General features: G+C 55.8%; 58 protein-coding genes and 1 pseudogene (1 of these 59 only partly in view). 36 read left to right on the top strand and 23 right to left on the bottom strand.

All coding sequences use genetic code 11. The features are described 5' to 3' along the window. Positions 1-130, top strand: partial view of a PTS sugar transporter subunit IIA gene (locus DK510_RS05590; protein WP_109311277.1) — the 3' portion only. Its footprint begins 335 nt before the window's first position; the window shows 130 of its 465 coding nt (coding positions 336-465); its start codon lies off the left edge, out of view; it ends in the stop codon at positions 128-130. 63 nt (positions 131-193) lie between these two features. Here the strand turns inward: DK510_RS05590 and DK510_RS05585 are convergent, their stop codons facing one another. After that, positions 194-709 carry a CAP domain-containing protein gene (locus DK510_RS05585; RefSeq protein ID WP_109311327.1) on the bottom strand — a complete coding sequence of 172 codons (516 nt, stop codon included), beginning with the start codon at positions 707-709 and terminating at the stop codon, positions 194-196. Between the two features lie 169 nt (positions 710-878). Here DK510_RS05585 and DK510_RS05580 point away from each other — a divergent pair, with 169 nt between their 5' ends. Further along, positions 879-1,478: a L,D-transpeptidase gene (locus tag DK510_RS05580; RefSeq protein ID WP_109311276.1), complete on the top strand. Its 600-nt coding sequence runs from the start codon at positions 879-881 to the stop codon at positions 1,476-1,478. A gap of 140 nt (positions 1,479-1,618) precedes the next feature. Further along, a complete protein-coding gene (locus DK510_RS05575; protein WP_010442520.1) occupies positions 1,619-1,801 on the top strand; it encodes a hypothetical protein in 183 nt (60 codons plus the stop codon). A gap of 76 nt (positions 1,802-1,877) precedes the next feature. Here DK510_RS05575 and hemH read toward each other — a convergent pair whose 3' ends face one another. Both hemH and DK510_RS05565 read right to left on the bottom strand, forming a co-directional pair. After that, complete coding sequence (gene hemH / locus DK510_RS05570; RefSeq protein ID WP_109311275.1) at positions 1,878-2,927, bottom strand: ferrochelatase; 1,050 nt, start codon at positions 2,925-2,927, stop codon at positions 1,878-1,880. Between the two features lie 57 nt (positions 2,928-2,984). Further along, positions 2,985-3,815 (bottom strand): methyltransferase domain-containing protein, encoded by an 831-nt coding sequence (locus DK510_RS05565; protein WP_109311274.1) that lies wholly within the window; start codon positions 3,813-3,815, stop codon positions 2,985-2,987. Positions 3,816-3,831: 16 nt separating this feature from the next. Between DK510_RS05565 and DK510_RS05560 the strand changes: the two genes are divergently transcribed. The 5 genes from DK510_RS05560 to DK510_RS05540 all read left to right on the top strand — a co-directional run bounded on the left by DK510_RS05560 (position 3,832) and on the right by DK510_RS05540 (position 6,868). Beyond that, positions 3,832-4,560 carry a ComF family protein gene (locus DK510_RS05560; protein WP_109311273.1) on the top strand — a complete coding sequence of 243 codons (729 nt, stop codon included), beginning with the start codon at positions 3,832-3,834 and terminating at the stop codon, positions 4,558-4,560. Positions 4,561-4,597: 37 nt separating this feature from the next. Then, on the top strand, positions 4,598-4,855 hold the full coding sequence (gene grxC, locus DK510_RS05555; RefSeq protein WP_082636999.1) for a glutaredoxin 3: 258 nt from the start codon (positions 4,598-4,600) through the stop codon (positions 4,853-4,855). Next, positions 4,855-5,685 carry a carbon-nitrogen hydrolase family protein gene (locus DK510_RS05550; protein ID WP_109311272.1) on the top strand — a complete coding sequence of 277 codons (831 nt, stop codon included), beginning with the start codon at positions 4,855-4,857 and terminating at the stop codon, positions 5,683-5,685. The genes grxC and DK510_RS05550 overlap by 1 nt, the downstream gene beginning before the upstream one ends. Positions 5,686-5,699: 14 nt before the next feature. Next, positions 5,700-6,140 (top strand): MarR family winged helix-turn-helix transcriptional regulator, encoded by a 441-nt coding sequence (locus tag DK510_RS05545; protein ID WP_109311271.1) that lies wholly within the window; start codon positions 5,700-5,702, stop codon positions 6,138-6,140. Positions 6,141-6,202: 62 nt separating this feature from the next. Continuing rightward, positions 6,203-6,868, top strand: coding sequence for a hypothetical protein (locus DK510_RS05540; protein WP_160116463.1), 666 nt, complete (start codon positions 6,203-6,205; stop codon positions 6,866-6,868). Positions 6,869-6,905: 37 nt separating this feature from the next. Here DK510_RS05540 and ubiG read toward each other — a convergent pair whose 3' ends face one another. Further along, positions 6,906-7,652 (bottom strand): bifunctional 2-polyprenyl-6-hydroxyphenol methylase/3-demethylubiquinol 3-O-methyltransferase UbiG, encoded by a 747-nt coding sequence (gene ubiG, locus DK510_RS05535; protein ID WP_109311269.1) that lies wholly within the window; start codon positions 7,650-7,652, stop codon positions 6,906-6,908. A gap of 48 nt (positions 7,653-7,700) precedes the next feature. Here ubiG and pip point away from each other — a divergent pair, with 48 nt between their 5' ends. From pip to infB, 8 genes are all read left to right on the top strand, one after another. Further along, positions 7,701-8,678: a prolyl aminopeptidase gene (gene pip, locus DK510_RS05530; RefSeq protein ID WP_109311268.1), complete on the top strand. Its 978-nt coding sequence runs from the start codon at positions 7,701-7,703 to the stop codon at positions 8,676-8,678. Continuing rightward, positions 8,675-9,496: an ABC transporter substrate-binding protein gene (locus DK510_RS05525; protein ID WP_109311267.1), complete on the top strand. Its 822-nt coding sequence runs from the start codon at positions 8,675-8,677 to the stop codon at positions 9,494-9,496. Before pip ends, DK510_RS05525 begins: the two co-directional genes overlap by 4 nt. 93 nt (positions 9,497-9,589) lie before the next feature. Next, positions 9,590-10,507, top strand: a complete 918-nt coding sequence (locus DK510_RS05520) for a hypothetical protein (protein ID WP_109311266.1) — start codon at positions 9,590-9,592, stop codon at positions 10,505-10,507. Between the two features lie 9 nt (positions 10,508-10,516). Continuing rightward, a complete protein-coding gene (locus tag DK510_RS22740) occupies positions 10,517-10,687 on the top strand; it encodes a hypothetical protein (protein WP_160116462.1) in 171 nt (56 codons plus the stop codon). 164 nt (positions 10,688-10,851) lie between these two features. After that, positions 10,852-11,442: a ribosome maturation factor RimP gene (gene rimP / locus DK510_RS05515; RefSeq protein WP_058272983.1), complete on the top strand. Its 591-nt coding sequence runs from the start codon at positions 10,852-10,854 to the stop codon at positions 11,440-11,442. After that, positions 11,442-13,049: a transcription termination factor NusA gene (gene nusA, locus DK510_RS05510; RefSeq protein WP_109311265.1), complete on the top strand. Its 1,608-nt coding sequence runs from the start codon at positions 11,442-11,444 to the stop codon at positions 13,047-13,049. The genes rimP and nusA overlap by 1 nt, the downstream gene beginning before the upstream one ends. A 22-nt stretch (positions 13,050-13,071) precedes the next feature. Beyond that, positions 13,072-13,695 (top strand): RNA-binding protein, encoded by a 624-nt coding sequence (locus DK510_RS05505; RefSeq protein ID WP_058272981.1) that lies wholly within the window; start codon positions 13,072-13,074, stop codon positions 13,693-13,695. Between the two features lie 8 nt (positions 13,696-13,703). Then, positions 13,704-16,187 (top strand): translation initiation factor IF-2, encoded by a 2,484-nt coding sequence (infB, locus tag DK510_RS05500; RefSeq protein ID WP_058272980.1) that lies wholly within the window; start codon positions 13,704-13,706, stop codon positions 16,185-16,187. Positions 16,188-16,246: 59 nt separating this feature from the next. On the opposite strand, the gene DK510_RS05495 is transcribed toward infB, so the two are convergent. The 5 genes from DK510_RS05495 to DK510_RS05475 all read right to left on the bottom strand — a co-directional run bounded on the left by DK510_RS05495 (position 16,247) and on the right by DK510_RS05475 (position 20,921). Next, positions 16,247-17,074, bottom strand: coding sequence for an alpha/beta hydrolase (locus tag DK510_RS05495; protein ID WP_109311264.1), 828 nt, complete (start codon positions 17,072-17,074; stop codon positions 16,247-16,249). Between the two features lie 3 nt (positions 17,075-17,077). After that, a complete protein-coding gene (locus DK510_RS05490) occupies positions 17,078-17,956 on the bottom strand; it encodes a tryptophan 2,3-dioxygenase (protein WP_109311263.1) in 879 nt (292 codons plus the stop codon). A 63-nt stretch (positions 17,957-18,019) separates the two neighbouring features. Next, positions 18,020-19,048 carry an L-threonine 3-dehydrogenase gene (gene tdh / locus DK510_RS05485; protein ID WP_109311326.1) on the bottom strand — a complete coding sequence of 343 codons (1,029 nt, stop codon included), beginning with the start codon at positions 19,046-19,048 and terminating at the stop codon, positions 18,020-18,022. Between the two features lie 14 nt (positions 19,049-19,062). Further along, positions 19,063-20,247, bottom strand: coding sequence for a glycine C-acetyltransferase (locus tag DK510_RS05480; RefSeq protein ID WP_109311262.1), 1,185 nt, complete (start codon positions 20,245-20,247; stop codon positions 19,063-19,065). A 110-nt stretch (positions 20,248-20,357) separates the two neighbouring features. Beyond that, entirely contained in the window at positions 20,358-20,921 is a 564-nt protein-coding gene (locus DK510_RS05475) for a helix-turn-helix domain-containing protein (protein WP_109311261.1), read from the bottom strand. 118 nt (positions 20,922-21,039) lie between these two features. On the opposite strand from DK510_RS05475, the gene DK510_RS05470 reads away from it, so the two are divergent. Beyond that, positions 21,040-22,215, top strand: coding sequence for an acetyl-CoA C-acyltransferase family protein (locus DK510_RS05470; RefSeq protein WP_109311260.1), 1,176 nt, complete (start codon positions 21,040-21,042; stop codon positions 22,213-22,215). Between the two features lie 95 nt (positions 22,216-22,310). On the opposite strand, the gene ubiB is transcribed toward DK510_RS05470, so the two are convergent. Then, positions 22,311-23,840 carry a 2-polyprenylphenol 6-hydroxylase gene (gene ubiB, locus DK510_RS05465; protein WP_109311259.1) on the bottom strand — a complete coding sequence of 510 codons (1,530 nt, stop codon included), beginning with the start codon at positions 23,838-23,840 and terminating at the stop codon, positions 22,311-22,313. Then, on the bottom strand, positions 23,840-24,592 hold the full coding sequence (ubiE, locus tag DK510_RS05460; protein ID WP_109311258.1) for a bifunctional demethylmenaquinone methyltransferase/2-methoxy-6-polyprenyl-1,4-benzoquinol methylase UbiE: 753 nt from the start codon (positions 24,590-24,592) through the stop codon (positions 23,840-23,842). The genes ubiB and ubiE overlap by 1 nt, the downstream gene beginning before the upstream one ends. 86 nt (positions 24,593-24,678) lie before the next feature. On the opposite strand from ubiE, the gene mutM reads away from it, so the two are divergent. The 6 genes from mutM (at position 24,679) to recF (ending at position 31,302) form a co-directional block, all read left to right on the top strand. Next, a complete protein-coding gene (mutM, locus tag DK510_RS05455; RefSeq protein WP_109311257.1) occupies positions 24,679-25,530 on the top strand; it encodes a bifunctional DNA-formamidopyrimidine glycosylase/DNA-(apurinic or apyrimidinic site) lyase in 852 nt (283 codons plus the stop codon). 66 nt (positions 25,531-25,596) lie between these two features. Beyond that, positions 25,597-26,373: an enoyl-CoA hydratase gene (locus DK510_RS05450; protein ID WP_058276503.1), complete on the top strand. Its 777-nt coding sequence runs from the start codon at positions 25,597-25,599 to the stop codon at positions 26,371-26,373. Between the two features lie 232 nt (positions 26,374-26,605). Further along, positions 26,606-26,869, top strand: a complete 264-nt coding sequence (rpsT, locus tag DK510_RS05445; protein ID WP_058272970.1) for a 30S ribosomal protein S20 — start codon at positions 26,606-26,608, stop codon at positions 26,867-26,869. Between the two features lie 540 nt (positions 26,870-27,409). Beyond that, positions 27,410-28,795: a chromosomal replication initiator protein DnaA gene (dnaA, locus tag DK510_RS05440; RefSeq protein ID WP_058276502.1), complete on the top strand. Its 1,386-nt coding sequence runs from the start codon at positions 27,410-27,412 to the stop codon at positions 28,793-28,795. A gap of 228 nt (positions 28,796-29,023) precedes the next feature. Beyond that, the gene (dnaN, locus tag DK510_RS05435; protein ID WP_058272968.1) at positions 29,024-30,145 is read left to right on the top strand and encodes a DNA polymerase III subunit beta; all 1,122 of its coding nucleotides are present in this window, start codon (positions 29,024-29,026) and stop codon (positions 30,143-30,145) included. Positions 30,146-30,204: 59 nt separating this feature from the next. Further along, entirely contained in the window at positions 30,205-31,302 is a 1,098-nt protein-coding gene (recF, locus tag DK510_RS05430; protein ID WP_200833216.1) for a DNA replication/repair protein RecF, read from the top strand. Here recF and DK510_RS05425 read toward each other — a convergent pair. Continuing rightward, positions 31,299-31,865: a carboxymuconolactone decarboxylase family protein gene (locus DK510_RS05425; RefSeq protein ID WP_109311255.1), complete on the bottom strand. Its 567-nt coding sequence runs from the start codon at positions 31,863-31,865 to the stop codon at positions 31,299-31,301. The two genes, recF and DK510_RS05425, sit on opposite strands and share 4 nt — an antisense overlap. Before the next feature lie 99 nt (positions 31,866-31,964). Between DK510_RS05425 and DK510_RS05420 the strand changes: the two genes are divergently transcribed. Continuing rightward, the gene (locus DK510_RS05420) at positions 31,965-32,537 is read left to right on the top strand and encodes a TetR/AcrR family transcriptional regulator (RefSeq protein WP_109311325.1); all 573 of its coding nucleotides are present in this window, start codon (positions 31,965-31,967) and stop codon (positions 32,535-32,537) included. A gap of 125 nt (positions 32,538-32,662) precedes the next feature. Next, entirely contained in the window at positions 32,663-35,080 is a 2,418-nt protein-coding gene (gene gyrB, locus DK510_RS05415; protein WP_109311254.1) for a DNA topoisomerase (ATP-hydrolyzing) subunit B, read from the top strand. 377 nt (positions 35,081-35,457) lie between these two features. On the opposite strand, the gene DK510_RS05410 is transcribed toward gyrB, so the two are convergent. Next, positions 35,458-35,862, bottom strand: coding sequence for an Rrf2 family transcriptional regulator (locus tag DK510_RS05410; RefSeq protein WP_109311253.1), 405 nt, complete (start codon positions 35,860-35,862; stop codon positions 35,458-35,460). 104 nt (positions 35,863-35,966) lie between these two features. Here DK510_RS05410 and DK510_RS05405 point away from each other — a divergent pair, with 104 nt between their 5' ends. The 3 genes from DK510_RS05405 to DK510_RS05395 are packed head-to-tail and all read left to right on the top strand — an operon-like array spanning position 35,967 to position 38,082. Then, positions 35,967-37,181 carry a GTP-binding protein gene (locus DK510_RS05405; protein ID WP_109311252.1) on the top strand — a complete coding sequence of 405 codons (1,215 nt, stop codon included), beginning with the start codon at positions 35,967-35,969 and terminating at the stop codon, positions 37,179-37,181. After that, on the top strand, positions 37,178-37,813 hold the full coding sequence (locus DK510_RS05400) for a DUF1826 domain-containing protein (protein ID WP_109311251.1): 636 nt from the start codon (positions 37,178-37,180) through the stop codon (positions 37,811-37,813). Before DK510_RS05405 ends, DK510_RS05400 begins: the two co-directional genes overlap by 4 nt. After that, the gene (locus DK510_RS05395; RefSeq protein WP_109311250.1) at positions 37,810-38,082 is read left to right on the top strand and encodes a DUF6525 family protein; all 273 of its coding nucleotides are present in this window, start codon (positions 37,810-37,812) and stop codon (positions 38,080-38,082) included. Before DK510_RS05400 ends, DK510_RS05395 begins: the two co-directional genes overlap by 4 nt. 202 nt (positions 38,083-38,284) lie before the next feature. Here DK510_RS05395 and gntH read toward each other — a convergent pair whose 3' ends face one another. Further along, positions 38,285-39,577, bottom strand: a complete 1,293-nt coding sequence (gene gntH, locus DK510_RS05390; RefSeq protein ID WP_160116461.1) for a guanitoxin biosynthesis MBL fold metallo-hydrolase GntH — start codon at positions 39,575-39,577, stop codon at positions 38,285-38,287. 25 nt (positions 39,578-39,602) lie between these two features. Here gntH and DK510_RS05385 point away from each other — a divergent pair, with 25 nt between their 5' ends. Then, entirely contained in the window at positions 39,603-40,223 is a 621-nt protein-coding gene (locus DK510_RS05385) for a TetR/AcrR family transcriptional regulator (protein WP_160116460.1), read from the top strand. A gap of 180 nt (positions 40,224-40,403) precedes the next feature. Here DK510_RS05385 and DK510_RS05380 read toward each other — a convergent pair whose 3' ends face one another. Further along, entirely contained in the window at positions 40,404-41,072 is a 669-nt protein-coding gene (locus DK510_RS05380; RefSeq protein ID WP_109311247.1) for a methyltransferase, read from the bottom strand. A 284-nt stretch (positions 41,073-41,356) separates the two neighbouring features. Beyond that, complete coding sequence (locus tag DK510_RS05375; RefSeq protein WP_160116459.1) at positions 41,357-42,349, bottom strand: alpha/beta hydrolase; 993 nt, start codon at positions 42,347-42,349, stop codon at positions 41,357-41,359. 297 nt (positions 42,350-42,646) lie between these two features. Here DK510_RS05375 and DK510_RS05370 point away from each other — a divergent pair, with 297 nt between their 5' ends. Then, entirely contained in the window at positions 42,647-43,354 is a 708-nt protein-coding gene (locus tag DK510_RS05370) for an IS6 family transposase (RefSeq protein WP_109311245.1), read from the top strand. A gap of 201 nt (positions 43,355-43,555) precedes the next feature. Here the strand turns inward: DK510_RS05370 and DK510_RS05365 are convergent, their stop codons facing one another. Beyond that, the gene (locus DK510_RS05365) at positions 43,556-44,374 is read right to left on the bottom strand and encodes a 5'-methylthioadenosine/S-adenosylhomocysteine nucleosidase (protein ID WP_109311244.1); all 819 of its coding nucleotides are present in this window, start codon (positions 44,372-44,374) and stop codon (positions 43,556-43,558) included. Positions 44,375-44,692: 318 nt separating this feature from the next. Beyond that, positions 44,693-46,147: an amidohydrolase family protein gene (locus DK510_RS05360; protein ID WP_200833215.1), complete on the bottom strand. Its 1,455-nt coding sequence runs from the start codon at positions 46,145-46,147 to the stop codon at positions 44,693-44,695. A 276-nt stretch (positions 46,148-46,423) separates the two neighbouring features. Here DK510_RS05360 and DK510_RS05355 point away from each other — a divergent pair, with 276 nt between their 5' ends. Both DK510_RS05355 and DK510_RS05350 read left to right on the top strand, forming a co-directional pair. After that, positions 46,424-47,350, top strand: coding sequence for a DMT family transporter (locus DK510_RS05355; protein ID WP_109311243.1), 927 nt, complete (start codon positions 46,424-46,426; stop codon positions 47,348-47,350). A gap of 163 nt (positions 47,351-47,513) precedes the next feature. Continuing rightward, a complete protein-coding gene (locus tag DK510_RS05350; RefSeq protein ID WP_109311242.1) occupies positions 47,514-47,942 on the top strand; it encodes a cytochrome c in 429 nt (142 codons plus the stop codon). 154 nt (positions 47,943-48,096) lie between these two features. Here the strand turns inward: DK510_RS05350 and DK510_RS05345 are convergent, their stop codons facing one another. Further along, entirely contained in the window at positions 48,097-49,800 is a 1,704-nt protein-coding gene (locus DK510_RS05345) for an alkaline phosphatase family protein (RefSeq protein WP_109311241.1), read from the bottom strand. A 270-nt stretch (positions 49,801-50,070) separates the two neighbouring features. On the opposite strand from DK510_RS05345, the gene DK510_RS22945 reads away from it, so the two are divergent. Then, positions 50,071-50,274 carry a hypothetical protein gene (locus tag DK510_RS22945; RefSeq protein ID WP_200833214.1) on the top strand — a complete coding sequence of 68 codons (204 nt, stop codon included), beginning with the start codon at positions 50,071-50,073 and terminating at the stop codon, positions 50,272-50,274. 13 nt (positions 50,275-50,287) lie between these two features. Here DK510_RS22945 and sigZ read toward each other — a convergent pair whose 3' ends face one another. After that, the gene (gene sigZ / locus DK510_RS05335) at positions 50,288-50,845 is read right to left on the bottom strand and encodes an RNA polymerase sigma factor SigZ (RefSeq protein ID WP_109311240.1); all 558 of its coding nucleotides are present in this window, start codon (positions 50,843-50,845) and stop codon (positions 50,288-50,290) included. Between the two features lie 142 nt (positions 50,846-50,987). Here sigZ and DK510_RS05330 point away from each other — a divergent pair, with 142 nt between their 5' ends. The 3 genes from DK510_RS05330 (at position 50,988) to DK510_RS05320 (ending at position 53,613) form a co-directional block, all read left to right on the top strand. Further along, positions 50,988-51,698, top strand: a complete 711-nt coding sequence (locus tag DK510_RS05330; RefSeq protein WP_109311239.1) for a glutathione S-transferase family protein — start codon at positions 50,988-50,990, stop codon at positions 51,696-51,698. An 89-nt stretch (positions 51,699-51,787) separates the two neighbouring features. Then, entirely contained in the window at positions 51,788-52,831 is a 1,044-nt protein-coding gene (locus tag DK510_RS05325) for a PLP-dependent cysteine synthase family protein (RefSeq protein WP_109311238.1), read from the top strand. A 236-nt stretch (positions 52,832-53,067) separates the two neighbouring features. Beyond that, the gene (locus DK510_RS05320; protein ID WP_109311237.1) at positions 53,068-53,613 is read left to right on the top strand and encodes a histidine phosphatase family protein; all 546 of its coding nucleotides are present in this window, start codon (positions 53,068-53,070) and stop codon (positions 53,611-53,613) included. Between the two features lie 43 nt (positions 53,614-53,656). On the opposite strand, the pseudogene DK510_RS05315 reads toward DK510_RS05320, so the two are convergent. The 3 genes and pseudogenes from DK510_RS05315 to DK510_RS05305 form a co-directional block, all read right to left on the bottom strand. Continuing rightward, positions 53,657-53,785, bottom strand: a pseudogene (locus DK510_RS05315) (integrase core domain-containing protein); the annotation flags it as partial. A 68-nt stretch (positions 53,786-53,853) separates the two neighbouring features. After that, the gene (locus DK510_RS05310) at positions 53,854-54,957 is read right to left on the bottom strand and encodes a linear amide C-N hydrolase (RefSeq protein ID WP_109311236.1); all 1,104 of its coding nucleotides are present in this window, start codon (positions 54,955-54,957) and stop codon (positions 53,854-53,856) included. A 707-nt stretch (positions 54,958-55,664) separates the two neighbouring features. After that, positions 55,665-56,099 carry a hypothetical protein gene (locus tag DK510_RS05305; protein WP_109311235.1) on the bottom strand — a complete coding sequence of 145 codons (435 nt, stop codon included), beginning with the start codon at positions 56,097-56,099 and terminating at the stop codon, positions 55,665-55,667. Positions 56,100-56,247 lie beyond the last annotated feature (148 nt).

Genomic DNA, 56,247 nt, shown 5'->3' with positions numbered 1-56,247 from the left:
CCTCAAGGCGCTTGCGCTGGTGTCGCGTACACTGCGCGACACGTCTGTTTGCACAAAGCTGCGGGCCAACCCTGATCCGGTCAAGCTTTACGCGATTCTGACCGAAGCGCAGTCCATGCAGGCCGCCTAACTTTGCAGAAATAAAAAAAGCCCCCGAAAGCTGGGGGCTTTTTTTCTTCGAGGCGGCTTTTGCTTACCCGCCTGCTCCCATTTCCAGTGTCCACCAGATTTTCCCGCCACTTTCCTGATGCCAGGAAAAGCCCATTTGTGATGCTTTGGGGTCCATGATCACGGCTCGGGGGCCAGGTTCCTGCATCCAGGCGGCCAAGGTTTCGGTTTCGGTCTCATAGGTTTCCGAGATCGCCTCACCCAGGTAAGTCCCGTAATAACCGACGCGTTGCGCGCGATCTATGGGCGACGATCCGTCCGAACCAAAGTGCCAGGGGCGGTTTTGACGCGCCATGTCCTTGGAGTGAGTCGCGGCCGCAGCGTTCAGTTGCGAATTTAGCTGAACCGATTGTAGACCCTGCGCCTGGCGCAGTGCATTCACGGAATCCAGCATACGGAACTGGAGCTTTTCGGGGTTGCCGCGAATCTTGTAGACCGACGGCAGTGGACGGCCATCTGATCCGTAAGTTGGGGTGCTGCTTGGGGTACATGCAACCAGCGCAACAAAGCAAAGAAACAGTAATGTGATAATACGCGTCATGATCGACCTGATTATTGTGTCGATATACGGCATAGCGCGCCATGCAGCCTTGGGCAAACCTGCAATGGCTGATTCTTGCATGTTTCTGCCGGTTTGATTTGCGATTGACGCATTCTGGCAATAAAATACGTGAAAATTTCAGGTCATCTTTCGCAAAGGACCGTTCACTATGGTCAAGAAACCCATTCATTCATCTAGCCGCCGAGGATTTCTGGCCGGTGCTTCGGCCCTGCTGGCATCGCCGGCGATTGCCCAGTACATTCCAGGTGACCCACTGCGCCCGGCACCCGAGGCAGAGCCAGACGTGCGTCGCAATGTCTCGGGGTTCCGCGCCCTGGATTGGCAGCCTTATTTCTCGAATACGAGAAATGGGGCCATTCTGGTCGATACGGTGTCCCGAGCGCTGCATTATTGGTCAGATGATCAATCTGTTTACAAACTCTACCCCTCATCCGTTCCGCTGACCGAAGAATTGACCCGCCGGGGCCGCACCAGCGTAATCCGCAAAGTTGAGGGTCCCAGTTGGTCACCGACACCTTCTATGAAGAAACGAAATCCCGAATGGCCGGATCATATTCCGCCGGGCCCTGATAACCCATTGGGAACACATGCTTTATACCTGAGTTGGAAATACTACCGGATTCACGGAACGCATGACACGCGCAAAATTGGTCGCCGGTCGTCGAACGGATGCATCGGCCTGTTCAACGAAGATATCGCTGAGCTGTTCTCGATGGCGAAGGTCGGCACGCAAGTGTTGCTTATTTGACGACATTTTCGCGCACGAACCCGCTTGTGGCTCAAGTTGCAATTGCATTCCAGTCATATAGCTGATTAGAAAAAAACCACGAGGTAAGTCTTAGGTGTGCGGATCCGATTGATGGAGCCGTGCAAACTCTGGAGGTTAATATGAAAAAACTCGTTCTCGCCGCTGCATTGACTGCTGCTGCTTCGACCGCTTATGCCGGTAACCTGGAAGAGCCGGTTGTTGAAGCACCGGTTGTTGTAGAGGAAACTCAGGGTTCGTCGCAGGGTATCATCCTGCCGCTGATCCTGCTGGTCGTAGTTGCCGCAGCTGTTGCAGCAAGCTAATTTGACGAGCTAAATCTAGAGAAAAGGCGGTGGAGCGATCCACCGCCTTTTTTCATTTCTTGATGATGGGAAACGGTCAGTCGAGCCAGCCCTTCAGATTGTCTTCGATTACCTTGCCCAGTGCGCCAATGTGCGAATCATCGTCATTGAGGCAGGGGATATAGGTAAAGGTCTGACCGCCGGCCTCTTCAAAGCTTTCCTTGATCTCTTCGTTGATCTCTTCCAGCGTCTCGATGCAATCGGCAGAAAACGCCGGTGCGATTACCGCGATGTTCTTCTTCCCCTGCCGCGCCAGATCAGCCACGTGATCCACGGTATAGGGTTTCAGCCATTCCTCGGGACCGAATCGCGATTGGAAGGTTGAGACCAGCTGATCGTCCGACCAGCCCAGCCGTTCCTTCAGCAATCGGCTCGTTTTCGCGCATTGGCAATGATAGGGGTCGCCCTGCTGCAAATAGCGCTCTGGCATGCCGTGATAGGAACAGACCAGGACATCCGGTTTGGTCTCCAGCGCCGCATAGGCTTTTTCCACTGACCCGGCCAAAGCGTCGATATAAACAGGCTCGTCGAAATAGGCTGGAACGGTACGAGACGCAGGTTGCCAGGCTTCGTCCATCAACGCGCGGAAGAACTGGTCATTGGCCGTTGCCGTGGTCGCGCCCGCATATTGCGGGTAGAGCGGGAAGAACAGAATTCGATCACAGCCCGCGGCCACCATTTCACGTACTTTGGATTTGGTTGAGGGATTGCCGTAGCGCATGCAGAAATCGACCATCACCTGATCGCCGTACCGTTCTTGCATCGCATCGCGCAACTTGGTTGTCTGGTCCTTGGTGATCGTCATCAGCGGGCTTTCGCCCTTGTCATGGTTCCAGATCGACTTGTAGGCCTCACCCGAGCTGAACGGGCGCTTGGACAGGATGATGCCTTGCAGAATCGGCTGCCACTTCCACTTGGGATAGTCGATTACGCGCTGGTCCGACAAAAACTCATTCAGATACCGGCGCATCGGCCAATAGCTGTAGTCATCCGGCGTACCGAGATTGGCCAGCAGAATGCCGACGCGGCCCATTTTGACCTTTGGATGGTCTGCGGCGGCATGATCGGGGCGAGTGGCGTCAAACATCTGATGCTTCCTGAGATTTCTCTGTACTGGTCTGAGATAACCGGAAAAGCCCGGTCGTCAATTGGACAGTTTACCTTCTTTTGTGCTCAGCGCATCCGCAAGCCGGGCTTTGGCTGATCCGGGGCGCAATGGTTTCTGTTGGCTGTCATCGGGAGACCAGCCGGTCAGGCAGATCAATTCATAGGTGGCGGCCAACCGCCCCCCGGGCGTTGAGAAGTTGTCGGCATAGACCTGCTGTGCGCGCGTAAAAACCTGTCGCTTGGTGGGTTGTTTCATGCGCCCGGACAGGCTGTTGGTCTCACCCATGGCGCGCAGGTCATGCATCAGGTGCAGTATGTCGCGGTATTCCGCAGTCAGGCGCGCGGTGTCGGCGACCGGCAGCGCAAACCCCGCCCGTTGCAGCAACCCGCCAAGATCGCGCAGCTCGGCCATCGGGACGATACGGGGGCTGAGGCCTCCGGTCACTTCGATTTCGGCCTGTCCCAGTGCGGCGCGCAGCTCGTGCAGTGTTTCACCGCCCAGACACACAACCAACAGCAACCCGTCGGGGCGCAGAGCACGGCGACATTGGATCAGTTGCCCAACAGGATCATTGGCCCAATGCAGCGCCATGGCGTGGATGACCAAATCATGCGCGCCGGGGGTCAGGGCCAGTACCTCATCATCTGCAACGATCTGCGCCTCGGGCAACGTGTTCTGCCAGATATGTGCAAATGGCGTCAAGATCGCCGGGGCTGTAAAGGTTTTGTTAACCATGGAGAGCCGATCCTGCACTTCGTCCACAGCGGCACGATGCAGGAACAGGGCCTCATCCTTCGCGCGGGCGCGGTGCCGGGTAAGGACCTGGCGATCAAACAACGAGGGTTTATTGGACTCAGGCAGTTGCATAGGGCGCAAGTATCGCATGTGGCACCGGATTCAAACCGCTGTCGCGCTGATCTATCCGCCGCGCTGTCTGGGATGCGGGGACCTGACCGAATCGGATTTCGGGCTGTGTGGGCCCTGCTGGCGCGAGACGCCCTTTATCGGAGGAGTTGTTTGCGAAAGCTGCGGGGTGCCGTTACCGGGGGTTTCAGACGGTCACCGGATTGAGTGCGACGATTGCTTGGCTGCGCCGCGCCCCTGGCAAGATGGGCGTTCGGCCCTTTTGTACGGTGGCAAAGCGCGGTCGCTGGTGCTGGCCTTGAAACATGGTGACAGGCCCGAACTGGCGCGCCCTGCCGCACGCTGGCTGGCGCGGGCCGGGCAAGAGATGTTCCGCGAGGGGATGCTGCTTGCGCCGGTGCCTTTACACTGGTCCCGGTTGTTGAAACGCCGGTACAACCAGTCCGCCCTACTGGCACAGCACCTTGGGAAAGAGGCAGGGCTTGAGGTGTGCCCGGACCTTTTGCTTCGTCACCGAAAGACGTCGGTTCTGGACGGCAAAACAGCCACCGAGAGGGCGGAAGTCCTTGAACACGCGATCATCGCCCATCCAAAGCGACAAGACCAAATGCAAGGGCGCAATATCCTGCTGGTGGATGATGTGATGACCTCCGGCGCGACACTGGCGGCTTGCGCGCGTGTCTGCCTTGCATCCGGAGCAAATCATATTTCCGTGTTGACCCTAGCGCGCGTTGCCAAGGATGCCTAATTCGCCCAAGATTATGCGAAACGCGAAGGTACGGAATATGAAACCGGTAGAAATTTACACCTCGCCGCTGTGCGGTTTTTGTCACGCGGCCAAGCGGCTGCTGAAGCAGAAGGGCGTCGAGTTCCAGGAAGTGGACGTTCTGATGCACCCCAAGCGCAAGCCCGAGATGATCCAGCGCGCCGGTGGCAAACGAACCGTGCCACAGATCTTTATCGGTGCGCAGCACGTGGGCGGCTGTGACGAACTGTATGAGTTGGAGCGTCAGGGCAAGCTGGATCGCCTGCTCGCGGCCTGATGAAGACCGCGCTGCTGCAAATCACTTCGTCGGATGATCCGGCCGAAAATCTGGACAGGGCGCGCGCCATGATGGCCGAGGCTGCGGAACAAGGCGCGCGGTTAATCCTGACGCCCGAGGTGACGAATTGCGTGTCCACCAGCACCACGCGGCAGCGCGAAGTCTTGCAGCACGAAGAAGATGACCAATCGCTGGCCGGCCTGCGGGATAAGGCCGCTGCGCTGGGTGTCTGGCTGCTGATCGGGTCTTTGGCGATCAAAACCCATGATGCAGACGGTCGGTTTGCCAACCGGTCCTTCATGATCGACCCGCAGGGGCAGATCGTGGCGCGGTACGACAAGATACACATGTTCGACGTGCAGGTCACCGAAACCGAGACCTTCCGCGAATCCAAAAATTACCGCCCCGGCGACAAGGCGGTGATTGCCGACACCGATTTTGGCAAGGTTGGCATGACCGTTTGCTATGACGTCCGGTTTCCGGCGCTCTATGCGGCGTTGGCGCAGGCAGGTGCGCGTATCCTGACGGTTCCGGCCGCGTTTTCGCCGGTCACAGGCGCGGCCCATTGGGAATCGTTGCTGCGCGCCCGGGCGATTGAGACCAACTGTTGGGTTCTGGCCCCCGCACAAACTGGCGAACACCCTAAAACCCGCGGCAAGACGCGCTATACCTATGGCCACAGCATGGTCGTTGCCCCGTGGGGAGAGGTTGTCATCGACGCAGGGACCGATCCGGGCATTCACATTTTCGATTTGCATGATAGTTCTGTGTCTGAGGCGCGCCGTCGCGTGCCCTCTTTGACTCACGTCCGTCGCTTTGACGGACCCTGATCCAGAACCGGACCATGACTGACGAACACAATGCCCTTGCGGTCACGCTGTTCAGCGAAATCCTGACCGCAGACCAGCTGTTGCGTAATCGGCTTAGCCGGGTGCTGCCCAAGGGTATGGAGATTTCGCATTTCTCGGTGCTCAACCATCTGGTCTTTGTCGGGAACGAGCGTAGCCCGGCACAATTGGCCGATACATTCCACGTCACCCGTGGCGCGATGACCAACACGTTGGCCAAGCTGGAATGGGCCGGATACATCCACATCCGCCCTGACTGGGACGACGCCCGCCGCAAGATGGTGGCGATCAGCCCTGCCGGTCGCAGGGCACGGGATCAGGCGATTTCCTCCATCGCACCGCTGATCAACCGCGTGGTCGGAGAGTTGGGGCTGGAGCGGGTCCGCAGCACGCTGCCCGTGCTTCGGGATTTGCGGTTGCAGTTGGAGGGGGAGTAGGGTTTCTTCCACTTAATTGATTTAGTCGAGCGGGAAATCAACCGCGGCGGGAAGAAATTGGATTGAGAGCCTACGCACTTTTGTTTTCAGTCATGGCCGTTCTGTTGACGGGTTGTGCCAAAAAAGCGGACTGGCATCAAAAAATGGTGCTGTATTTTGACACGCCTGATGGCCCGATCACCGCGTCTAGCGTGATCCGTGTGGATTTCACCGGTGCTATGGCATGGGCTGGTGATCTGAATCATGATCATACTGACCTGATAGGAGAAGCAGTGGTCGCGGATCTCGGCGGTCGATATTTGTTTGCTTTGATAGAAGAAGATGCAGGCAGAATGATTGTGCGGGCGCTACCTCAAGACAAAAAGGAGCAGTCATTTAAAAGCTCCATTATCTGGATCAAAAAACAGACCGAGCCCTTAGAATTGCCAATGAGTCTTTGGCCGCGAATGGTAACTTTCAAGGATGTTAAGAACCCCACTACGGTTGAACTTGTTGATCCCGCCAATATCGCTGCAGCCTTTAACGATGGTTTTTCGCTTAGCAGAGTTACAATTCAGGTGACTGAAGAACCTTTGACTAAAGGGCGTGTTGTAGCGGCGTTGAATAGTGCTTTCTTTAGAGACGGAGCCGCAATGAGAAAAGCGGCCTTGTCTCGTGGTTCCAATGATAAATACTTCGAATTTCTTGCGGCAGAGTTGACGCGAAACAAGTTTATTCGGGAGGAATAAACAAAGTTCGCTGAGTAAACTTAAGAAAGCCCAGCACTTACCCCAGCTTAACGCTCGCCGTCACGTAATTCACGCTCAGATCCCGGTCCGAGATCGACCAACTCCAGAGGATTGGGTTGAACACGAAACCCTTGCGGTCCACCGGGTCCAGCCCGGCCTGGCGCAGCAGGTCGAACAGCTCATCCGGGGTGATAAACTTGTTCCATTCATGCGTGCCGCGCGGCAGCCAGCGCATCACGACCTCGGCCCCGAAAATGGCCATGGCATAGGATTTTGGATTGCGGTTGATCGTCGAACAGATCAGCAAGCCGCCCGGTTTCAGCAATTGCTGCGAGGCTGTCAGAAATCCCAACGGGTCGGCAACATGCTCGACCACTTCCATGTTCAGCACCACGTCGAACTGTTCGCCTGCAGCGGCCATGTCCTCGGCTGTGGTGTGGCGGTAGTCGATCTCCAGCCCTGATTGTTCGGCATGGATGCGCGCGACAGGCAGGTTACCTTCTGCGGCATCCGCACCCACGACCTCGGCCCCCAAACGCGCCATCGGTTCGCTCAGCAGCCCGCCGCCGCAGCCGATATCCAGCAAACGCAGGCCCTCGAACGGCTTTGGCGACTTCAAATCGCGATCGAATTCGCCTGCGATCTGCTGTGTGATATAATCCAGCCGACAGGGGTTGAGCATGTGCAGTGGTTTGAATTTTCCATGCGGGTCCCACCATTCTGCGGCCATCGCTTCGAATTTTGCGATCTCGGAAGGGTCAACCGTGTTCGGATGCGCTTGCATTCCTGTCTCCGTATGCTCTTTTACGCTTAAGGACTATATAGGGCCATAATGGACAAGTACCCGGACCAAAAGCGCGCAGTTCAATATCTGTACCCGCCGATCGATCCTTTCGATCAGCGTATGGTCGATGTGGGCGACGGACACCGTATCTATATGGAACAATGCGGCAATCCTAACGGCATTCCGGTGGTGATTCTGCACGGAGGCCCGGGCGGTGGCTGCAGCCCCGCGATGCGGCGCTATTTTGATCCGGACGTTTACCGGGTGATTCTGTTCGATCAGCGCGGATGCGGACGGTCACGCCCGCATGCCTCTGTCACTGACAACACCACTTGGCATCTGGTGGACGATATCGAACGTCTGCGAACCTTGCTGGATATCGACGACTGGATTGTCTTTGGCGGCAGCTGGGGGGCGACGCTTGCGCTGGTCTATGCGCAGTCCCACCCGGATCGGGTCAATCGCCTGGTGCTGCGCGGTGTGTTCCTTGCGACGCAGGTCGAGTTGGATTGGTTTTACGGCGGCGGCGCGGGCAAGTTCTGGCCCGAGCAATGGGCGAAGTTCACCGCTCTGCTATCCGACAATGAGCTGAGTGACACCATAGGCGCATTTAACAAGCGCCTGTTCTCGGGGGATCGCGCGACCGAGATCCTGTATGCGCGCGCCTGGTCCAGTTGGGAAAACGCGCTGGCTTCGATCCATTCGCATGGCGCAACCGGGGAAAGCCCGGGGGAATACGCGCGGGCCTTTGCACGGCTTGAGAATCACTATTTCATCAACCGCGCGTTCCTTGAACAGGACGGGCAGATTCTGGACCAGATGGACAGAATCGCACATATCCCCGGCCATATCGTGCAGGGTCGGTATGACATGATCTGTCCGCCTCAGGCCGCGTGGAACCTTGCCCAGCTGTGGCCCAATGCCGAGCTGAAGATGGTGCGCCAGGCCGGGCATGCGCTGTCCGAACCCGGAATTAGCGCGGAATTGGTTCGCATCATGGACCGCGTGGCGGAGGGCGCATTATGACCCGCATCGACCGTCGTGCTCTGTTTGCTTCCGGTGCTGCTGCCGCTCTGCTCGCGGCGACCGGTGCGTCTTTAGCCGATACGCCCAAAGTGGGTGGTACGCTGCGCCTTGCCGTGCCCCGCGATGACAGTTTGGAGCAGGTTGCCCGTGGGGCCGTGTTCGACACCCTGACCGAGATTGCACCCGACGGCACCCTACGCGGAGATCTTGCGACCGGTTGGCAAACTGATTCCCAAGCCCGCATCTGGAGCTTTGATCTGCGCGAGAACGCTCGTTTTCACGATGGCGCGGTCCTTGATGTAAGGGATGTGATGGCGGTTCTGGGCGATGTCGGGCAGGTCGACGCCTTGTCAGATAATCGCGTGCGTCTGGAGTTGGCTCAGGCCAACCCGGGTCTACCCTTCCTTTTGGCCGACAGCAGGTTCGTTATTACGCGCAACGGGCAAGGTGTCACGCCCTTGCAGGCGGCGAACGGCACCGGATGCTACCGAGTTGAACGGGCGGAGGATGATCGTCATTTCCTTGGGCGCCGTGTGGCGGGCCACTACAAGGATGGATTGGCTGGCTGGGCCGAAACCCTGGAAGTTATCGTGATTCCCGACGCTCGCGTGCGTACCGAGGCGCTGCGAGACGGCTTTGTGGATATCGCGGCACTGCCGCAGGGCGAAGGGTTCAGCCCGCACCGCGGATTGCGCTTTTTTCCAAGCGAATCCGATATGGCGCTGGCTGTAGCAGGGCATGTCGGCATGCCCCGTCAGATCGGAACGGATCGCCCCCTGGATGATGGCCGCGTTGCCGAGCGTTGGTGGTTGATTTAAACGCCGAAAATTCGCCTGACTTCTACTTTGTGCAAAATTTTGCTATTGTACGCGCTGTATTAGCTTAATTGTTTCGAAAATGGGAGAATTCCCATGAGGGTTGAAAGCTTAAAGAATATATCAATTTCCATTTTGTCCGTAGCATTGGCGGTTGTTGCGGTGTTTGCCCTGAAATCAGGTAAAGACGTTACCGTAAAAGTCAGCAAAAACGGGACGATAGAGCTGGATGCCCGCGAAGGGCAGTCGCTGACCCAGTTGCTGGACAAGGGTTTTGAGGCCGTAGAGGCGAACCCCGAAGATAGTGCAGAGACGACAGCGCGGAAACTGTCCGATATGCGGGCTCTGACCCGCACGCTGAAGTCGCATGGTTACTATGCGTTGAACGATTCGGATCTGGTTCACGAAATTAGAGGGCTGGAAAAGGAGGATCCCCTGTCGGCCGGGCTGCGCGACGTGCTGTATGATCTGGAAGGTCCGTTTTCGCTGCCCGGAACATTGCGTGGGGCGGATTCACGGATGTGGCAGGCGATCGCTGATCTGTACGAGGGTATAAAGTCCGAACCGCGTGGTGACAGCCAGCTATTTGCGACGCTTTACACGAACTTCATTCAGCAAGAGACCGTGTTCAGCCCCTTCAAGCACGAGGTAACGGCCGAGGGCGTGTTGTTGCATGACGCAAATGGGAACGAAAAACCGATGGTGTACACCTGCCCCGACAGTTTTTTGAAGCCGGGGATTACCGTCCTGATCAAACCGACCGGCGGGTCATCCAATATCATGCGTCAGTTCACGGTGCGGCAAGATCCTGTTTTTCATGCCTGCGCCGCGCGGACACCGTTCGAGTTTTTGTCGGGTTCAGAAATGAAGCTGGGGCTGAACCGGGTGGCCTTTGATCAACTCTTCCCGCCGCGGACGGCGAATGCCGAGCAGTTTCAGGGCAGGGGCACTCTTTCGGTGATTATCTACCCGCGCAACACGCAGCCTGCGCTTTTTGCATCTTCGGCGGAATAGGAGCTTTCCATGAATAAACTTGCTGTTCTCGCTGCCATTATTGCACTTGTGACCGTCGCCCCGTCAGGCGTGGCACATGCCCAGGGACGTCAATGCCTGTTTGACGGCGAGGTCTACGAAGACGGGGACCGCGTTGGTCCTTACCTATGTGAAAATGGCGAGTGGATTCTGTCAGACTGATATTGTGATTGCCCATCCTGGCGCTTGGGCTTGCAATCTTGCAGTCGCTTGGCTATATGGCCGTTAACAGCGGCGTGTCGGGCTTCGGTCCGGGGCTCCACCGGAAAAGATCGACGGGCCGCGCGCCCGTTTTTTTGTGCCCGACTGACAGGGTAGAGTACCAGATGACAAATGACCTGATAGCCAAAGCAGCCATCGACCGGCGACTGGCCGAGATCATCACCCCCGTGATCGAGGATCTGGGGTATGAACTTGTGCGTATTCGCCTGATGAGCGGCAAACAAACCACGCTGCAGATCATGGCTGACAAGCCTGATGGCGGTATCGAAGTGGATGATTGCGCCGAGATTTCGAACGCGGTCAGCGCCACGTTGGATGTTGAGGATCCGATCCTTGACGCCTATGCGCTGGAAGTGTCCAGCCCCGGCATCGACCGCCCCTTGACCCGTCTCAAGGACTTTGAGGCGTTCGAAGGGTATGAGGCCAAGATCGAAACCGCCGAACTGATCGACGGACGCCGCCGTTTTAAGGGTGAGCTGGCCGGGATCGAGGGAGATGAGGTCCTGATCAATCTCACCGAGGGGGACGAGACGATCACCATCGGTCTGCAATTCGACTGGCTGAGCGACGCCAAGCTGGTCCTGACTGACGACCTGATCAAGGAAATGCTGCGCCAGCGCAAAGACGCCGGTGCCCTGAACGAAAACGCTTTCGACGAGATTGAGACCGAAGGGTCCGAAGAGGAGACGAACTGATGGCAATCACCTCAGCCAACCAGCTGGAGCTGCTGCAGACCGCCGAGGCCGTGGCCCGCGAAAAGATGATCGACCCCAGTCTGGTTGTCGAAGCGATGGAGGAATCGCTCGCCCGTGCCGCGAAGAGCCGTTACGGCGCTGAGATGGACATCCGCGTTTCCATCGACCGCAAGACCGGCAAAGCGACATTCACCCGCGTACGCACCGTGGTCGAGGATGAAGAGCTGGAAAACTATCAGGCCGAGATGACCGTCGAGCAGGCCAAGCAGTATATGGAAACGCCTTCGGTTGGTGACGTCTTCGTTGAAGAAGTGCCGCCAGTTGAAATGGGCCGTATCGCGGCGCAATCCGCAAAGCAGGTGATCCTGCAGAAGGTTCGCGAAGCTGAGCGCGATCGTCAGTACGAAGATTTCAAGGATCGTGCAGGCACCATCATCAACGGTGCGGTCAAGCGCGAAGAGTTTGGCAATGTCATCGTCGATTTGGGCGGTGCTGAGGCCGTTCTACGCCGCAATGACAAGATCGGTCGCGAAAGCTATCGTCCGAATGACCGAGTGCGTGCCTATATCAAGGAAGTGCGGCGCGAAGTTCGTGGCCACCAGATCTTCCTGTCGCGCACCGCGCCGGAATTCATGGCCGAGCTGTTCAAGATGGAAGTGCCGGAAATCTATGACGGCATTATCGAGGTCAAGGCCGTGGCCCGTGACCCCGGTTCGCGCGCCAAGATCGCCGTGATTTCCTATGACGGTTCGATTGATCCCGTTGGTGCTTGCGTTGGTATGCGCGGCAGCCGCGTGCAGGCCGTTGTGAACGAGCTGCAGGGCGAAAAAATCGACATCATCCCGTGGAACGAAGATCAACCGACCTTCCTGGTGAACGCGCTGCAGCCTGCTGAGGTTTCCAAGGTGGTTCTGGACGAAGAAGCCGGCAAAATCGAGGTTGTGGTTCCAGAGGAGCAGCTTTCGCTGGCCATCGGTCGCCGCGGTCAGAACGTGCGTCTGGCCAGCCAGCTGACCAATCTGGATATCGATATCATGACCGAGGCCGAAGAATCGGCGCGTCGTCAGAAAGAATTCGAAGCCCGCACCCAGCTGTTCATGGACAGCCTGGATCTGGATGAATTCTTTGCCCAGTTGCTGGTGTCCGAAGGCTTCACCAACCTCGAAGAGGTAGCCTATGTGGAGATCGAAGAACTGCTGGTGATCGACGGCGTTGACGAAGGCACTGCGCAAGAGCTGCAAACACGGGCGCGCGAATATCTGGAAGCAAAGGCCAAGGCAGCTTTGGAAAGCGCCCGCGCGCTGGGTGCCGAAGACAGTCTTATTGAATTCGAAGGCCTGACACCCCAGATGGTTGAAGCGCTGACCAAGGACGATGTGAAGAACCTGGAAGACTTCGCCACCTGCGCTGACTGGGAACTGGCCGGTGGTTGGACCACGGTCGACGGCCAGCGAATTAAAGATGACGGTGTTCTGGAACCTTTCGGTGTAACGCTGGAAGAGGCGCAGGATCTAGTCATGACAGCTCGGATCATGCTGGGCTGGGTCGATCCTGCTGAGTTGGAGCAGGCCGAAGAAGAAGTTACCGAAGAGGAGGCCGAGGCCTGATCGCAGGCTTCGGGTGGCGCAAATGGGTCGCGGTGGCGTCCATAAGGATCGGTCCGAAGGACCTGAACGCAAGTGCATCGCCACGGGCGAGGTTCAACCTAAATATGGGTTGATCCGCTTTGTGACGGGGCCGGATGGTCAGGTCTTTCCGGATGTCGCGGCAAAACTGCCGGGACGTGGCGTCTATGTCGCGGCGGATCGCAGCGCGCTGGACAAGGCCGTGGGCAAAAAGCTGTTTGCACGTGGTTTCAAGGCGCAAGTCAGTGTGCCTAACGATCTCGCAGATGAAGTTGAGCGTCAGATTGCGCGCCGTGTGATCGAGTTGGTGAGCCTTGCGCGCAAATCCGGTGATGCGATCGCCGGTTACGAAAAGGTCAAGACGTGGCTGGACCGGGAAGAGGCCCAGGTACTGATACAAGCCTCTGATGGATCAGGGCGCGGCAAGTCGAAACTGAGCACGCCGCACTTCGGAACATACATCGGCTGGCTGACGGCGGACGAGCTGGGACAGGCATTTGGGCGCCAAACCGTGATTCATGCGGCGCTCGCCTCTGGCGGACTCGCCAAACGTGTTGTAGAGGAAGCGCAGCGCCTGCGTGGCTTGCGCGAAACGGATGACGGCGGCAGGGGCCGCGCGGAAGGGTAAGAAGCTTTATGAGCGATAATGACGGCAAAAAGACATTGGGTCTTCGTGGCGGGGCACGCCCCGGAAATGTGAAACAAAGTTTCAGCCACGGACGTACCAAAAATGTCGTGGTGGAGACCAAACGCAAGCGCGTGGTTGTTCCCAAGCCGGGTGCCGGCAAGCCGGGTGGCGGAGCAACGCCCTCGGGTGATCCGTCGCGCCGCCCTGCCGGGATTTCCGATGCGGAGATGGCCCGCCGGATGAAGGCGCTGCAGGCCGCCAAGGCCCGCGAGGTCGAAGAGGCCGCTGCCCGCGAGGCAGCTGAAAAAGCGCGTGAAGAAGAACGCGCCCGTCGTCGTGCGGAGCAAGAGGCTAAGGAACGCGAACAGCGTGAGGCCGAAGAACGTGCACGTGCCAAGGCCGAAGAAGAAGATCGCAAGCGCAAAGAGGCTGAAATAGCGGCCCAACGCGCTGCTGCTCCGGCTGCACCAGCAGAGCCCAAGGCGGCTGCTCCGCGCAGCCCGGCGAACAAGCCTGCGCCGGCTGCAACGCCGCGAAAAAACGATCGCGAGCGTGAACAGCGCGGCAATCGTGGCAAAGGCCGTGATGACAACCGCCGGTCCGGCAAGCTGACATTGGGTCAGGCCACGGGCGGCGAAGGTAATCGTCACCGCTCTATGGCGGCGATGAAGCGCAAGCAGGAGCGGGCGCGTCAGAAAGCCATGGGTGGTACGGTCGAGCGCGAAAAGGTGATCCGCGACGTACAGCTGCCCGAAGCGATCACGGTGTCAGAGCTGGCCAACCGTATGGCCGAGCGTGTGGCAGACGTTGTCAAATCGCTGATGAATATGGGCATGATGGTCACGCAGAACCAGACCATTGATGCCGATACCGCCGAGCTGATCATCGAAGAATTCGGTCACAAAGTGACCCGTGTCTCTGATTCGGATGTCGAGGACGTCATCAAAGAGGTCGAAGACGACGACAAAGATCTGAAATCGCGTCCGCCAGTCATCACCATCATGGGTCACGTTGACCACGGCAAAACCTCGCTTCTGGATGCGATCCGCGATGCGCGGGTTGTGGCAGGCGAAGCGGGTGGCATCACCCAGCACATCGGTGCCTATCAGGTGACAACCGATAGCGGCACCACTCTGTCCTTCCTGGATACGCCGGGCCACGCGGCCTTTACCTCGATGCGCTCGCGCGGTGCTCAGGTCACGGATATCGTGGTTCTGGTTGTTGCCGCCGATGACGCGGTGATGCCGCAGACTGTCGAAGCGATCAACCACGCGAAGGCGGCCGGAGTGCCGATGATCGTGGCGATCAACAAGGTCGACAAGCCAGGCGCGAACCCGGACAAGGTGCGCACCGACCTGTTGCAGCACGAAGTCATCGTCGAGAAAATGTCGGGTGAGGTTCAGGACGTCGAAGTCTCTGCCATCACCGGTCAGGGTCTGGATGAGCTGCTGGAAGCCATCGCGCTGCAGTCCGAGATTTTGGAGCTGAAAGCCAACCCGAATCGCGCCGCCCAAGGTGCCGTGATCGAGGCGCAGCTGGACGTGGGTCGCGGCCCGGTTGCCACTGTTCTGGTTCAGAACGGCACGCTGCGTCAGGGCGACATCTTCGTCGTGGGTGAGCAATACGGTAAAGTCCGTGCGCTGATTAATGACAAGGGTGAACGCGTCAAGGAAGCTGGCCCCTCGGTTCCTGTCGAGGTTCTGGGTCTGAACGGCACGCCCGAGGCTGGCGACGTTCTGAACGTGACTGAGACCGAAGCACAGGCCCGCGAGATCGCGGAATACCGCGAACAGGCCGCCAAGGACAAACGTGCGGCCGCTGGCGCCGCAACGACCCTTGAGCAGCTGATGCAGAAGGCCAAGGAAGACGAGAACGTCAACGAACTGCCAATTCTGATGAAAGCAGACGTTCAGGGCTCGGCTGAGGCCATCGTTCAGGCGATGGAGAAGATCGGCAACGACGAGGTGCGCGTGCGCGTGCTGCACTCGGGCGTAGGTGCGATTACCGAAACCGATGTCGGCCTGGCCGAAGCATCCGGTGCGCCGATCCTGGGCTTCAACGTGCGTGCCAATGCGTCGGCGCGGAACACCGCGAACCAGAAGGGCGTGGAAATCCGCTACTACTCGGTAATCTATGACCTTGTGGACGACGTGAAAGCCGCCGCATCCGGCCTGCTGAGCGCCGAGATTCGCGAAAAGTTCATCGGTTACGCCGAGATCCGCGAAGTCTTCAAGGTCACCGGTGTCGGCAAGGTTGCTGGCTGTCTGGTCACCGAAGGCGTGGCGCGTCGTTCCGCAGGCGTCCGCCTGCTGCGCGACAACGTGGTGATCCACGAAGGCACACTGAAGACGCTGAAACGCTTCAAGGACGAAGTGGCCGAGGTTCAGTCAGGTCAGGAATGCGGTATGGCGTTCGAGAACTACGACGATATCCGTGCAGGCGACGTGATCGAAATCTTCGAACGCGAAGAGGTCACCCGGACGCTGGATTGATCCGGTAGTACAGTAAAACAGAAAACAGCGGCTCTGACGGGCTGCTGTTTTTCTTTGTGCTACTGTCCGTTGGGCAAAAACGTCCCTCGATGCATGATGATATCGAAGTGCTGCACGCCCTTTAGCAAATCGAAACTGACCGAATGCCCGCCTTTGCGCAGGGCTTCCGCATAATCGCGACTTTGACGGATGAATTCCGGTGTGTCCCGTTCTGCCACTGTCACGTGATAGCGTGGACCGGGGGGTGGCAAGTGCAGGATCGGGGACAGATCGTGCACCTCGACCGGGGTCAGCTGCAGCGGGTCGTTCACCGAAGTCAGGCTGATCGGTTCCAGATCATAAACGCCGCTGATCAGGATTACATCGCGCACGCGTAATCCCGCGCGGGCTAACGCATCCGCCGAGGTCGCCATGACCATGGCCACCAGATGCGCGCCGGCACTGTGTCCCGATAGGGTGATCCGCGACGGATCAAAGCCCAAATCGAACGCGTTCTCTGCCAGCCAAAGCAGGGCATCCCGGCATTCGTTGACCATCTGATCCAGCCGCGCATCCGGGGCCAACGTGTAATTCAACGTGGCAAAAGATTGCTCTGCCTCAATCAGCGCAGGGGCCATCATCGCTGATTCGCGCTGGCTGAGCGCTTGCCAATATCCGCCGTGAACAAAGACGTGCAGAGACGCGCCTGCACCTTTCGCGGGAAAGAAATCCAGCACTTGCGTCGGCGAATCGCCATAGGCGACGTTTTCCTTCACGTCCATCCTCGCCCGGTGCTGCGCGCTGAGTGCGGTATAGCTGTCTAGATAAGGTGTCAGATCGCCGCCGATCATCGAACTGGGGGAGTACTCACGCTCCAGCTCATCCTTAGGGAACCCTCGATACAGCATCGCCTACTCCTGCCCCGCATACATCAATTCGGTGCGCACATCGTAGAGGTCGTGGAAGAAGCGTAAATCCAGGGCCTTGCGCAGAAAGGACACGCCGCTGGATCCACCCGTGCCGGGTTGGTTGCCGATGACACGTTCCACAGCCGTGACATGGTCAAAACGCCAGCGCTGGAACAGGGATTCGACGTCCATCAGTTTTTCGGCTAGCGTATAAAGGTCCCAATACCGGTCCGTGTCGCGGAACACCTGCCCCCATATCTTCACCACGCGGTTGTCGCCTGAATAAGGCTGCGCATAGTCCCGGTTTAGTAAATCATCGGGCACATCGAAACCTTGACGGGACAACATGTGCAGCACCTCGTCATACAGCGACGGTTTTGTCAGCGCGGCATTCAGTAAGCTCATGACCTCGGCGTCATGTTCGTGCACTTTCAGGGTCGAGGCATCTTTGTTGCCCAGAATAAATTCTATCTGACGATAGCCGTAGCTTTGGAAACCCGACGAACTGCCCAATGCCTCGCGGAAGGTCATGTAGTCGGCCGGCGTCATGGTCAGCAACGTCTCCCAAGCCGAGATCAGCTGGCGCTGAATCGCCTTGACCCGGTCGAGGTTCTTCATCGCAGGCCCGAATTCATCCTTTTGCAAGAACCGACGCACCTCGACCAATTGGTGGTGCATCAGTTTCAGCCATAGCTCGCTGACCTGATGGATGATGATGAACAGCATTTCATCCGGTTGCGCAGGGTCCTGAAACGTCTTTTGCAGGTTCAGCAAGGTCTTGAGCTGCAGGAAGTCGCCATAACTTTTGCGATGGGTTTCCGCGAAATCGGTGACCAGAGTGTCCTCGATCCCGCGTTCCAGATACCGGTCCTTGTCGCCCATGTGCTCCTCCAAACGCCCGAGTTCACCCCTGTTTAGGGTCTGATCCCGCGCAATTCCAGAGCGTTAAGTCCAGTCCAGAACAACTTTGCCGGACTGACCTGATTTCATCGCGTCAAAACCTGCGGCGAAATCGTCGACCTTCATCTGGTGCGTAATGACCCGGCTGACGTCCAGACCGTTCTGCAACATGGCGATCATCTTGTACCATGTTTCGAACATTTCACGCCCATAAACACCTTTGATGGTGATGGCCTTGAAGACGATACGGCTCCAATCCACTGGGGATTTTCCGGGGGGAATGCCCAGCAAGGCGATTTTGCCGCCCATCACCAGTGCCTCGACCATCTGGTCCAGTGCGGCTTGCGAACCGGACATCTCCAAGCCAACGTCAAACCCCTGCTGCATACCAAGCTCGGTTATGACATCTTGCAGGTCTTCCTTGCTGACATCCACGGACCGCAGGGTAGGCACGACGTGTTCAGCCAGCTTTAGACGATCCGGGTTGATATCGGTTATCACCACATGCCGTGCGCCTGCATGCCGTGCGACAGCGGCTGCCATGATACCGATAGGGCCTGCGCCCGTGATCAGAACGTCTTCGCCCAGCAGGTCGAAGCTGAGCGCAGTATGAACGGCGTTGCCCAAAGGATCGAGAATGGCTCCGATTTCGTCAGGTACGTCTTCAGGCAAGGGTACCACGTTGAAGGCAGGAAGTTTCAGGTATTGGGCAAAGGCCCCCTGTTCATTCACACCAATGCCCCGTGTACCAGGATCCAGGTGGAACTTGCCCGCGCGGCTTTGGCGACTGTCGGTTGTGATCAGATGACCTTCGCCAGAACAACGCTGGCCGATCTCCAGACCGGTGACATTACGCCCGATTTCGACGATCTCACCCGCGAATTCGTGGCCCGTGATCATCGGGATCGGCACTGTGGCCGCAGCCCAGTCATCCCAGTTCCAGATATGGATATCTGTCCCGCAAATGCCGGTCTTGTTGATGCGGATCAGAACCTCGTCTGCGTCGATTTCCGGCACAGGGGCCAGCACCATCCACAGGCCTTCCTCGGGTTTGGATTTCTCCAAAGCTTTCATTGTGTTGGGGCGCATCAGATCACTCCCAATTCTTTGCCGACCTTGCCAAAAGCGGTCAGCGCACGGTCCAATTCGTCCCTTGTTAGAGCCGCATTCATCTGTGTTCTGATCCGTGCCTGACCACGTGGGACCACTGGGAAAAAGAAGCCCGAGACATAGACGCCTTCGTCGAACAGGCCCGACGCCATATCTTGCGCCAGTTGCGCCTCGCCTAGCATAACAGGGATAATTGGATGCTCACCGGGCAGGAGATCAAAGCCCAGCTTTTCCAATCCTGCACGCCAGTATTTCGCGTTGCCAAAAAGTTGTGCGCGCAGCATGTCGCCCTCTTCGACCAGGCGGATTGCTTCCAATCCGGCGGCGACGATGGAAGGTGGCAGCGAGTTTGAGAAAAGGTAAGGCCGCGCCCGCTGCCGCAGCAGGTCGATCACTGGCTGCGGCCCGGCGATGTAACCGCCGATAGCCCCCCCAAGTGCCTTGCCCAAGGTTCCCGTCAGAACGTCCACGTCGACACCGAAGTGATCCGGCGTGCCCGCCCCGCTTGGCCCCATGAAGCCGGTGGCGTGGCAGTCATCCACCATGACGATCGCATCGTATTTGTCCGCCAGCTCGCGAATTTTTGGCAGGTTGGCCAGATAGCCATCCATTGAGAACACGCCATCGGTCGCGATCATGATGTGCCGCGCACCATCCTCACGCGCTTGTTTCAACCAAGCCTCAAGATCGTTCATGTCATTGTTCATGTACCGATAGCGCTTGGCTTTGCACAACCGCACACCGTCGATGATCGAAGCGTGGTTCAGACTGTCTGAGATGATGGCGTCTTCAGGCCCTAACAAGGGTTCAAAGAGGCCGCCATTGGCATCGAAACAAGCGGCGAACAGGATCGAATCGTCCTTGTTCAGGAACTTGGCCAGCCTTTGTTCCAACTCACGGTGAATGTCCTGCGTACCGCAGATGAAGCGGACCGAAGCCATGCCGAACCCCTTGGGTTCCATCGCGCCTTTGGCGGCCTCTATAAGAGCGGGATGATCGGCCAGACCTAGATAATTGTTGGCGCACAGGTTGATGACCTTCCGGTCACCCACCGTAATCTCACCGCCCTGAGGCGAGGTGATCATTCGTTCGCGCTTATACAGACCTTCTGCTTCGATCTGCGCGAGGGTGTCCGTAATGTGGGACAAGAATGCATCAGCCATGGCGGTCTCCGTTTGTCTGAGTCGCATATCTAACATAGCGGATATAATTCCCAAATAGGGGAATTACAATATACGGGAAAAAAATCCGTGAACGTGGATTTTCGCCGATATCAGGCGTTTTTAACGATCAGGAAGACCCGCGCAGGCCCGTTGGCAACGATCGAATGCGCGACATCCGCTGCATAGCGTGCGGTGTCACCGTGTTGCAGATCACTGACAGCCGTACCGGAAGTCACACGCACGGCGCCTTCCAGCACGGTCAGCTGCTCTCGTGCTCCACGGGCGTGGGGCTGGCTGTTCAGTGCGCCGTCTTTGTCGAACTTAATATCGTAGACCTCGTGACCACCGGCTTCCTCGGGCGGTGAAAGAATGCGAATCCGGCAGTTTTGGCCCATGTTGTCGATACTGGGCACCTCGGATTTCCTAAGGACTTCGATCTGGTTCGTGCTGTTCGCTTCCTCCAGAAGACCCGCGAAATCCACCTGTAGCGCACGGGTCAGGTTCCACAGGGTCGAGATCGTCGGGCTGCTTTCGCCCCGCTCGATCTGACTGACCATCGATCTGGATACGCCGCTAAGATTTGCCACGGCTTCAAGCGACAGGCCCTTGGCCCTGCGAGCCTCTTTCAGGCGTGCGGGCAGGCGTGTCAGGATATCATCTGGGTTTTCCGTCATGACGGAATCTCATGCGCGTTTGTCCGTCATATGTCAATTCTGCTTGTGACGGTACGTTCCATGGGACAGCCTGATGCCGCAGATGCATAGTGCCGTCAAATTCCGGAGGAGTAGAGACATGAAAGACATCGTGATTCTTGATGGTGCCCGCACCGCGATTGGTACGTTTGGCGGGGCGCTGGCATCAACCGCGCCGATTGATCTTGCGACCGTGGTGACGGAAGCGGCGATGGAACGTTCAGGGGTCGAACCGACCCAGATCGGCAGCGTTGTTTTTGGCCACGTGATCAACACCGAGCCACGCGATATGTACCTGTCGCGCGCCGCTGCAAAACAAGCGGGCATTCCGAACGAAACGCCCGCGATGAATGTGAACCGCCTGTGCGGGTCCGGGGCGCAGGCGATTGTGTCCGCTGTGCAGTCTCTGATGTTGGGTGATGCAGAATTTACCGTGGCCGGAGGTGCCGAAAGCATGTCGCGCAGCCCCTACATCGTTCCTCAGGCGCGCTGGGGTGCGAAGATGGGGGATGTTAAATCGCTCGATATGATGCTGGGTGCCCTGAATTGTCCCTTTGGCACCGGTCATATGGGTGTGACAGCCGAGAACGTGGCGGATGAACATCAGATCACGCGTGAGCAAATGGACGAATTTGCCCTTGCCAGCCAGGCGCGGGCTGCTGCTGCGATTGGGGCTGGCTATTTTGAAAGCCAGATCGCGCCGGTTCAGGTCAAAGTCAAACGCGACATGGTCGATTTCACGGTCGACGAACACCCCAAGCAGACCTCGGCCGAGGCGCTGGCAGGACTGCGCCCGGCGTTCAAGAAGGACGGTCGGGTGACGGCTGGAAACGCGTCCGGCATCAACGACGGTGCCGCCGCGATGGTTCTGGCTACGGCTGAAGCAGCTGAGAAAGCGGGTCTGAAACCCAAGGCGCGCATTCTTGGATATGGCCACGCTGGTGTCCGTCCCGAGGTTATGGGGATCGGACCGGTTCCGGCCGTTCAGAACCTGATGGCGCGTACGGGCCTGTCGATCGAGGATTTCGATGTGATCGAAAGCAACGAGGCCTTCGCGTCGCAAGCCTTGGCCGTAAACAAAGAACTGGGGCTGGATGCCGCCAAGGTGAATCCGAACGGGGGGGCAATTGCTTTGGGGCACCCGGTGGGCGCTACAGGCGCGATCATCACCCTTAAGGCGTTGTATGAGCTGGAACGCATCGGCGGATCGAAGGGCCTGGTCACGATGTGCATTGGTGGCGGACAGGGTATCGCCATTGCCTTCGAGCGGATCTGATCCGGATCGGGCAGAGGGGGGGCTGTCTGCCCCCCATCGCGCTTGCGCGTTTTCCCCCGAGGATATTTTGGCCAGATGAAGCTGGCGGACTTGCCTTAGGTGAAGGCTGTCAGGATCAGGATAATTGCGGCGCCAGCTGCGGCGCCAATAGTTGCCGGAAGAATAGCTGCCGACAGCCCTTTGTTCTGGGCGTCGTCCTTATGCGTCTGCGCGATCAGCGCATTTTCCACCAAAGCGGGCAGGCGCGGGCCGAAGCGGGCCAGCACCATGGCGGTTTTGCCAAAATCCCGTAGTGCTGCGCGGGGGCCGATGGATTGCTTGATGTAATCTTCGACAACCGGGCGGGCGACTTCCCAGATGTTGATGCGCGAGTCCAGTGACCGCGCCACGCCTTCGACGACCACCATTGTCCGTTGCAGCAGGATCAGTTCCGTGCGGGTTTCCATGCCGAACCGTTCTGTCACCTCGAACAGGTAATTCAATAGGCGCCCCATCGAAATATGAGTGGCATCCATGCCAAAGATAGGCTCTCCGACCGCGCGCAGGGCGCGGGCAAACTCGTCGACGTCCCTGTCGGCAGGGACATAGCCAGCTTCGAAATGCACTTCGGCCACGCGTTTGTAGTCGCGGCGAATAAAGCCAAAGAGGATCTCGGCATAAACCCGGCGAGTATATTCGTCGATATGACCCATGATGCCATAGTCGTAGGCAATGATGTCCCCATTGGCCGCGACCTTCAGGTTGCCCTGATGCATGTCAGCGTGGAAAAAACCGTCTCGAAGTGCGTGCAGCAGGAACAAGCGCAGCACGCGTTCCGCCAGATCACCACGGTCGTGCCCGGCGGCGTCCAGCGCGGCATTTTCGCCCAGCGGAACGCCGTCAGCCCAGCTGAGTGTCATCACACGGCGGGCTGACAGCGACCAGACGACCGGGGGCAGCCAGAAGCCCGCGTCGTTCTTGGTGTTGGCCGCATACTCCGACGCGGCGGCGCTTTCCAGCCGCAGGTCGAGCTCGCCGCGTACGACGCCGTCGAAATGTTCGATCACCTCCATCGGGCGCAGGCGGCGCGCACCGGGGGCGAATAGCTGCACGATGCGTGCGGCGAAATAAAATGCGTCTACATCCTTGCGGAAGGCGCGTTCAATGTTTGGGCGCAGAACTTTGACGGCGACGTCTTCGCCGGTGCTAACCAGCTTGGCCTTGTGGACCTGAGCAATTGAGGCCGCGGCGATGGGTTCACTGAATTCGCTGAACACTTCGGAAACCGGCTGGCCCAGTTCCTTTTCAACCTCGGCCATGGCTTCGGCTTTGGAGAATGGGGGAAGCTTGTCCTGCAGCACGCGCAATTGTTCGGCCAACTCATCCCCGACCACATCGGGACGGGTCGACAATACCTGACCAAACTTGATGTATGCCGGTCCAAGCGCCGTCAGCGCCCTTGTGGCGGGGGGCATGTCAGGATCGCCTTTGTAACCCAGCCATTGGAATGGCTTGCCCAAAGCATGCGCCAGAAACCGCAGTGCGCGCGGAGCCTCGAACGCATCCAGCACAACGTTCATGGCACCTGTGCGCTCAAGAGTGGCGCCCGTGCGGATCAGGCGAATGATGTTGTGTGGTCCGCGCATCAGATTTTCCAGCCGGAATGCAGCGCGGCGATACCCATGCTTAGGTTGCGGTACTTGGCATTTTCAAATCCGGCCGCGCGGACCATGCCCAGAAACGTTTCCTGATCCGGGAAATTACGGATCGATTCGACCAAGTATTGATAGCTGTCGTAGTCATCAGCGATGAGTTTCCCCATGCGCGGGATGACGTTGAAGCTGTAAAGATCGTAGAGCTTTTGCAGCCCGTCATTAGGCAATTGGCTGAATTCCAGCACCATCAGGCGGCCTCCGGGTTTCAACACACGGAATGCTTCGTTCAGGGCCTCTTGCGGGCGGGTCACGTTCCGGATGCCAAACGAGATGGTGTAGACGTCGAATGTGTTGTCGTCGAAGGGCAGAGCCATCGCGTCGCCGACCACCCAGTTCAGGCTGTCGGCCATCTGGTCTGCCTCGGCGCGCCGTCGGCCTTCGACCAGCATCGGTTCGGTCAGGTCCAGCACGGTAGCATGGCCATAGCCCGCGCGTTTCAAAAAGCGGAACGAGATATCTCCAGTGCCACCTGCGACATCCAGCAGGCGCTGGCCTGGGCGGGGCGCAAGCCAGTCCATCATCGCGTCTTTCCAGACCCGGTGAATGCCCATCGACATGACATCGTTCATCACGTCATATTTCGAGGCGACCGAGTTAAACACGCCCTGTACACGCCCGGCCTTTTCAGCCTCACGTACGGTTTCGAACCCAAAATGAGTGGTCTTGTCGCTGTTGTCGGACATTAGCCTTGCCGTTTTTCGAATTTCGCCTCTGTTATAGGGCTCTGGAACCGGGGCACAATGCGGCCCTTTGGAATAGGAGCCGTGTAATGCCGGAATTGCCCGAGGTCGAGACAGTAAGACGCGGCCTGAGCCCAGCGATGGAAGGCGTGGTGATCGACCGGGCAGATGTGAATCGCCCCGATCTGCGCTGGCCTTTCCCTGAACGGATGGCCGAGCGGTTGACCGGGCAGACGGTTCAAAAATTGCGTCGTCGGTCAAAATACATTCTTGCCGATCTCAGCAGTGGTGAAACCTTGTTGATCCATTTGGGCATGTCAGGCCGGATGACCGTATCCGGCGATCCGCTTGGGCAATTCGTGCATGAGCATCCGATAACCCAAAAACATGACCATGTGGTCTTTCACATGGCGAATGGCGCACGTGTCACGTTCAACGATCCGCGCCGGTTTGGTGCGATGGACCTATTGCAGACAGCAACTGCGGACGATCACAAGCTGCTGTCTGTCCTCGGGCCTGAACCTTTGGGTAATGATTTTCACGAACAACATCTGATCGATGCGTTTCGGGGAAAGAACACTCCGATCAAATCGGCGCTGCTGGATCAGGGAATCGTTGCCGGCCTGGGCAATATCTACGTGTGCGAGGCGCTATTTCGAGCCGGAGTGTCGCCACGTCGCAAAGCCGGCCAAATTTCTGCGACCCGTGTCGCAGCACTTGTTCCGATCATCAGGAAGGTATTGCAGGACGCCATCGAAGCAGGTGGATCTTCCCTACGCGATTTCCGCCAAGCCGATGGAGAACTTGGATATTTTCAGCACAGCTTTGACGTCTATGGCCGTGAGGGAGAACCCTGCAGGACTGACGGTTGTGGGGCTCCAATTAAAAGAATCACCCAGTCCGGTCGCTCATCCTTCTACTGTGCGCAATGCCAAAGATAGCTTGATCCAGCGAATGCGCGTGGTAAGGAATCGTACCTGAACGGAACAACCGGAAGCTTTCACCTCATGGCTTTTGAGACGATCATCGTCGAAATCGAAGACCACGTCGCCCTTATCAAGCTCGACAGGCCCGATGCGCTGAACGCGCTGAACTCACAACTGGCGCAGGAATTGTGCTCGGCATTGGAAGATGCGGATAGCAACGACAAAGTGCGCTGCATCGTCATCACCGGGTCGGACAAGGCGTTCGCTGCGGGCGCGGACATCAAGGAAATGTCCGAGATGAGCTTTGTGGACGTTTACAGCTCGAACCTGTTTGGTGCTCTGAACGACCGCGTGTGCGCGATCCGCAAGCCCATCATCGCTGCCGTAGCCGGATATGCGTTGGGCGGCGGGTGCGAACTTGCGATGTTGTGCGATTTCATCATCGCAGCGGACACTGCCAAATTTGGCCAACCTGAGATCAATCTTGGCGTCATTGCCGGGCTTGGGGGCAGCCAGCGTCTGACGCGGTTTGTCGGCAAGTCCAAATCCATGGACATGAACCTGACCGGCCGTTTCATGGACGCAGAAGAAGCTGAACGCGCTGGCCTTGTCAGCCGCGTCGTTCCCGCCAAGAAGCTGATGGATGAGGCGATGGGCGCAGCCCAGAAGATTGCCGAAAAATCCCAACTGTCCGCTATGGCAGCCAAGGAGTCGGTAAACCGCAGCTATGAGCTGCCGCTGAGCGAAGGCATGCTGTTCGAACGCCGCGTGTTCCATTCAATGTTCGCGACCGAGGATCAAAAAGAAGGTATGGCCGCGTTCCTGGAAAAACGCGCCGCGCAATTCCGCGACAAATAAGCGGTTCCCTGATCAAATCGAAACCGGCGGGCCTTTGCCCGCCTTTTTCATACCAGCTATGCGCATCAAAAGAATCGCCTTGGCAAACCCGGCCAACTTGGGTAGTAACCGCCACCATACATGCGCGTGCGGCCCGCTTGGCCCGACTCACACTCGTGATTTCTGATCTGGTGCGGATATTCCGTTGCGCGCAACCCTAGACAACGTACCGAACCAAAGGTCAGAGACACACATGGCTAATTCGCCCCAAGCAAAAAAACGCGCTCGTCAGAACGAGAGCCGTTTCGCAATCAACAAAGCACGTCGTTCGCGCATCCGTACCTACCTGCGTAAGGTAGAAGAAGCGATCGCATCCGGCGACAAGGACGCTGCAACCGCAGCACTGCGCGCAGCTCAGCCTGAACTGATGCGCGGCGTCACAAAAGGCGTTTTCCACAAGAACACAGCGTCGCGTAAAATGTCGCGCCTGTCGGCTCGTGTAAAAGCGCTGGGCTAAGGCCCGGGTTGACCTTGGGTCAACCAAGCAAGGTGAAATGATAGAAAATGCGCCGCGCCCGGCGGCGCTTTTTTTTTGCTGTTGCCGGAAAGCCGCGCCTTCACAAAACCGAGAGATTCTTTCGGCGAAAGATACGAGTCAATATCAGAGTTTCGTTGCCGGATGCCTTGGCCTCTTGCTACCACTGTTACAGCGATTCACTCGCTTGGGGGGACAGGCTGTTCCAACGACTAAACTGACGGGCATCAGGACGGTCAGGAACGAATGTTGGCAACTGGTTTGCTAATCTGCTGCGGTCCTTGGGTCACCAGGGAACCAAGCCCTGTCGAATTTGAGATTGCGTTGCGCAACCCTGTTTTCAGGGCGTTCCGGGTATGGAGCGCCGGCAAGTAGGGATGTGCGGACTTTCTAAAACACACCCGCCAAACTTCTGCGGTTTGGCGTCGTGTATCCCTTTGCGTGTGAAAGCATAATCCGGGCAACCGGAAAATAGCAATAAGGCCGACAGGCCAATAAAGAATGGGATGCGTGAGGCGCTTAATGACACAAGAGAAATGGGGACTACTACGAAACAAGTTGCTCAAGGCTATCGGAAAAAACAACTACACGACCTGGATTGAACCTCTTGAATTCCAAGAGTTGCAGGACGGCGTAGCGGTGTTTTCCGTGCCGACTAATTTCATGGGCAACTATGTCAGTCAGAACTTTGCGGATCTCATACTGTATGAGATGAACACCGCAGGGGAAACGGTTCAACGACTGGCCTTTCGCGTCGCTGCTAACTCACCGGCGCGCCCTAAAGTAGACACCGAATCCGAGCCGACTGTTGTGCGGGATGCACCTGTTGCGCCGCAGATGGAAGCCGCGAATGGCGCGTTTGAATCCTTGCAGGCCGCGCCATTGGATTCCCGCTTTACCTTCGACAGTTTTGTTGTTGGTAAACCCAACGAATTGGCCCATGCCGCGGCGCGTCGTGTGTCTGAAGGTGGTCCTGTGACCTTCAACCCGCTGGTTCTTTACGGTGGCGTTGGTCTGGGTAAGACGCACCTGATGCATGCCATCGCATGGGAGCTGAAAACAAAACACCCCGAGTTGAACGTGCTATATTTGTCGGCGGAACAGTTCATGTACCGTTTCGTGCAGGCCCTTCGCGAGCGCCGGATGATGGACTTCAAACATTTGTTTCGGTCGGTTGACGTGTTGATGGTGGACGATGTGCAGTTCATCGCGGGCAAAGATTCGACGCAGGAAGAGTTCTTCCACACATTCAATGCACTGGTGGACCAGAACAAACAGATCATCATCTCGGCCGACCGCGCCCCGGGTGAGATCAAGGACCTAGAGGATCGGGTGAAATCGCGTCTGCAATGTGGTCTGGTGGTCGATTTGCACCCAACCGACTATGAACTGCGCCTGGGCATCCTGCAAAACAAGGTGCAGCAGTACAGCAGCACATATCCCGACCTGACAATTGCCGATGGTGTCCTGGAATTCCTGGCGCACCGGATCTCGACCAATGTTCGCGTGCTGGAAGGTGCTCTGACCCGTCTGTTCGCTTTTGCCTCGTTGGTGGGGCGCGAGATCGACATGGAGCTGACGCAGGACTGTCTGGCCGATGTGCTGCGCGCATCCGAGCGCAAGATCACTGTCGAAGAGATTCAGCGCAAGGTTTCGGACTATTACAACATCCGCCTGTCCGACATCATTGGACCTAAACGCCTGCGGTCTTATGCCCGCCCGCGTCAGGTTGCGATGTATCTGTGCAAGCGACTGACCAGCCGGTCCCTGCCGGAAATCGGGCGCCGCTTCGGAGGACGTGACCACACGACTGTCATGCACGGCGTAAAACGCATCGAAGAGCTGAAAACCACAGACGGCCAGATTGCCGAAGATGTGGAAATGCTGCGGCGCGCGCTGGAAGCCTGAGCTCCTACCCATATCACTTGAGAAACGCCCCGGACCCTCACGCCCGGGGCGTTTTCTTGTGCGCTATTTTCCACGGTTGGAAATGAACTGTGCTTGAAGGGCCACGCGGCCCTTGACGCTTTGGGCAATCCGACCGAGAAATCCATAAAAAATCCTTGTGCCTCAGGGCGGAACCGCTAACGTGCCAGTCCCGCCCATTTCGGCACGCAAGTCAGAGGAATTAAGGGTATGAAGATCAGCATCGAACGCGGCACCCTTCTCAAGGCCGTTTCCCAGGCCCAATCTGTTGTCGAACGTCGCAACACCATTCCCATACTTGCCAACGTTTTGATCGAAGCCGAGGGCGATCAAGCCATGTTCCGGGCGACCGACTTGGATATCGAAGTTGTCGACAAAGCGCCCGCACAGGTCGAAAAGGCCGGGGCCACAACGGTGGCCGCAACGACGTTGCATGAGATCGTGCGCAAGCTTCCGGATGGAGCGTTGGTGACACTGACCGCCGACAGCGCCGCAGGGCGTCTGACGGTTGAAGCAGGCCGGTCGAATTTCTCATTGGCGACGCTGCCAAAGGAAGACTTCCCTGTGATGGCGTCTTCGGAATACCAATCGAACTTTACTGCCTCGGCAGCCCTGCTGCGCCGGTTGTTCGACAAGTCGAAATTCGCCATCTCGACCGAAGAGACGCGTTACTATCTGAACGGCGTCTATATGCATGTGGCCGACGGGTCCGAAGGCGGCAAGGTGCTGCGCTGTGTGGCCACCGATGGCCACCGACTGGCACGCATCGACGCGGATCTGCCCGATGGCGCTGCAGACATGCCAGGTGTGATCGTGCCGCGCAAAACCGTAGGCGAACTGCGCAAGCTGCTGGACGACGATGAGATGGATATCGCCGTGTCGGTCAGTGAAACGAAAGTGCGCTTTGCAACCCCGGACATCACGCTGACCTCAAAAGTGATCGACGGGACGTTCCCGGATTACACACGTGTGATTCCTCAGGGCAATACGCGCCAACTGGAAGTCGATGCGGCCGAATTCGCAAAGGCGGTAGATCGGGTTGCAACTGTGTCCTCTGAGCGGTCTCGAGCGGTAAAGCTGCAGCTGGATACAGATAAACTGGTGCTTTCCGTCAACGCCCCGGATAGCGGCGCGGCCGAGGAAGAACTGGCAGTGGCCTATGGCGACGAGCGGCTGGAGATCGGATTCAACGCCAAGTACCTGCTGGAAATCGCCTCTCAGGTGGATCGTGAGAACGCTGTGTTCCTGTTCAATTCAGCGGCTGATCCGACCCTGATGCGCGAAGGCAATGATCTGAGCGCGGTATACGTCGTTATGCCGATGCGCGTCTGATCGCACGGACGTGCGATGCCTCCGGCGGGAGAGATTTTGAAAAGATGAAGGGAGGGGTCATGGGTTTGGCCCTGACCGAGCTTAACGTCTCGCATTTTCGGTCCCACAAGTTGGCGCGACTATCTTTGGATGGTCGGCCTGTTGCGATTCATGGATCGAACGGGGCGGGCAAGACCAACATCCTGGAAGCGGTGTCCCTGTTTTCCCCCGGTCGCGGAATGCGGCGGGCCAGCGCGGCCGAAATGACCCGACGCCCCGAGGCGCTGGGTTGGAAACTGTCCGGGTTGCTGCAGGCGCAGGGGCGACAATACGAGATTGAGACCTGGTCCGAGGGCGGTGTCGCCCGGCAAGTCCGCATTGATGGCAAGGCGTCTAGCCAGATTGATCTGGGCAAGCTGGCGCGAATTGTCTGGCTGATCCCTTCGATGGACCGAATTTGGATCGAGGGGGCCGAAGGACGCCGGCGTTTTCTGGACCGGATCGCGCTGAGTTTCGACCCGGCCCATGCTGAAGCATCTTTGACCTATGAAAAATCCATGCGCGAACGGAACCGTCTGCTGAAAGAGCAGGTACGCGATGCGCATTGGTATGCAGCACTTGAAGCGCAGATGGCGGAGACGGGGTATCGTATTCACGCGGCGCGGCTTTCGGCGCTGGATCATCTGCGCGCGGCGCAGGATCAGGCGGAAACTGCGTTTCCATCTGCGGAATTGGAGCTGGTACAGACCGAAGGTGCGATGCCGGAAACGGAAGCGGATCTGCGCGAAGCGCTAAGAGAAAGCCGGTTCCGCGATCTGGCGGCCGGACGCACGCTGGTGGGGCCGCATCGGTCGGACGTGTACGGGGTGTTCGCTGCCAAGGGCGTTCCGGCCAAGGATTGCTCGACGGGTGAGCAGAAGGCTTTATTGGTCTCTTTGATCCTGTCGAACGCACGAGCCTTGGCGAGTATGATCGGCGCGCCCCCGATCGTGTTGTTGGACGAGGTGGCGGCGCATCTGGACGCGGACCGGCGCGCGGCGCTGTATGATGAGATTTGTGCGTTGGGCGCTCAGGCCTGGATGACGGGCACCGGGCCTGAGCTGTTTGCGGAACTGGGCGACCGGGCCCAATCCTTGATCGTGAGTGATGGCTTTGAGGGCTCGGTCGTGTCCGCTTAGGCCGGCTCGCCGACTTTACGTTCCCACAGGAAGCCGCGCATGACTTCATCGACCGGGGTTTTTGCCATGTGGTTCACGTAGTTCGACATGGTTTTTTGCGCCAGGCCCAGCACCACATCCAAAACAGCGCGGTGAGAGTAGCCCGCATCAAAGAACGCCTGCAGCTGTGCTTCGGTCGGGTTGCCGCGGGTTTCCATCATTTGCAGGGTGAAGGTGCGCAGTGCTTCAAGCTTGGCCGAAGGTAGCAGGGTTTCATTGCGCAGGGCTTCGGTGATTTCGTCGGAAACCTTCATCATCTTGGCGATGCCGGTATGAGCGGGCACGCAATAGTGGCATTCGTTTTCCACATTGATGGTCTGCCAGACGACGGTTTTCTCATCATTGTCGAAATCGGTCTGCATGAACAGGCCATGCAGCACCTGATAGCCTTCCAGATGCTGGGGGCTTTCGGCCATGACCTTGTGCAGGCCGGGCAGGCGGCCAAAAGCGGCTTGCGATTTTTCCAGTAGCGGTTTGGACCCTTCGGGGGCGGATTCGAGATCATGTGACGGGAAATTGGCCATGTTGGAACTCCTTTTCTGGCGGGGTAAGGCAGAAATAGTCTTTCTTGAGTGATCACTCAAGTATATATTTGAGCAATCGTTCAAAAATTGGTGAAGGTGATGCCTCGCAAACCCGAATATGACCGTGATGACCTGATTGCCCGGGCCAGGGATATCTTCTGGCGTCAGGGTTGGGCTGGCACATCCTTGAAAGACCTTGAGCGCGAGTTGAAGTTGAAACCCGGCAGTTTCTATGCGGCATTTGGGTCCAAGGACGCGCTTTACGGGCTGGCGTTGGACCGCTACGCGCAAGAGGGTGTCGCGCGGCTGAGGGCATTGGCTGACCGGGTAGGTCCGCTCGAGGCTTTAAAGGCGCAGCCGCGTTTGGTTATTGAGGCAAGCGGAGCGCCCGCGAAGGCTTGTATGTTGGCCAAGACCTACGCTGAATTGCAGGCCAAGGATCACGAGCTCGCCGGTCGGGCGGGTGTTCTGATGTCCGAGATGAAGGCCTGCTTTGCAGAGCTGTTCCGTCAGGCGCAAGAGGCCGGGGATATCGCCCTAAGCCACGATCCGAACCGACTGGCGACGCGCTATCAATCTGACCTTTTGGGGCTGCGGTTGTCGGCCGAGCGCAGTGATGTCGACGCCCATGAAATCGCAGCGGATATAGCGGCCGATATCGACCGTTTATAGGGATTCGGCAGTCAGCTGCCGAAAGAAACTAAATCACGCAAGACCGACACAAAATGTTGGGGTAGCGCGTGACAATCCCCCCCAGAAAACGTATAAGTTACCAAAATAATATAGGTACTGACGGCATGTCCGAAGACGCACAGGCACCCCAGGAATACGGTGCAGATTCCATCAAAGTTCTCAAAGGGTTAGAGGCAGTTCGAAAGCGCCCCGGCATGTATATCGGGGATACGGACGATGGCTCGGGTCTGCACCATATGGTGTATGAGGTCGTTGACAATGGGATTGACGAAGCGCTGGCCGGTCACGCGGACCATGTAACCGTCAAAATCCACGCGGATTCCAGCGTCTCGGTCAGCGATAACGGTCGCGGAATTCCCGTCGATATTCACCCCGAAGAAGGTGTGTCCGCAGCCGAAGTGATCATGACCCAGCTGCATGCTGGCGGCAAGTTCGACAGCAATTCCTACAAGGTGTCCGGCGGTCTGCACGGCGTGGGCGTTTCGGTGGTGAACGCACTGTCCAACTGGCTGGAATTGCGAGTCTGGCGCAATGGTAAGGAGCACGTTGCGCGGTTCGAAGGTGGTGAGACGGTCGAGCATCTGAAAGTTGTCGCTGAGTGCGGTGATCGGACCGGAACCGAAGTGCGGTTTCTGGCGTCGTTGGATACGTTCTCAAACTTGGAATATTCATTCGAGACGCTGGAAAAGCGTCTGCGCGAACTGGCCTTCCTGAACTCGGGTGTACGGATCATTCTGATTGATGAACGCCCGGCAGAACGGTTAGAGACCGAATTGTTTTACGAAGGCGGCGTCAAGGAATTCGTCAAATACCTGGATCGCTCCAAGACCTCCGCAATGCCCGAACCGATCTATATCAAGGGTGAGCGCGACGATATCGGTGTCGAAATCGCCATGTGGTGGAATGACAGCTATCACGAGACAGTCCTGCCCTTCACCAACAACATCCCACAGCGCGATGGCGGAACCCATATTGCCGGTTTCCGCGGTGCGCTGACCCGGACCATCAACAACTACGCCCAGACCAGCGGGATCGCGAAAAAGGAAAAGGTCAGCTTTACCGGCGACGATGCGCGCGAGGGTCTGACCTGTGTGCTGTCGGTCAAAGTCCCCGACCCTAAATTCTCGTCCCAGACAAAGGACAAGCTGGTGTCATCCGAAGTGCGCCCTGCAGTCGAAGGTCTGATGAACGAAAAGCTGGCTGAATGGTTCGAAGAAAATCCGAACGTGGCCAAGATTATCGTTGGCAAAATTATCGAGGCTGCTCTGGCCCGTGAAGCCGCTCGCAAGGCGCGCGAGCTGACCCGCCGCAAAACGGCGATGGATGTGAATTTTCTGGCTGGCAAGCTCAAGGATTGTTCGGAAAAAGATCCGACCAAAACCGAAGTCTTCCTGGTTGAGGGTGATTCCGCAGGCGGATCAGCGCAAACGGGCCGCGATCGGCAAACTCAGGCAATTTTGCCCCTCAAGGGTAAAATCCTGAACGTCGAACGTGCACGGTTTGACCGGATGTTGTCATCTCAGGAAATCGGCAACCTCGTCATGGCGCTGGGCACAGGGATCGGGCGAGACGAGTTCAATATCGAAAAGCTGCGCTATCATAAAATCGTCATCATGACCGATGCGGACGTCGACGGTGCGCATATCCGGACATTGCTGTTGACGTTTTTCTACCGGCAAATGCCTGAGCTGATTGAGGGCGGTTATCTCTACATCGCCCAACCGCCGCTTTACAAAGTGGCGCGCGGAAAATCCGAAGTGTACCTGAAAGATCAGGCGGCGATGGATGAATACCTGGTCAATCAGGGTGTCGAAGGGGCCGTGCTGAAGCTCGGTTCTGGCGAAGAGACCCTGGGACAGGATCTGACGCGCATTGTCGACGAAGCGCGTCAGTTGAAGCGCGTCTTGGACGCCTTCCCAACCCATTATCCACGCCACATCCTGGAACAGGCCGCCGTTGCAGGTGCCTTTGTGCCGGGCGCGGTTGATGCAGATTTGCAAGGCGTTGCAGACAAAGTCGCCGCGCGTCTCGACCTCATCGCGCTGGAATACGAACGCGGTTGGCAGGGTCGGATCACACAGGATCACGGAATTCGTCTTGCCCGTATTTTGCGTGGCGTAGAAGAGGTGCGTACCTTGGACGGTCCGATGCTGCGCTCGGGCGAGGCGCGCAAGACCGGCAGCTTTACCCAAAGCCTGCAAGAGATCTACAACACCCCGGCAACGCTGGTCCGTCGCGACCGGTCGCAGGCAATTCACGGCCCGCTGGATCTGTTGCGCGCCATTCTGGAAGAAGGTGAAAAGGGCTTGTCGCTGCAACGCTACAAAGGTTTGGGAGAGATGAACCCGGATCAGCTCTGGGAAACAACGCTGGACCCGGATGCACGTACGCTTTTACAGGTGCGGGTGGACGACATGGTTGAAGCGGATGACCTATTCACCAAACTGATGGGCGACGTGGTGGAGCCTCGCCGCGAGTTTATCCAACAAAATGCTCTGAGCGTGGAGAACCTGGATTTCTAGGATATTGTAGGTTTGCGCATAACACTTCGCGCACTCCATAAGTTTGCGTAGTTCGCCCATAGTTTTGCGTTCTAAGTGATGAGGAGTCGCAAAACCATACCGAAGCCGCAAGTGTTGATCGTAAGGAGAGCATCCCAACAGTCCCTTTCAGTTGTCTTTTTAACAACCTAGCAGATCCGGGAAAAAAACATGGCCACTTTTCTTGGCGAAAGATGCTTTTCTTAGCAGAAACGGGCAACCAGCGTTGCGCCATTGCGATGGCTGCTTTGTCCGCATAGCGGCCGATTGCCACGTTTCGTTGGATGTCAGCTCCGAGCCCAAACTGCTTGATGCTGCACGCGCGCCAAACGGCTGCTTTGTGCGGGGTCTTTACCAGATCAGGCACCCCGCACTTCGGAAATCGATGTTTCGCCAAGCTTCTGGATAAGGCTCTGTTCGATTTCCTCAAGGACACCGGATACGCGTTTTTGCAACGCGTGCTCGACGGAACAGGCCGGGGCTTCGCTGATCTCGTCAGACGCAACCAAACGTTCATCAAGCGCGAGGTAGACATCGGCAAGGGAAATATCCTGCGGCGAGCGCGCCAAACGCCAGCCGCCTGCGTGACCCTTCTCCGAGGTCAGCAGACCCGCCTCTCGCAACCTTCCTAGCACGCGGCGGACCACAACAGGATTGGTGCCCGCGTGATCTGCGATATCGGACGACGTCCGCACGCGGTCCGGCTCCCCGGCCATATGGCTGAGAGTATGCAGGGCAAGCGACAGGCGAGAGTTTCGTTTCATGCGCGGTTTTTCTCCAAACGAAACATACACGTAACTTTTGCAGTTGCATTAGTCTAGTAACTGCGTAAGTTGCGAGAAATATCACATCAGCTTTGGAGCGGTTTATGTCAGATGGACGCCTTCCGGTCACGGTGCTTTCCGGCTTTCTGGGTGCGGGAAAAACAACTCTACTCAATCGGGTTCTCAATAACCGGGACGGAAGACGCGTTGCGGTCATCGTGAACGACATGTCGGAGGTGAACATTGATGCGGATTTGGTCCGGGCGGACACCGAGCTTAGTCGAACGAACGAGACGCTGGTGGAGATGTCAAACGGCTGCATCTGCTGCACCTTGCGCGATGACCTGCTTGACGAAGTGCGCCGCTTGGCGGCAGAGGGGCGCTTTGACTATCTTCTGATCGAATCCACCGGGATATCCGAGCCACTGCCTGTCGCCGCAACATTCGATTTTCGGGATGAGTTCGGGGCTAGCCTGTCAGATGTGGCCCGGCTCGATACGATGGTCACGGTGGTTGATGCCGTAAACCTTCTGAACGACTACGCTAGCCACGATTTCCTGAGCGACCGTGGTGAAACAATGGGTGAGGAAGACGAACGTACCCTTGTGCATCTGCTAACGGACCAGATCGAGTTTGCCGATGTCGTGATCCTGAACAAGGTCGATGACGCAGGCCCTTACAAGGTAGATGCGGCACGCAAGATCATCAGAAGCCTCAATGCGGATGCACAGATCATCGAGACCAACCAGTCGCGCGTTGCGGCAGAGAAGATCCTCGACACAGGCCTGTTTGATTTCGAACAGGCTCACGAACACCCGATGTGGGCGAAAGAGCTGTATGGTTTTGCCGACCATGTGCCTGAAACCGAGGAATATGGGGTTGCGTCATATGTGTATCGCGCCAAGGCCCCGTTTATTCCCGAGAAAATCCTGGTCGCTTTAAACGGAGACATGCCCGGCGTCATCCGAGCCAAGGGGCATTTCTGGATCGCGACGCGGCCCGAATGGGTTGCGGAGTTTTCGCTCGCGGGATCGCTGTCGAGCGTCAAACCCATCGGGACCTGGTGGGCGAACGTGCCTCAGGATCGGTGGCCAGAGCATGTCGCAGCATCCGATTACATCAAACAGCATTGGGCGGAGCCTTGGGGCGACAGGCGGCAGGAGTTGGTCTTTATCGGTGCTGGCATTGACTGGCCCGCTCTTAAGGCAAAACTGGATTCCTGCCTTGTTCCTGCTGTCTTGGCGGGCGGACCGGACGCCTTGCCGCTTGACCTGCCCGACCCGTTTCCGGGGTGGCGTCGGGTCGAGGACGCGGCATGAATTTCGTCAGGAAGACCGTCAAGGGTGCGGCAATCGGTGTTGGGATCGCAGATGATCCAGCTGCCTTGAGGACGTTTCTGGAACCCGGCTGTGCCGCTGCGATCTGGCGTCGGCAAACGCCGCCAGAGATACAATCCTGGTTGGATGGTGTTGACGCCAACGCTCTGCCGCAGGGTCGGGTTATCCTTCCGGTGCATGCCGTCGGTGAAACGGTCCAGCACCTCTTTGACATGGCCAATTTGCCCGCCGGGGCGGAACGCGACTGGCTTCAGGCGGATATCGTTGGGCTGGCCGACATGTACTCAGACCTAATGACCGCCAGTTTCTTGCGGCTGCGGTTGGACGTGGTAACCACCAACGCCTGTCGCAGGTTTCACATTGACGCCATCACCGCGCGGCTTGTTTGCACCTATCGAGGCGCTGGCACACAATACGGGATATCGACCGACGGCGCTGACCCGAAACGCGTGTTCACGGTTCAAACCGGCTCGCCCATCCTTTTGCGCGGCACGCTTTGGCCCGGCGAACCGCCTTCCGGTCTGCTGCATCGTTCACCCCCAATAGAAGGGACAGGCGAGACCCGGCTGGTCCTTGTAATCGACCCGGTGACCGATCCGGAAGACGAGATATGATCGGCAATCTTGGACAAAGCAGCCTACGCCGCAAACGTCGATCAGGTGATCCCATGTCGGCCTACGATAGCCTGCCCGCGCCTCTGAGACTGTGGATGTCAGAAGCTGCCTTACCCTGGTCTCCGGCATCTGCACGGCGTTTGTGGTCGAAATCGCGCGCCAAAGGTCTGACGAAAGAAGAAACGCTGGCGTCGCTGAACGCGGCCGAGGCTAAAACACTTACCCGAGATCGGCATTCGACACTCTTTGATTTCAATCAGCAGAACTGAAACGCTTTACGAAGAGCTGCCATTGGTGAAGCCGCAGCGAAAGCGCAGTTTGTCAGCACACGAGACATCGAGTAATTTTCAACGAACGACGGCTCCGCGGACTTAGCGGACATTAAGAAAATTCCTTCCCAAGAAGGTTCCATCGGGTGCCTTCAGAAAGCCGATACCGAAACGCTCATTCGCTTTGGGACCAATCTGTGGCCTACTCGTCGCCAGGATAAGGAAACTCTTGTCCAAGGGCTTCTTCGGCTTCTTTGTAGATGCCTCTCAGGGCTTCATCTACGCCACCCCATGTGCCTTCGGAGATGAACTCCGAATAGGTCATGTCCTCAACCGCGATGCCGGTACTCTCGCTAAAGGTTTCCCGGTCGGAAGCTTGAGGCGGCTGCGGTTCACCCGCCAACGGCGGCGACCATGTTTCCTCTGCGGCCAAAGCCAACCGGACGCGAATGTCATCCTTAGTCACATTCCAGACCATGAAGTCCTCGGCCAGGCTGAGTGGCCCATCATAGGTGGTTCGGATCCGGTCGTTGATCTCGGCGGTCGTGTCGAAGTCTTTGAAGAAGTGGTACGCCACGGCCATGCGGGGTTGGACTTCAGTCATGACCTTGCCAAAAGCCTCGGGAGCTGTGTGAACCTGCGTACCCACGAGCAGCGCGCTTTCCGGTGTGAAGCCCATTTTCGCGACCATCGTGGGCACCGCGACAAACGCCTCATGAACCGCGATATCTGCGTCTTTCGCAAACTCCAGAAACCACGTGTTCGGGAAGGTGTCGCCGCCGAACACGAACTTCAGATCGTTCCATTCGAGGCTATAGCTGACCGGACCATCGAGAGCGTGAATGGCCGGGAACGAACGGATCACCACACCATTGTCTTCGTAGACAATCTCGTTCTCGCCACGATAGTCAAACTCGGTGACTTCAAGATCGTACCCTCTGAAATCAACCAAACCGACGCGTCCCGCCAGGTCCCAGGCGTAGACCTGCTTGAGAGCGGTGATAGCTGCCTCGGTTCCAAGTGCTTCGCTGGGCCCGCTTGGTCCCCAGACCCGAAGCGGTTTTTGCCGACCCATGAGAGCGCCACCGATCCAAATCTCTGCCAGTGCACCAAAATGATCGGCATGCAGGTGGGAGATGAAGATCTTGTCAAGGAAGTCGTAAGGGATTTGCAGTGACGAAATCCGCTCAGCTGACCCTGCACCAACATCAAACAAAAACTTGTCGCCGTTACCTAGCTCGACAAGGAAACAGGCTGCTGCCTGCGCGGCCCGCGTGGTGGGCATCCCTGTGCCGCATGCGATGATCCGCATCTCGTCCGGCTCTAACCCTTCTGTTGTCGGGTAGTAGGTGTCCCTTTCCGCAAGAGGCTCCGTTGGGGATACGTCCTGAGCAGTGGATTGAAGAGGCAGCAAAGCGAAGGTTGCCGCTGCAGCGGCTACGATAAGCCGTGGAAAACTGCGCGAAACTTCGTCAGAGTGGGAATGTGAAAACACGAGGACCTCCGTTGGACATGAAGCTTTGAGCAAGACTATAGACCAAACTGTACCACCTGGTCTAGTTGGAAGAGCCGAGCCGGTGGCGAAGAAGACTGCACGCTCCACTGGTCGCGTTTCAAAGCGCGATTGGCTGGAAAAGGCACTCGAGGTTTTTGTACTGGGCGGTATTGAGGCGGTCAGAGTTAATGACCTGGCGAGAAAGCTGGACGTTGCAAAGAGTGGCTTCTATTGGCACTTCCGAGACCGCGCCGAGTTGCTCGAAGCGATGAAACACTACTGGGTGGACGAGTTCAGTCGCCAGTTAATTGAAGGGACCCATTCCCAAGATTCTACCCTGCGTGACCGTCTGATTTCTCTGGTCAAAGCAATCCGGAGCAAGGAAAGCGGCAAGCTCGACCTTGCATTTACGGCTTGGGCCCAAACAGATCCGAGCATCCAAGCACTGGTTGACCAAGTGCGAGACATAAGGGTCGCGTTCATAAAGGAGCTTCTAAGTGAAACAGGCTTCAGCGATGCCGAGGTCATATCACGTGCCAGAATATTCGTCGTCTACGTTTCATGGTCGGAGGTCATGTTTGACCATGACGATGACGGGCTTGTCGGTGAGGAGCTAGACATAGTTCTCGACATCCTTATCGGATGAGGCAATCCCAACTCTTTAGCTTGGGGCATGGTTTGTCCGCTTCGGGCTCGGTGCAGTCATTCGCTGCACTCGTCGTGAACGAACGCAAGGCGGACGAAGCTGCCATTCTTCTGAGCGAAGTGAATATACCCAGATTGACCGATCGCTCCTCGGAATTTGCTGCCATTGTATTGCCAGACCTCAGGAACCAGCCTTGCCGTATAAATACGTCATGTCCGGTTTTTCTGTCGCATAGAAATGCACCCAAATGTAGGCGTGGCTAAAGGCTGCAATGATGAGGGCTGCAGCCGAATTGAAGCCGATTGCAATGGCCCAGAACAACAAGAAGGCATAGAAGTACATTCCATTACTTGTAATTCGGAAGATGCCCTTATTTACCAACGGCATTTCACGAAAACTTTGATCGAAATGGTCACCTCCCGCAGCCCGAGACATTCCAAAATACCGCTTCACGCTGTGCATCGCGTAAAGTCCGGGGAAAAGAAGGATCAAGGTAAGAATAATTCTGGGCGTCGCTGCGAAACACAAGCTTCCTTTGTCCAGCAAAGCTAACGAAGCAAGTGACACAAATCGGCCGGCAAACAGCAGAAAAAACACCCACAGATAGCCCTTGAAACCGATTGATCTGCTTGTCATCGACGTCGTTAACTCAAGTCGCCAAGCAAGCCAAACCCAAATTTGATGCAGTACCGGAAAGGCAACGGCGATCCAAAATGCTACAGGGTGCGGTTCACCAAGAAAATTCCACACAATCGAAACGATTAGCAAAAGAGCAGAGAGAACGCTGAAGTGCAGTAGTTGCCCTTGCCACAACCCCGGTGGCTCTGTGTTCTCTGGTGCTTCCTCCATTCAATAAATCAACAGTTTTTGCCTCAATCGTGCCGTTGCTACATTGAAGTATGGCAACTGATAATGGTCGGCGCAACATTTCCGCGTTGTGCCTGGAGCGTTCGCTAAGATTTACCGACGTTGTGATTGCTTTCTGACGAAAGCCAGCGTTCGATCACCGTCGGTATAGACTATCGTGCGCCGCGACGAGAGCGTGACGGACGTAGGCCAAGAAGATCTCGCCGTCGATCACAATCTGAGCGCCAGCGCCATTCAAGCGCGAACCGGCCACGATAGTCGTGATCTTATCGAGCGAGGTGGCGGTTGAGAAACTGCGCTAGATCGCGCCATGCCGCCTCAGCTTCTGGAATCACCGGTGGGGCAATTTGAAAAACGTGCCACATACCTTCGTAGACATAGAGACTGTTAGTGATCCCCGCATCGGTTAGTTTGCGCTGCAAGCGGGCGGCATGACTGAGAAACTGGTCACGTGTGCCGGTGGAAATGTAAGTTGGAGGAAAGCCCTTGTTGAAGTCGTCATATATGGGCGAGATTCTTGGATCTTGAAGGCTTAGGCCACCAGCATACAGCTTGGCAGCAGCAACCAAATTCTTGTCATAGTCAATAAGAGGATCGTGGCCGCTTGCCAAAAGCATCGAGTCGCCGGTCTTGCTCACGTCCGCCCACGGAGAAATGAGGCCCAAAACAGCAGGCATAGGCATACCATCGTCCCTTAACCTTAGCACTGATGACATCGCCAACCCTCCGCCGGCTGAATCTCCAGCAACTGCTATGTGTTGAGGACTGTGGTTCTTAAGCAACTCCTTATAGACGTCAAGAAATCGGTCGCGTGCGGCGGGGAATGGTGCCTGCCAGGCCAAGGGGTAGCGCAGACCAAGAACACGCACGTTCATCAAATCGGCGATCATGGCCAGCGCGCCAAGATGATTTTCCGGTCGACCCTCAACATATGCGCCACCATGTACATATAAAACGATGCGCTCATCATTCTGGATTTCAGCGTTCTTAGGCGTCACCAAAATGTGCTCAGCTTCGGCAATCCTTAGTAATTCGATATTTACAGGCCACAACTTGAGAACCGCTGCGACGTCATCCATCAACTCACCGGGCTTAAGCGGTGATGCAAACTCCTCTTGCCATTCCTCGATAGAGCTCGGTGCCGAGGCTGCTGGTTCGTTGTTCTCAATGTAGTTGCGGGCCGGATCGCTGATGGTCGAAGGAGCAATCGTCTGCGACACCGCTGGAGTGAACAGAAAACCCGTGGCCAACCCGATCATCAATGTCCGCCCAGTGTTCCAAATCATGCCGTGACAATTCCCTTACCGTAAGCTTTTCGCGATAGTAACGCCGCCGAAGATGAGCTTCCAAGCAGTTTCTGTCATCATGCAGCTTGGGAAGCAGTATGGTGGCCAAGGGGTCTTGTCAGAAGGATTTGAGTTGAGGCGGGCAGGTTTGTTCCGTAGCCTACACTGATGACGAAAACAGATCCTTTCAAGGGGTTTCACAGCAGCCCCGAGGGTCTTTTCAGAAGAACTTGGGTTGAGGCGGGTAGGGTGCTCTCTTAGCCCTCAAGCGTGAATAAACAATCGCCATTCAAGTACTTCAAGACCAGTCCCGAGGTCATTCGTCTTGCAGTGATGCTCTACATTCGGTTTCCGCTTTCGCTTAGAAAATTGGAAGATCTGCTGCACGAACGCAGGATCGATGCCAGTCATGAAACCGTCCGATATTGGTGGAACAGGTTTGGCCCGATGTTTGCTGCTGAGATCAGACGAAGGCGGGTTCAGCAGCTGCGCGCATCCTCCAAATGGAAGTGGCACGTCGACGAGTTTTTCGTGAAGGTGAATGGCAAGCGGCATTATCTTTGGCGGGCGTTAGATCATGAAGGCGAAGTGCTGGACGCAGTCGTCACCCAATGCCGAAACAAAGCTGCAGCATTGAAATTCCTTAAGAAGTTAATGAAGCGACGCGGTAAAGCGGAAAACGTCGTCACGGATCGCTTCGCATCATATCGGGCCGCTCGTAGAGAGCTTGGTGCTACGGGAAAACAGCAGACTGGCAGGTGGCTCAATAACCGCGTCGAGAATTCGCACCTCCCGTTTCGACGACGCGAACGCGCCATGCAACGTTTCAGGCACATGCGCAGTTTACAGAAATTCGCCTTCGTCCATTCCTCCGTTTACAACCATTTCAACCAGGAAAGATCGCTAGCCAGCCGAGACATCTTCAAGCTGACCCGCGCCGCCGCTATTAGCGAGTGGCGTCAACTTTGTTCCGGATAGGTTCGCAGTTTCTGCGGCAAACTGAGACCGGTTCGAATTCGTCTGACAGCACCTTTTTGAGAATTGGTTGATTGTTGTCAGTATTGTTTGTGCCTGAAAACAAAAGCCACTACATATCGTCATTTGAAAACGTCGTTGCTTTTTGAGCTGCGGGTAAAGGAAATCGCGTTTGGTTCCTGTACTGCCTCTGTGCCAAAATTCCTACTTTAGTTCGTTTAAGAAGGTTTCCAGCAAATCAGCAAGGTTACCCCCTGCGAGGCTCATAAATATGTCAAACTGATTATCACCGGATTCACCACCTGCGAGGTCAGATAGGGCCCGGAAAGCAAGGAAAGAAACACCGTTCGCCTCGGCAACCTGAGCAATTGCGCCCGTTTCCATATCCAGGACTCGTGCATCAAATGTGCTGTGAGCCCACTTGCGGAAGTCTTTATTGTCAACGAAAGCAGTTCCTGTCACGCCGCCTCCGCCGATATGAACTGCCGGCTTATGGTTTAATTCTCGCCCCTCAACATCTGTGTTCGCAAGTTTAACCGTCTTTGCCGCCCTTTTGGCAGCTGCAAGATAGTTGCTGTCGACCGGAAACCAAAACCGGCTTTTTCCCTGTCCAGAAAGCTCTTCAAACACGCCGATGTTAAGCGTGTGCATCATGCCAAAGTTTGGGAAATCAGATGATAGAAATGGAGGGAGATCATAACCGTTGTCAGTCTGTCTGGCAAAGGCCATTTCCATGTACTGTCCCCACTTGGTGGGAACGACGATATCCCCGATCGACAGCGCGGGATCAGCACCCCCCGCTACGCCTGAAACAACAATCCCTTCGATATCAAAATGAACAAGCGCTAACTGTGTCGTCATGGCAGCGTTTACCATTGAAACACCAGAGGAGAAAAGCAAAACGGGTGTTCCGGAAAGCTCGCCTGCAACAAACTCACGTCCGATGATTTGGTGAATCTTTGGGTTGACCAAGCGGTTGCGCAGTACTGCAATTTCAGGTTCAAAGGCGGAAATGAGTGCCATGCGAGTAACATCATTTTCTTTTCCAGTTGCGGAGGAAGCTCCCGTCAGTACAGCTAGTGACACAGCTATCAGTTTCCTTATCTTCGGTCGGTTTCCCAACAGGTTACTTGTCTCTTTACCTGAGTCGTTTAAGCATTCCGCGTTGAATTTTCTAGGGTCAGGACCTACACATCGGCTCAGACCTCAACGGCAGCTTCTACCAGCCGCGGACGTTCGAAAAAAATGCCCCTATGACCGGGTCGCGGGACAAAACAGCCATATGCAACCGAAGTGAAAGCAGGCCGTGTACCGCCACAAATTGGTCAGTCGGCGGGCACTCTAGTCCAGTTCGTTTACGTACACCGCCCCATTGAGCATGACGAGGTCAATCGTGTCGATTGGTTCCCATTCCTCTGGTGCGTCGAACCACTGATCAGTACCGCCAATTACGGTGATGTCCTCGAGCGGGTTTCCGTCCACCAGAATAAGATCAGCGTATGCCCCAGCCTCGATCACACCGAGCTTGCCAGCCTGATAGGGGTTCCTTGGCCCAGACATGGCGATCATTTCCCCGGCGGTCGAAGTCAACTGCTTCAACACTTCAAAATTGCTGTCGAATGTCTGCGTCCGCCACCAGATTTCATAGCGTCGCGCTCGTTCTGCATCGGCGAACTTGCCGACGTAGTCAGAGGCAAAGACGACTTTCACGCCGTTCTTGAGAAGGTTGCGCCCAAAATCAGCGTACTGTTGGCCGAGTTCTTCCACCAGCGGGATTTTGTCTGCTGGCATAAGAGGGTTGCGTGCGAGGTCAGGAGATATACCCCACATTTGTGGGACCATGTAACCGCCTTCCGCTGCGATACGCTGCATGGTCTCTTCGGAAATGAAGAACCCGTGTTCAAAAGTTTTGACGCCGCAATCAAGAAGTCGGTTAACGGCGCGGTCAGTGAAGGTATGTGCCGCGACGTATGTTCCCCAATCCGCCGCCGCGCCGGTAATTGCGCAGATTTCATCTTCGGTAAATTGCGTCGTGTCGATTGGGTCAAAGCGCGATGAGCCTCCGCCGCCGCCCATGATCTTGATCTGTGTGGCACCGTTACGCAGGTTCAAGCGCGTGGCTTTCAGCGCATCGGGTACTCCGTCTACGACATTACCAATACCCATGCGTTCAAAATTAGAAAGGTCGCCGGCATCTTTAATCGAAAAACCTGCGTCAGCGCGGTCGCGGAAATCACCGTGGCCAGAAGTCTGAGAGATGAAAGCGCCAGATGGATACAAGCGTGGGCCGACCACCCGACCTAGATTGATTGCTCTGGCCAAGCCAAACGCAGGACCGCCCATGTCCCTCACGGTCGTGAACCCATCTCTGACAAACCGTTCAGAAACGATGACCGCGTTGTAGCTGATGTCAGTAATGTCGAGGTCGCGCTCTACTGGCCCGAAATCATCGTTGATCATGACATGAGCATGGCCATCTATCATACCCGGCATGAGAGTGCGGCCACCGCCATCGATTACAACAGCATCCGGTGCATCGATGGTGCCCTCTGAAACCTCACTGATTAGGCTGCCTTCGACAAGCACGCTTCCTGCTTTCAAGCCATCGTTAACGCCATCGAAGATATTGATGTTTGTAATAAGCGTTTTCTCAGGCCGCTCTGCGTCGAAAATCATCGCAGGCAATTCGCCGGGCGCATATGCACTGGAAATGTCCGACTGCGCAGCGGCCTCCAGTGCTGTTAGCGAAACGCTGGCGGCAAGAGCGACCAGAAAACCTGATTTTGAAAAGGTCATGATAGTTTTCCCCCCCGTCTTTCTTACGAGTAGCATGCGCCTGTTAGACCAAACAATAAATGATTGGCATGTCAGGCGACGCGCTGCGCTAAAGAGAAACCATCTGACGTGCGCTCCAAAGGGCAAAATCTCGTGGATGGACCACGGGTTTTTTTGACCGCTTTGGGCTCAAGGCAGACGTTCGCTACGCAGCGCATCAATGACCGCTGTGCAGACAAAGCAGTCATTCGTAGAATCTCTAAAGACGAAGATGCAAATGCGTGATAGCTCCAGATTATGGCCACGACATCTGCGCGAAATCGAACGCCCATCCCATATGCATTTGCGGTTATTGGTGTACTTTTTGCTTCAATCTGTTTCGGGCTGGTTCCCTATTTCAGCCGCAGCCTGACCGAACAGGGTGTTGCACCCTATGCGGTTGCATTCTACCGCTACATTGTTGCGGCTCTTCTTCTGCTTCCTGTTCTCATCGTGCACCGAAAAGAATGGCGAGAGATCACTTGGGGTCTTTCCGCCGGAGCCGTAATGGGTCTTGGTTGGATCGGATATGTAACGGCGCTGGAGAAGCTGCCCGCTTCGACAGTGGGTGTGCTTTACATGACCTATCCGGTGTTCACCTTAGTTATTGCTTGGGCTGTGTTTGGCGATGCACCCACGCGACGCGCCATGTTGGCCGCTGGTCTGATTGTGGTGGCAGCTGTCATTGCTGGCTCGCCTGCGTCAGTGGCTGCGGAACACCTACCAGCGCTGCTGCTATCCCTTGCCGCCCCATTTGGGTTTGGCTTCGGAATTTGCGTCTTGGTACACAGGTTGTCACGGATTACGCCGCTGGCACGTATCGCGTCAGTTTCTCTGGGGTCTGTACTGGGCCTCGCACCGCTCATCCTTGGTGCCGAGGTTGGAGAACTTCTCCCAAGGGAACAATCCGATTGGCTTTTCATTGTTGGTATTGGTCTGGTTACCGCTTTCGTGCCCCAGCTTATCTACACGATATGCTCACCTGTTATTGGGGCTTCCCAAACTGCGGTCGTCGGAAGCATCGAATTACCCACGATGTTTGCCGTGGGATATCTTGCCTTTGGCGAAGCCATCTCTTTGCCTCAAGCTTTTGCATGTGCCTTAGTGCTGGGCGCAATCGCGATCACAAGGAGTAGAAAGACGCGCACCGTATCTACCGTGCTCGCAAAATCACCAAGGCGGTAGTACTGGGCTCGGTGCTGCCGTTCTTTGAGGTGAGCATCACTGGCTGCTTGCGGCTCGAAGCGGGTAGCGAACGTTATGCGCTAAAGGACCGACGTTGACCGGGGGGAGATGTCGGTCCATTTTTGTTGTAGTGAACTCTCGTTTAGCAAAGGACCTCCAGCTTATGAGGTACTTCAGGATCGTTGCAAGCATAGTCATTTCTTCGGTTGCAACGATATCTGCGGCCGAAGAATTTTCGGACCTTGGCAAAGACCTATTTGTTGAGCATTGCGCCAGATGTCACGGAATCGATGCAACAGGAAAAGGGTCTGACGCCATTGATTTGAGAACACAGCCTGCTGATTTAACAAAGATTTCCGAACGCAGGGGGGGCGTGTGGCCCATGTTGGAGGTCATGTCGATCTTGGACGGTTATTTGAAAGTTCAAGAACCTCGCGATGACATGCCTATAATCACCGAGTTGAATGACGGCCCTACTGTCGAATTCGATACGGGGAATGGTTTGGTTACGCCTATTCCGTCCAAACTTATCGAGGTTGCTGAGTATTTGGAGAGTATTCAGTCTCCGAAGCCGGAACGTTATGTTCCATGAAGTTCTGCTCCGCATTTGTGTACGATAAAGAGTGCTGCGTTGGGCGGGTGCCGTATCTGCCAAGAAGCAACGAATATGCGGATCGCGTTGTGGACGATGCCGTCGCGGCCTGGCCTAGCTTGCTTCAATATCAGGTCTCGCGCTTCACAGCGGTCTAATCCAAGACTTCTTGTAGTACCTCACCGCTCGCACCATTAGGACGTGCCGTGCTTAACAATGCAGACAGTGTGGATGCGAGAGCAGTTGTGCAAACCCGGCGTGCGACCCGTTGCGGTTTTAAGTTCGAGCCAGCAAAGATAATCGGCACATGTGTGTCACCGCGCCACGGCGACCCGTGGGTGGATGTGACGGACAGGCCATCGAAGTCTGCGATGAACCAGCCGGGTTTGAAGACTACGTATATGTTCCCGGATCGGGTGGGATGGTAGTTGTTGCGGACCAGGCGCATGATGTCGGTATCGGGCAGGAGGTTTGCTTCGATAGCCGTACTGGGGACGGCGAATGCCACATCGGGAAAGGATAGAAGTTCTTCTGCAATAGCTGACTCCAGCGTGGGTAAATCAATATCACTGCGAGCCAATACTTCGGGGGCGATATTGAGATAGGGGTGATTATAACCCTCAAGCAATTTCCCGGTGATCCCAAACCGCTCCTTAAGCATGGTTATCTGTTCCGTCGGGTCCCATGTGTCCGGAGCAACAAGGCCAGTTCGGATGCCAACACTCTCCAAATAGCCCGGCGCATCGGTGGTGCCGTGGTCCGCCGATAGAACGATCAAAACGTTTTCCAGTCCAATCCGTTCGTCGATAAACGCGAAGAGATTCATGAGAGTCTGATCGAGGCGGTATATCGTGTCCTCGGCTTCAAGACTGGAGGGGCCAAACACATGGTTGACGTAATCCACGGACGAGAAGCTGATCGCCAGATAATCCGTTACCGCGTCTTGCCCGATATCCTCGGCATCAATCAATCGTTTGGCAAATTGCGCCGTCAGATCGTCACCAGCGGGACTAAGCGTTAAAAAGGTCGTAAAGTAGGGATCTTCCAGCGGGTCAAACCCATTTTGCGTCGAAGAATAGCGATGAGGAAAGGTTGTGCCGAACCCGGCGACATCCGTCTCCCATGGTTGGTTGTCGCGGTCGCCAAAGAGATAGGCCTCCTTTGGGTGCATCAATTCCCAAGAGGTTCCTTGAAAGGAAGCGCTCGGCGATGCGTCATTCCAGGCGGAAACCCAATCCGGGTATTTGTCGTAATAGTAGGAGCTTGTGACAAAACGGTTTGCGGCTTTTGAGAACCAGAAGGCTTTGCCGCTTTCTCCCGCCATTGTTATAGCCCCACGGTCTTTGATTGAAACTCCAAAGACCTTGGCCGCACCAGCAGTGGAAGCGCTTAATTCGTCCGAAAGCGTTGTAACAAGCATAGCGCGTGGTGACCGCCCATCTGTGCCAGCTGCCGCCTGTGTTGGGTCAATTTCAATATCGTCATTTACGCCAGCACCATCTCCAAGAAGCGGAGCGGTGCTGTCTTCAACGTTGTAAACAACACGGTCCAAAGTTCTGTCGAACCAGATGTTTCCGATCATCCCGTGCACTGCCGGTGTTGCCCCGGTCGCCAATGTGGCGTGTCCGACAACCGTCTCTGTATTGGCATGGCAATGATGGGCGTCCAGATAGTGTACACCGTTTTCTAGTAAATACTTAAGGCCACCCACCCCAAGATTCTCAAAGTAGCGTGTCGGCAGATCGCCCCGAAACGCGTCAACGGTCAGCTGCAAAACGAGACGAGGAGGTTCTTGTGCATACGCAGGAGCGATTGCAACCAACCACAAAGACAAACAAGCTCTCAGTGTTTTGATCATAATGCTTCCTTTCGCTGTAGTGCGCAGCAGGTCAGTCGCGACTGCAATTGCGTACTAGAAAAACCCTCTTCAATACCAAACTGATAGTAAAAACGCTTGACGTCTACTTGTTCCGACTTGTCGCGAAAGAGCCTGCAACACCCAAACCGGGGTTCATACAAACAATTGCTTGGCACTGAGGTGCCCGGATCGGTTTTGATCCAAAACAAGGCTTTGAGTCTTTTGAGATACTAAACTATGCGCCAGAAACCCAGTTTCAGGTGAAACGCTATGACAAAAAACCTATCGGTTTTTCTTATTTTGGTTGGTTTAGCAATTGCTGGTGCATTGCTGTATGCCGTTGTTGCCGAGGATGGCGATGAATTGCCGGTCGGATTGTTTGTGGTCAGAGTTTTTGGAACCGAGCCTGCCTTGCGTCCAAGTCGACGGCTAAAATGGGCTCAAGTTCAACGTCTGCCCATTTCAATCCTCTGAGCGCTTATTCGGTTCAGCATCCGTCGCAGCCATTTGGTTTACGATGATAGTCAGCGATGTTTCCTTGCGCATCCAGGGAGAAATCGCAGCAGTCGTTGAAGAGTTTGTGTAGGTAACGACGGCTGGCCTGCACCTGGGATTTGAGCGTCGAATAGCTGATGCCAAGCTCTTCTGCATAATCCTTTTGTGAGGTGTCTTGCAGATCAACTCGAGTTAGCAAACGACGCATTTCGGCTGGTAGTGCTTCGATAAAGGGTGCGACACAGCCTTCCAGCACATGTGTATCGTCATAGTCCCTGTTCTCGTACCAGAGGTCTTCCGGGATAACTGCGTCTGAGCGTCCCTTGCTCCGGTAGAAGTCAATGATCGTGTTGTTCGAGATCTGAAACAGCCACGACTTCAGGCTCTCAGCCTTGTCGAGCCTTCCGATACTCTTATGAGTCTTGAGCAATATCTCCTGAAGCAGATCGTCGACATCATCGCGATTTGATATCTTAGAGCGGAGGAAGGCAGTCAGGCTGGCGCGGTACTCCGACCAGACACCCTCCAAATCAGGGGTCTCTTGCTTCATTCGATTGACCTCCTCTGTCACTGCGTGGCAGGTAATAAAAACACAGTTATTTCTGATAGTTGCATTTTTTCCTTCCAAACAGTTCGTCTTTTTGCGTCGTCACTCGTCTTACAAGTCGGATCAAACAAGAAGGATTGCAACCATGATCAAGATCGTCAGTTTCAAAATCTGTCCCTTCGTGCAGCGTGTCACCGCAATGCTGGAGGCGAAACAGATTCCCTATGACATCGAGTATATCGACTTGAAGAACAAGCCCGAGTGGTTTTTGGACATTTCGCCGACAGGTCAGGTGCCAATGCTGATCACAGAGGCTGGCCAATCGCTCTTCGAGTCTGACGCTATCATTGAATATATCGACGAGATCTCAGCACCGATTCAATTGGGGCTGACAGCTGAACAGCGCGCGATCAACCGGGCGTGGAGCTATCAGGCCTCCAAGCACTATCTGGTGCAGTGCAGCATGATGCAGAGCGGAGACAAGACTGTGCTGGACGAACGCGAGGCAAAGCTGCACAAATCTTTCGAGAAGGCGGAACGCCAATTGGGTGATGGTCCTTATTTCTCAGGGGACGCATTGGGCAACGTGGATCTCGCTTGGCTGCCGTTGCTGCATCGGGCGGCGATTGTCGAAGATCACAGTGGCTACGATATGCTAGCCCAATTCCCGAAGGTGAAAGGCTGGCAACAGGTCCTGTTGGAAACCGGCATCCTAGCAAAATCCGTGCCTGAGGATTTTCATCAAAGGTTTTCGGATTTTTACCTGGCCGAACGGACATGGCTTGGGCGCGGCGCTAGTCTGAATGAGCCTCACAGCAAGCCCGAGCACAATAAGGCTGGCGGTTGCTGCGGGTGATTTCATCGATCCCATCCCGCCCGTTTGCCTTAGGCAGATGGGCGGGCGCATAGTTGATCAACTTTGTAAGACACCAGAGCGAGGACAATATGGATCGATGGGTTGCAGGCGCTATTGCCAAAATCAATGCGGACGCACACAGGTCAGCAGATACGCATCTGTTCAAGCTTCCGATTTCAAGGCTGGGTGATGTAGACATCTATCTCAAGGATGAAAGCACCCACCCAACAGGTAGCCTCAAACATCGGCTGGCCCGGTCGTTGTTCCTCTATGCGCTCTGCAATGGTAGGATCAAAGAAGGCACCACGATCATCGAAGCCTCGTCCGGCAGCACGGCAGTATCTGAGGCTTATTTTGCGCGCATGATCGGCGTACCTTTCGTCGCTGTCGTCCCGGAAAGCACCGCGCAAAGCAAAATTCGTCTGATAGAGTTTTATGGCGGCCAAACCCATTTCGTTGCCTCGGCGCCAGAGATGCACGGCACATCAATCGAGCTGGCGAAGTCTATTGGTGGGTACTTCATGGACCAGTTCACCTATGCCGAGCGCGCGACCGACTGGCGCGGCAACAACAACATCGCTGAAAGTATATTTCGACAGATGGAGTGCGAACCGCACCCGATCCCCGCAATGCTGGTGATGAGCGCCGGCACAGGCGGAACGTCAGCCACGCTGGGACGGTACATCCGCTACAAGGGATATGATACCGAACTGACAGTGGTTGATCCGGAAAACTCAGTGTTCTTTGACAGCTACCAGACCGGGGATCGGAGCATGACGTCCGATACGTCCAGCAGAATCGAAGGGATTGGCCGACCTAAGGTCGAGAACTCGTTCCAACCGGGCGTCATCGACCAGATGATAAAGGTGCCCGATGCGGCAAGTGTTGCGACGATGTTGTGGCTTGAAAAGACGATAGGAAGGCGGGCGGGTGCCTCGACGGGCACCAATCTCTGGGGTGCACTCCAGGTTGCCAGGGAAATGAATGCCGCTAATAGGTCCGGTTCTATCATCACGCTGTTGTGTGACAGCGGGGAAAGATATCTGGATACCTACTATGACCCAGAATGGGTTGGCAGCCAATTCGGAGACATTCGACCCTACACCGAAGACTTGGAAGGTTGGATGTCCTAATATTGACAATTGCAGCGCCCGGTCTGAGGCCAGAACAATCAACATAGGAGCGGTTCCGATCAAGGTTGCAAGCTGGCTCAGTAGGCGTTCCGGGCCTTGACCGGTCATCATGAAGGTCATGTACTTGAGCGGTTGCTCACCTGTCACACTCTATGGAGCCGAGACTGTGGTTGGCATAGGCTGTCCAAATACCTGAAGGGCAACTCAGCTATTCTCAACACCGGGGAAAGTTCAAAGTGACTATTTACCTTATTCGACATGCTCAATCAGCTTTCAATGCTGTCTACGATCCCAAAAAGCCAGATCCCATGATTTTCGATGCACCAATCACAGCGCTGGGAGAATCTCAGGCTGCGCAAGCTCGGATCGAAATCAGTCATCTTGATCTTGCAAACGTCATGGTTTCACCGTTTACCAGAACACTGCAAACAGCCCATTTGATTTTTGGAAACAGGTTACCGTTTCAAATCAATGCCACGGTGCGAGAGCAGCTTTGTAACAGCTGTGATGTTGGAAGTCCGCCTCATAAACTTGCCAGAGTTTATCCTCACCTTGATTTTGATCATCTTGATGACTGCTGGTGGCATGACGGAGATAAAGACCACAGAGGCATCTCTGTTGAACCCCATGAGACCTTGCAGGAAAGAGCGGACGGGTTCGCCGAGTTTCTCAGGCATGAAGGTATCCACTCCACAGCAATTGTTACTCATGGAAACTTCATTCGGGCGCTGACAGGTATCCAACCCGAAAATTGTGAAGTGATAAAATTCGACCCTCACTAAGTTTTGAATTGAGTCGCCCCATTTGAGTGGTTCAAATTGAAAGTTAGTGCATGGTTGGCCTTTGGTTTATCGGGACGAAGACTTTCGGGGCTGGTGGGCGGTAGCCCAGAGCACTGTGGGGTCGTTTGGTGTTGTAGTGTTTTCTCCAGTTTTCGATGATGATTTGGGCCTCAGATGCCCTTGGCAGATTCTAATTCACCAATAGGGCAATCATAAAATGAAATTGACCAGTCACCGATATTAAAAGTCACCTGTTCTGTCGCGGACCTTGAAACCGCTCTCCATGATAAGCGTTGTGGGCTCTTTTAAAGATGACACGACTTTTTTAACGTCTATGCTCTCAACGCCTTGGGACAAATACGTTTTAAAAAAGTAGCGCGCGTTCGCTGTGTCAGCGGCTGACGTCCATAACGTGTAGTCAGTGTGGATGCCATCGCCAACCGCCTCGCGAATAGAGCCCTTTGGAATGTCGAAAACGTTCAAGATGTGGAACGCATTAAATATTGCGTCGTCCACATCATCAGACGGGAGAGATGTGTTTGCGAAGGCAACCGCGCGGACAAATCGAGCTGGGGAGGAATGGTCACCCGGTAATCCCAATAAGCCGCTGCCTTGTCCGAATGGCGCGATGTTTTCTGAGCCTACTGTCATCGACCCGCGATTTTCACTTTGAAGACCGACGTAATTTCTAAGGTTGGTCAGTTGCCAATCATAAGATGGGTTGTTTGTGACGGCATTAACTGTGTTGTCAAAAACCGTAAGGCCGCTCTCGGTGTACTCAATAACAATTGAGGCACCTGATGAGTCTGTCACTGCATAGTGAAATGGCGCAAATCCGTCAATTTCGGCCACATAAGTACCCACGACGTCAATAGAGGGAAGTGCCGTCTTAACTTCAGCGACTGTGGAGAACTGACCAAGAATCCAGTTTCCCATTTCTTCGGATGAAACTGCACGGCCGCGATTTTCATCCGTCAGTTCAGAGAAGACCGCGTCACCGGCAAAGTAAAAGGCGCCAAAGTATAAACCTTCTGTGTTCACACCATCGAACACAATTGGCATATCCAATCCGTTTGCACCCAGAAAGCCGTATTTTGCGTCGTACGAGAAGCCCGACTCATCAGGATTCAAACCGAGTGTTTCAATCGATGTCCCGGCTGGAACCGCAAAAATATTTGACTGAATGTCAAAACCAAACTCCATGGTCCGCGCAGGCACTGTTGTGCCGTCTGTCGACTGAAGAATGATTCCTGTACATGCCAGCGCGGATTGAGCGGTTATAGCCACGACCAAAAGAGCCGAACTCACAAGCTTACTTAGATTCAAACCATTTCCTTGTTTCATTGGCCTTCTTTCCTTTTTGGTTTTCACACTGGCGTTAGAAGTACGGTAGCGAAACTGAAATAGATTAAAATAACAACTTACTTGCCCGAGCCGGGTTCAAAGCCATCATTCGCTGTGATGATCGCGAATGACGATTTTTGGCTATTCGCGTGGGTCAATGCATATCGTGCGAACGTCCGGATTGTCCCGCATTTCGACCATAGGCACAGCTGGAGGCAGATGATCGCTTCCGTCAGTTTGCGAATGAGGCGCGTGCTTCAAATTTGGGTTGAACATTGCAATTGGAAATGTACTGTTGGCTGACAAACAGTGCTTTAAAGTTGATGGAATCGCCCGAAAACTACCATCAGTTGAATGAAACTTTTCAATCGCGCAAACATATGGGAAAGTCGTGCAAGTTTATGCGCAAATGCAGCGCAAGATTATAGGCGAATACGCTCGAATTTCCTGAATGAAATCAATGATAGGAATGCAGCATTATGTGAGCACCTACAGATATTGTAGGGACGCGCACAAACGTGCACGAACCCCATAAGTCTGCATGATTTGCGCATTAGTTTGCGCGATTTCAACTCAGAAGTGCAGAATGCCGACGTCATTTCTGCTATTGGGTGATTCTTGAGTTCTAGGCTTAAGGCAAGGATAGGGTTGCAGGTGTGTGCTCCCGGTGGGTTTTGCGCATTGATGAGCTCAACAAACCACTAGGTTTATCCTACGGGTCTGTGGTCTCCTGACTTTAGAACTTGTTCCATCATGCGCATGAGAGCTTCGTGAAGACCTGATTTGAAATCGTCATCTGAGGCGTACTTCTTGTACAGGTCGATTTCTCGCCGACGTTCATTGCGCATTGCTTTTTCAAATAGTGCTTCACTGGCGATGCGTCGATTTTGTTCGTCAGGGTTGGATACAACCTTGTTCTGAAATGCAGGGTCGCTCATTGCGTGGTTGAGGATGTTGATCAGCTTGATTCTTTGCTCCTCCGGTGTTGCATTCCAGCCATTGAAATAGCGTTCGTTGAAGGCGGCTACGATCATGTCTAAAGGGTCTTTTTCTGGGTCATCGTGACCACCTCGGGGATATGGATTTGGTGGATCAATCTCACTGCCAGAGACATCCAGGCCGATTGCGTGACCAATCTTCACCCGCTCCAGACCGTAGGTGGTTAGGTTCTGGACCCATTAATTTGGTTGTCGCCCTCTCGGTTGCGTGATTCAAGCGCCTGAGTTTCAGGGGTATATCATGAGCAACCTATTCTGGCTGACGGACGAACAGATGGCACGTCTTCAGCCT

The sequence above is a fragment of the Ruegeria sp. AU67 genome (genome assembly GCF_900312795.1).
GTDB lineage: Bacteria > Pseudomonadota > Alphaproteobacteria > Rhodobacterales > Rhodobacteraceae > Ruegeria > Ruegeria atlantica.
This window is presented reverse-complemented; position numbering and strand designations above follow the sequence as displayed.

Coding starts and splice junctions, on each gene's coding strand:
- DK510_RS05550 (WP_109311272.1), top strand. CDS start 4,855: ATGAAGACCGCGCTGCTGCAAATCACTTCGTCGGATGATCCGGCCGAA.
- tdh (WP_109311326.1), bottom strand. CDS start 19,048: ATGAAAGCTTTGGAGAAATCCAAACCCGAGGAAGGCCTGTGGATGGTG.
- grxC (WP_082636999.1), top strand. CDS start 4,598: ATGAAACCGGTAGAAATTTACACCTCGCCGCTGTGCGGTTTTTGTCAC.
- DK510_RS05330 (WP_109311239.1), top strand. CDS start 50,988: ATGATCAAGATCGTCAGTTTCAAAATCTGTCCCTTCGTGCAGCGTGTC.
- DK510_RS05405 (WP_109311252.1), top strand. CDS start 35,967: ATGTCAGATGGACGCCTTCCGGTCACGGTGCTTTCCGGCTTTCTGGGT.
- DK510_RS05575 (WP_010442520.1), top strand. CDS start 1,619: ATGAAAAAACTCGTTCTCGCCGCTGCATTGACTGCTGCTGCTTCGACC.
- sigZ (WP_109311240.1), bottom strand. CDS start 50,845: ATGAAGCAAGAGACCCCTGATTTGGAGGGTGTCTGGTCGGAGTACCGC.
- DK510_RS05560 (WP_109311273.1), top strand. CDS start 3,832: ATGTGGCACCGGATTCAAACCGCTGTCGCGCTGATCTATCCGCCGCGC.
- DK510_RS05425 (WP_109311255.1), bottom strand. CDS start 31,865: ATGGCCAATTTCCCGTCACATGATCTCGAATCCGCCCCCGAAGGGTCC.
- DK510_RS05345 (WP_109311241.1), bottom strand. CDS start 49,800: ATGATCAAAACACTGAGAGCTTGTTTGTCTTTGTGGTTGGTTGCAATC.
- rimP (WP_058272983.1), top strand. CDS start 10,852: ATGACAAATGACCTGATAGCCAAAGCAGCCATCGACCGGCGACTGGCC.
- DK510_RS05310 (WP_109311236.1), bottom strand. CDS start 54,957: ATGAAACAAGGAAATGGTTTGAATCTAAGTAAGCTTGTGAGTTCGGCT.
- DK510_RS22740 (WP_160116462.1), top strand. CDS start 10,517: ATGAATAAACTTGCTGTTCTCGCTGCCATTATTGCACTTGTGACCGTC.
- rpsT (WP_058272970.1), top strand. CDS start 26,606: ATGGCTAATTCGCCCCAAGCAAAAAAACGCGCTCGTCAGAACGAGAGC.
- DK510_RS05400 (WP_109311251.1), top strand. CDS start 37,178: ATGAATTTCGTCAGGAAGACCGTCAAGGGTGCGGCAATCGGTGTTGGG.
- DK510_RS22945 (WP_200833214.1), top strand. CDS start 50,071: ATGACAAAAAACCTATCGGTTTTTCTTATTTTGGTTGGTTTAGCAATT.
- DK510_RS05360 (WP_200833215.1), bottom strand. CDS start 46,147: ATGACCTTTTCAAAATCAGGTTTTCTGGTCGCTCTTGCCGCCAGCGTT.
- gyrB (WP_109311254.1), top strand. CDS start 32,663: ATGTCCGAAGACGCACAGGCACCCCAGGAATACGGTGCAGATTCCATC.
- DK510_RS05420 (WP_109311325.1), top strand. CDS start 31,965: ATGCCTCGCAAACCCGAATATGACCGTGATGACCTGATTGCCCGGGCC.
- DK510_RS05565 (WP_109311274.1), bottom strand. CDS start 3,815: ATGCAACTGCCTGAGTCCAATAAACCCTCGTTGTTTGATCGCCAGGTC.
- DK510_RS05355 (WP_109311243.1), top strand. CDS start 46,424: ATGGCCACGACATCTGCGCGAAATCGAACGCCCATCCCATATGCATTT.
- nusA (WP_109311265.1), top strand. CDS start 11,442: ATGGCAATCACCTCAGCCAACCAGCTGGAGCTGCTGCAGACCGCCGAG.
- ubiB (WP_109311259.1), bottom strand. CDS start 23,840: ATGCGCGGACCACACAACATCATTCGCCTGATCCGCACGGGCGCCACT.
- DK510_RS05350 (WP_109311242.1), top strand. CDS start 47,514: ATGAGGTACTTCAGGATCGTTGCAAGCATAGTCATTTCTTCGGTTGCA.
- DK510_RS05480 (WP_109311262.1), bottom strand. CDS start 20,247: ATGGCTGATGCATTCTTGTCCCACATTACGGACACCCTCGCGCAGATC.
- recF (WP_200833216.1), top strand. CDS start 30,205: ATGGGTTTGGCCCTGACCGAGCTTAACGTCTCGCATTTTCGGTCCCAC.
- pip (WP_109311268.1), top strand. CDS start 7,701: ATGGACAAGTACCCGGACCAAAAGCGCGCAGTTCAATATCTGTACCCG.
- DK510_RS05410 (WP_109311253.1), bottom strand. CDS start 35,862: ATGAAACGAAACTCTCGCCTGTCGCTTGCCCTGCATACTCTCAGCCAT.
- DK510_RS05470 (WP_109311260.1), top strand. CDS start 21,040: ATGAAAGACATCGTGATTCTTGATGGTGCCCGCACCGCGATTGGTACG.
- DK510_RS05525 (WP_109311267.1), top strand. CDS start 8,675: ATGACCCGCATCGACCGTCGTGCTCTGTTTGCTTCCGGTGCTGCTGCC.
- DK510_RS05520 (WP_109311266.1), top strand. CDS start 9,590: ATGAGGGTTGAAAGCTTAAAGAATATATCAATTTCCATTTTGTCCGTA.
- DK510_RS05585 (WP_109311327.1), bottom strand. CDS start 709: ATGACGCGTATTATCACATTACTGTTTCTTTGCTTTGTTGCGCTGGTT.
- DK510_RS05450 (WP_058276503.1), top strand. CDS start 25,597: ATGGCTTTTGAGACGATCATCGTCGAAATCGAAGACCACGTCGCCCTT.
- DK510_RS05365 (WP_109311244.1), bottom strand. CDS start 44,374: ATGGCACTCATTTCCGCCTTTGAACCTGAAATTGCAGTACTGCGCAAC.
- mutM (WP_109311257.1), top strand. CDS start 24,679: ATGCCGGAATTGCCCGAGGTCGAGACAGTAAGACGCGGCCTGAGCCCA.
- DK510_RS05395 (WP_109311250.1), top strand. CDS start 37,810: ATGATCGGCAATCTTGGACAAAGCAGCCTACGCCGCAAACGTCGATCA.
- DK510_RS05325 (WP_109311238.1), top strand. CDS start 51,788: ATGGATCGATGGGTTGCAGGCGCTATTGCCAAAATCAATGCGGACGCA.
- DK510_RS05375 (WP_160116459.1), bottom strand. CDS start 42,349: ATGATCGGGTTGGCCACGGGTTTTCTGTTCACTCCAGCGGTGTCGCAG.
- dnaN (WP_058272968.1), top strand. CDS start 29,024: ATGAAGATCAGCATCGAACGCGGCACCCTTCTCAAGGCCGTTTCCCAG.
- infB (WP_058272980.1), top strand. CDS start 13,704: ATGAGCGATAATGACGGCAAAAAGACATTGGGTCTTCGTGGCGGGGCA.
- DK510_RS05495 (WP_109311264.1), bottom strand. CDS start 17,074: ATGCTGTATCGAGGGTTCCCTAAGGATGAGCTGGAGCGTGAGTACTCC.
- DK510_RS05505 (WP_058272981.1), top strand. CDS start 13,072: ATGGGTCGCGGTGGCGTCCATAAGGATCGGTCCGAAGGACCTGAACGC.
- dnaA (WP_058276502.1), top strand. CDS start 27,410: ATGACACAAGAGAAATGGGGACTACTACGAAACAAGTTGCTCAAGGCT.
- DK510_RS05580 (WP_109311276.1), top strand. CDS start 879: ATGGTCAAGAAACCCATTCATTCATCTAGCCGCCGAGGATTTCTGGCC.
- DK510_RS05490 (WP_109311263.1), bottom strand. CDS start 17,956: ATGGGCGACAAGGACCGGTATCTGGAACGCGGGATCGAGGACACTCTG.
- DK510_RS05475 (WP_109311261.1), bottom strand. CDS start 20,921: ATGACGGAAAACCCAGATGATATCCTGACACGCCTGCCCGCACGCCTG.
- ubiE (WP_109311258.1), bottom strand. CDS start 24,592: ATGTCCGACAACAGCGACAAGACCACTCATTTTGGGTTCGAAACCGTA.
- ubiG (WP_109311269.1), bottom strand. CDS start 7,652: ATGCAAGCGCATCCGAACACGGTTGACCCTTCCGAGATCGCAAAATTC.
- DK510_RS05545 (WP_109311271.1), top strand. CDS start 5,700: ATGACTGACGAACACAATGCCCTTGCGGTCACGCTGTTCAGCGAAATC.
- DK510_RS05380 (WP_109311247.1), bottom strand. CDS start 41,072: ATGGAGGAAGCACCAGAGAACACAGAGCCACCGGGGTTGTGGCAAGGG.
- hemH (WP_109311275.1), bottom strand. CDS start 2,927: ATGTTTGACGCCACTCGCCCCGATCATGCCGCCGCAGACCATCCAAAG.